Raw genomic sequence first — 56,048 nt, 5'->3', positions numbered from 1 at the left:
GACGAGGACGGCGAACGTCCCGGGGACCAGCGCCTCGTACCGGTGCGGCAGGTCACCGGGGAACATCGCGTAGTCACCGGGGCCGAGTTCGACCACCTCGCTCTCGGGCCCCACGCGCAGCCGTCCGGCGGCCACCACCACGTGCTCCACGCTGTGCGGCGTGTGTCCGTCCGCCTCCCGGATCGCGCCCGGCTCCAACTCGATCAGGTAGATGTCCCGGCGTACCTGCGCCGTCCCGGCGCTGAGCAGCGTCCCGGTGAAGTCGGCCTGCTCGGAGCGGACCCGGGGCCCCTGGCCGGCGCGGATCACCCGCAGGTCGTCGGCCGCCGGCTCCACGAGCCGGCTGAGCGGTACGCCAAGCGCCGTGCCGATCGCCCACAGCGTCTCCATACTCGGGTCACCGGTCCCCGCCTCCATGGTTGCGAGCGTGGACTCGGCCAGCCCCGCCCGGGCGGCCAACTCGGTCAGCGAGACACCGGCCCGCTCGCGCTCGCGGCGCACGGCGGCGGCGACGCTGGCCGACGGTTCTCCGGGCATGCGTGTTCGCTCCACTGGGTCACGTTCGCGGTCACGAACAACGGGCGACCTGTTCACCGTGCTGGACTACGCGCACGGTACAACGAACGGCGACCCTCCGACGTCCGTTGCCGGCAAAGCGCCCAGCGCGAGATGTCGCCGGAATCAGACCTTGTCGCCGAGCTGCACCGCGGGCGCCGGAGCGCGCATCCGCCGGAAGGTGATCGAGCGCATCACGGCGTAGAGGTAGAGCGAGCCCATCCGCTGGTCGGTCTTCGGGAAGCGCTCCCGGACCAACTTGCTGATCTTGCGGCAGATCAGTACCGAGTCGACCACCACGCCCAGGGCCAGGGCGCCCCAGAGGATGTTGGAGATCAACCGGACCACCGGCGGCATCGCGGCGTTCGAGCCGATCAGCACGATCAGCGCGCCACCGAAGAACCAGGTGCCGACGGTACGACGGGAGTCGACCACGTTGCGCGCCAGCAACCGCTCCGGGCCCCGGTCGCGGGGGCCACCCTCGCGGCGGAACTCGGCCGAGGCTTCCGCGCGCAGTTGACGACGCCGCTCCCGCTCCTCCTCCTTGGTGAGGGGGCGGCTCGGACCGGCCGGACGCCGGCCGACCGTCGGCCGCTTCGGCGTCTCCCGGCCCTTGGCCGGGGTGTAGCCCCGGGGACGCTCGGCGGTCTCCTCGGGGGTCACCGAGGTGACGGCCTCGTCGACGAGGTCGGTGGACTTGCTGCGGCGAAAGAGCGACGGCACGCGGCAAGGGTAGCCAACGGTCCGCGCCCGGTGCACATCGCGGTGTTACGGCGACGGCTCCAGGTCGCAGTGCGACCTGGAGCCGTCGGGGCCGAACGATTGGTGCGGGAGGTTACGGGCGCTCGGCGTGCGCGCCGAGGTCGGCGAGCTTCGCCTCGAAGTCCTCGTAGCCCCGGTTGATCAGGTCGACGCCGTACACCCGGGAGGTGCCCTCGGCCGCGAGCGCCGCGATCAGGTGACTGAAACCGGCCCGCAGGTCCGGGATGACCAGGTCGGCGGCGTGCAGCTTGCTCGGCCCGGCGATCACCGCCGAGTGCTTGAAGTTGCGCCGGCCGAAGCGGCACGGGGTGCCGCCGAGGCAGTCCCGGTAGACCTGGATGTTGGCGCCCATCGAGTTCAGCGCCTCGGTGTAGCCGAGCCGCTGCTCGTAGACCGTCTCGTGCACGATCGACAGGCCGCGGGCCTGTGTCAGCGCCACGACCAGCGGCTGCTGCCAGTCGGTCATGAAGCCCGGGTGCACGTCGGTCTCCAGCGCCACCGCGTTCAGCTCGCCGCCCGGGTGCCAGAAGCGGATGCCGCCCTCCTGGCCCGGGTCGCCCAGCTTCGGCGCGCGCGCGTCGGTGACCTCGTACTCGCCGCCGACCGACCGGAAGATGTTCAGGAAGGTCATCATGTCGGCCTGCTGCGCGCCGAGCACCTCGACGTGACCACGGGTGGCCAGCGCGGCGGCGGCCCAGCTCGCGGCCTCGATCCGGTCCGGGATCGGCCGGTGGGTGTAGCCGTGCAGCTTCGGCACGCCCTGGATCTCGATCACCCGGTCGGTGTGGACCTTGATGATCGCGCCCATCTTCTGCAGGATGCAGATCAGGTCGATGATCTCCGGCTCGACGGCGGCGTTCCGCAGCTCGGTGACGCCCTCGGCCATGACCGCGGTCAGCAGCACCTGCTCGGTGGCGCCCACGCTCGGGTACGGCAGGGCGAACTTGGTGCCGTGCAGCCCGTTCGGCGCGGACAGGTGCAGCCCTTCGGGCCGCTTGTCGACGGTCGCGCCGAACTCCCGCAGCGCCTGCAGGTGGAAGTCGATCGGACGCGGGCCGATGTGGCAGCCGCCCAGGTCCGGGATGAACGCGTGCCCGAGGCGGTGCAGCAGCGGCCCGCAGAACAGGATCGGGATGCGGCTGGAACCAGCGTGCACGTTGATCTGGTCGGTGCTGGCGCTCTCCACGTTCGCCGGGTCGAAGACGAGCTCGCCGTCCTCGGCGCCGTCGGTCACCTTGACGCCGTGCAGACCGAGCAGACCCCGGACCACCTCGACGTCTCGGATCTTCGGCACGTCGAACAGCCGGCTCGGGCTGTCGCCCAGCAGTGCGGCGACCATCGCCTTCGAAACCAGGTTCTTCGCGCCGCGCACGCGGATCCGCCCTTCGAGCGGAGTTCCTCCGTGCACGACCAGGACGTCGTCGGTCAACGCAACCTCCAGCGCGTCGGTGCTGCTGTGTTGATGGTGGGGAGCGTGAACCTTGTCGCTACCCCGGATGCGGCCATATCGAAACGGCCCGCTCGCGTCGTCGCTCCGGCAGCATAGCCCTCGGTGACGAAAAAGGACTCGGTCACACCGGCGTGTGTGGCATTAATCGGTGATCCGGCACTTTTGCGTACCAACGACGTCACGGATCGTGATCACGCACCGGGCAGGGCGAGCATCTGGTCCAGCGCCACCCGCGCGTGGTGGGCGGTGTCGGCGTCCACCGTGATCTGGTTGACCACCCGGCCCGCGACCAGCTCTTCGAGGGCCCACACCAGGTGCGGCAGGTCGATCCGGTTCATCGTCGAGCAGTAGCAGACCGCCTTGTCGAGGAACATGATCTGCTTGTCCGGGTGGGCCAGCGCGAGGCGGCGGACCAGGTTCAGCTCGGTGCCCAGCGCCCACGCCGAGCCGGCCGGCGCCGCCTCGATGGTCTTGATGATGTACTCCGTCGAGCCCACGTAGTCGGCGGCGGTGACCACCTCGTGCCGGCACTCCGGGTGGACCAGCACGTTCACGCCCGGCACCCGCTCGCGTACGTCGTTGACGCTCTCCAGGGTGAACCGGCCGTGCACCGAGCAGTGCCCCCGCCACAGGATCATCTTGGCGTCGCGCAGCTGCTCCGGGGTGAGCCCGCCACCGGGCTTGTGCGGGTCGTAGAGCACGCAGTCGTCGAGCGACAGGCCCATCTCCAGCACGGCGGTGTTGCGGCCCAGGTGCTGGTCCGGCAGGAACAGCACCTTCGAGCCCTGCTCGAACGCCCAGTCCAGGGCGCGCTTGGCGTTGGACGAGGTGCAGACCACGCCGCCGTTGCGGCCGACGAAACCCTTGATGTCCGCCGACGAGTTCATGTACGTCACCGGCACGGTGTCGCCCGCGATGCCCAGCTCGGTCAGCGTGTCCCAGGCGGCCTCGACCTGACCCAGCACGGCCATGTCCGCCATCGAGCAGCCGGCCGCCAGATCGGGCAGGATCACCCGCTGGGTGCCGGTGGTGAGGATGTCGGCGCTCTCGGCCATGAAGTGCACGCCGCAGAAGACGATGTACTCCGCCTCCGGACGGGCCGCCGCCTCCCGGGCCAGCTTGAACGAGTCGCCCGTCACGTCGGCGAACTGGATCACCTCGTCGCGCTGGTAGTGGTGCCCCAGCACGAAGACCTTGCTGCCCAGCTTCGCCTTCGCCGCCGCCGCGCGGGCCACCAGGTCGGGATCGCTGGGCGCCGGCAGGTCGCCCGGACACTCGACGCCGCGCTCGGTGTCGGGGTCGCTGCCCCGGCCGAGCAGCAGCAGAGCCGTCGCCGTGTTGGAGGGTTCCACCCAGGTCGAAGTCACGTAGCCCATGGTCCCACAGCGCGAGCGCGCCGCAGCTCCGCTCGGTGTGTGCTGCCACACTGCTCGGCATGCGCGTGCTGCTCTGCCCGGACAAGTTCGCCGGCACCCTGCCCGCACCGGAGGTCGCCGCGGCGGTGGCCGCCGGTTGGCGCAGCGTCACCGACGGCGACGACCTGCTGATCCGGCCCCTCGCCGACGGCGGCCCGGGCTTCGTCCAGGTGCTCGCCGACGCGCTCGGCGGCCGGCGCCTGCCGGTGTCGACGGTCGACCCGCTGGGCCGTCCGGCGGCGGGTGAGATCCTGCTCACCGCCGACGGCGCGACCGCCTACCTGGAGAGCGCCCAGGCGTGCGGACTGCACCTGCTCACCGACGCCGAGCGCGACCCGAAGGCCACCACGTCGTACGGGCTGGGTCTGCTGGTCACCGCCGCCGTGGAGAGCGGGGCCCGGACGGTGGTGATCGGGCTGGGCGGCTCCGCCACCAACGACGCCGGCGCCGGCATGCTGGCCGCGCTGGGCGTGACGCCCCTGGACGCCGCCGGCGCCGCCCTGCCGTACGGGGGAGCCGCGCTGGCCGCGGTCGACGGGCTGGACGGCGTACCCCGGTTGCGGGGTGTCCGGCTGGTCGCCGCCACCGACGTGGACAACCCGCTGCTCGGCCTGCACGGCGCGAGCAACGTCTTCGGGCCGCAGAAGGGCGCCGACCGGGCCGACGTGCTGCTGCTCGACGCCGCCCTCGAGCGCTTCGCGGCGGTGTTGGAGCGGGACCTGCCCGGCTGCCCGGCGGAACTGGGCGTGCTGTCCGGCGGCGGGGCGGCCGGCGGCCTCGGCGCGGCCATCCTCGCGCTCGGTGGCGGCTGCGAGTCCGGTATCGGCCTGGTCACCCGGGCCGTCCGGTTGGACGCCGCCCTGGACGCCGCCGACCTGGTGATCACCGGGGAGGGGTCGTTCGACCACCAGTCGCTGCGCGGCAAGGTCGTCGCCGGGGTGGCCGGGGCCGCCCGGGACCGGGGGGTGCCCTGTGTGGTGCTCGCCGGCCAGGTCAGCACCGGTCGGCGGGAGGCCGCCTCGGCCGGGGTGACCGACGCGTACAGCCTGGTGGAGCACTTCGGCGGTGAGGCGGCCGGCGGGCTCGACGCGGCGCTGAGCCGCCCCGCCGACGGGCTGCGCGAACTGGGCGCCCGACTGGCCCGGCAGTGGAGCCGCTGAGCGTCCCACCAGGGGTGGGGTCCCGCCACGCGGGTACCTCCGGCCGGAGCGGCGTACGATCGGAACTGGACCACAACCGGGAATCACTGGACGGCGTGCGATGTTGGCCAGTGCGTCCGGACCCAAAACCGCGCAGGGAGACTTCCACGTGACCACGCCAGCGCAGACCGAGTCGACCGAGGCCCAGGCCCCTACTTCCGTCGTCCTCACCGACGTCGCGGCGCAGAAGGTCAAGGCCCTGATCGAGCAGGAGGGCCGCGACGACCTGCGGCTCCGGGTCGCGGTGCAGCCGGGCGGCTGCTCCGGCCTGCGGTACCAGCTCTTCTTCGACGAGCGTTCGCTCGACGGTGACGTCGTCACCGACTTCGGCGGCGTCGAGGTCGTCGTCGACCGGATGAGTGCCCCGTACCTGGCGGGCGCGACGATCGACTTCGCCGACCGGATCGACGCCCAGGGCTTCACCATCGACAACCCCAACGCGGGCAACTCCTGCGCCTGCGGCGACTCGTTCAACTAGAGCCCACGCGCCACCGACGACGGGGCGGTCCCACCGGGACCGCCCCGTCGTCGTACCTGGCCCCGCAACGCTGGTGACCAGCCGGTTGCCGTTGCCTGACCGACCGGACACCCCCGGGTTGCCGGGCCGGTAGGCTGACCGCGCCCTGCTCCCGACCCTGAGGGTTGACATGAAGATCGCCGTGACCGGCTCGATCGCCACCGATCACCTGATGAGCTTCCCGGGTCGCTTCGCCGACCAGCTCATCGCCGATCAGCTGCACAAGGTTTCGCTCTCCTTCCTGGTGGACGACCTGGTGCTCCGCCGTGGTGGGGTGGCGGCGAACATCTCCTTCGGCATGGGCCAGCTCGGGCTGCGCCCGGTGCTGCTCGGGGCGGTCGGGGCCGACTTCGCCGACTACCGCTCCTGGCTGGAGCGGCACGGCGTGGACTGCGACTCGGTGCACATCAGTGAGGTCGCGCACACCGCCCGGTTCGTGTGCACCACCGACACCGACATGTGCCAGATCGCCTCGTTCTACGCGGGCGCCATGAGCGAGGCGCGCAACATCGAACTGGCCCCCGTCGCCGACCGGCTCGGCGGACTGGACCTGGTGCTGGTCAGCGCGAACGACCCGGAGGCGATGCTGCGGCACTCGGCCGAGTGCCGCACCCGCGGGTACGCGTTCGCCGCCGACCCCTCCCAGCAGCTCGCCCGGATGCCCGGCGAGGACGTGGTGGCGCTGATCGAGGGCGCCGAGTACCTGATGACCAACGACTACGAGAAGTCGCTGTTGCAGAGCAAGGCGCAGCTCAGCGACGAGCAGTTGCTGGACCTGGTCAAGGTGCGGGTCACCACGCTGGGCAAGGACGGTGTGGAGATCGCCGGCCGGGGCTTCGACCCCATCCACGTACCCATCGCCCGGGAGATCCGGGCCGTCGACCCGACCGGGGTCGGCGACGGCTTCCGGGCCGGCTTCTTCACCGCGCTCTCCTGGGGCCTCGGCCTGGAGCGGGCCGCCCAGGTCGGCTCGCTGCTGGCCACGCTCGTCCTGGAGACGGTCGGCACCCAGGAGTACGACGTCCGCCGCGACCTGTTCGTCAAGCGCCTCGCCGAGTCCTACGGCGACGAAGCAGCAGAAGAAATCCGCCCCCACCTCCTCCCGTAACCCCGCCCCGCGCCCCCGCCCCGCGCCCCCGCGCCCCACACCTCTCGCCGATCTTGCACTTTGTGTCGAAGTTTCGCGGCTCTTGTCCGCTCTTGTCGCGACAGAAAGTGCAAGATCGCGGGGGTATAGGGGGGCGGGGAGGGGAGAGGGGGCTAGTGGGTGCGGCGGAGGTCGTAGGCGGGGCCTTCGGGGCCTGTCAGGGCACCCAGGAACTCCTGGCCGCGCATTCGGCACCAGGCCGGGATGTCCACGGCCGCGGCCGGGTCGTCGGCGAGTACCCGTACGACCGTGCCGACCGGCACCTCGGGCATCCGCCGGGCCGCCGCGATCACCGGGAGCGGGCACCGCTGACCCCGGCAGTCGATCACCTCGTCCGGCATCGTCACAGCCCGACCACCCCGGCGTCGGCCCGCAGCCCGGCGACGATCCCGGGCAGCTCGGCGAGGAACCGCTCGACGTCCTCCTCGGTCGTGTCCCGGTGCAGGCTGACCCGTACGTTGCCGTGCGAGAGCACCCCCATCGCCTCCAACACGTGCGACGGCCGCAGCGTCGACGACGTGCAGGACGAACCGGACGACACCGCGAACCCGCGCCGGTCCAGCGCGTGCAGCAGGGTCTCGCCGTCGACGTACAGGCAGGAGAACGTCACCAGGTGCGGCAGCCGCAGCACCGGGTCGCCGACCACCTCCACGTCGGGCACCTGGGCCGCCACCCGCGCCCGGATCCGGTCCACCAGCGGGGACAGCCGGGCCTGCTCGGCGGCCGCGTCGGCCGCCGCCGCGCGCAGGCTCGCCGCCGCCGCCACCACCGCGGGCAGGTTCACCACCCCGGGGGTACGACCACCCTCCCGCTCGTCGGCCGGCCACGGCGACTCCCAGCGGGTGCCCTTGCGCACCGCCAGCAGCCCCACCCCGGGTGGCCCGCCCCACTTGTGCGCGCTGGCGCTGAGCACCGACCAGCCGGCCGGCAGCGGCACCCGCCCGACCGACTGCGCCGCGTCCACGTACAGCGGCACCCCGACCTCCGCGCACACGGCCGCCGCCTCGGCGACCGGCTGCACGGTGCCCACCTCGTGACTGGCGCTGATCAGCGCGGCCAGCGCGACCCCGGGCGCCCGGACGGCGTCCGACCAGGCGGCCAGGTCCAGCCGACCCACCCGGTCCACGGGTACGGAGGTGGCGGCGCCGCCGGCCGCGACGTGCCGCTCGGCGGCGTGCAGCACGGCGGAGTGCTCGATCGCCGAGTGCACCAGGGTCGCCCCGACCCGACGCCGTCCCGCCAGCGCGCCGAGCACCGCGCCGTGGGCTGCGGTCGTACCGCTGGGGGTGAAGGACAGCTCGTCGGCGCGGACGCCGAGCGTCTGCGCGGCGGCCTCGCGGGCGGCGTCCAGCAGTTGTCGCGCACGGCGTGCCTGGCCGTAGAGCTTTCCCGGGTCGGCCCAACCGTCCTCCAGGGCCGCCAGCAGCGCCTGCCGGGCGACCGGATGCAGCGGCGCGGCCGTCGCCGCGTCCAGGTAGACCGGGGATGCGCTCATGGCGCCTTAGGTTATCGCGACGTTATGCCCAGGATCCCCCCGATGGGGGCGGACAGTGACCCCACCACGGTCGAGTCCGTCATGGTCGAGTAATCTGCGACCGTCGGTGACGCCTTTGCCGCCGGTGCTGACGAAGGACGCACCGCGGCGCGCTAGGGAGGCAGGACCAGGTGGTCGCAAGGAGTTCGGAGGTACGGCCGACGGCCGTACGGCACGGTGCTGCCCCACGGGTCGGTGGACGCCGGGGACGTGGTGCCGGTCGGCTGGCCGGGCTCGGTCTCGGGGGCGTGGCTCTGCTGGTTCTGCTCACGGGCTGTGACGTCGGCAAGACGTTCGGCGGCTTCGGTTGGCCCCAGGGCGGCATCACCCCCGAGTCGCACCGGATGTACGACCTGTGGATCGCCTCCTGCGTCGCCGCGCTCGCGGTCGGCGTCTTCGTGTGGGGCCTGATCTTCTGGTGCGTCGTGCGGTACCGCAAGCGCGGCAACGCGCTGCCGGTGCAGACCCGCTACAACCTGCCGATGGAGTTCCTCTACACCATCGCGCCGATCCTGATCGTCTCCGTGCTCTTCTACTACACGGCGATCGTGCAGACCGACGTCGACAAGCTGTCGAAGAACCCGGACGTCACGGTTGAGGTCGTCGCGTTCAAGTGGAACTGGCAGTTCAACTACCGTGACGGGCAGGGCACCGAGGCCAAGACCACCGCGTCGACGCTCGGCACCAGCGAGGTCATCCCGGTGCTCGTGCTGCCGACCAACCGGTCCATCCGGTTCGAGGAGACCAGCCGCGACGTCATCCACTCCTTCTGGGTGCCGGAGCTGCTGTTCAAGCGGGACGTCATGCCCGGCAAGATCCGCAACGTGTTCGAGGTCTCCAGCCTCGACGCCGAGGGCGCGTACGTCGGCCGCTGCGCCGAGCTGTGCGGCAGCTACCACGCGTTCATGAACTTCGAGCTGCGGGTCGTCTCGCCGGAGAAGTACGACCAGTTCCTCGCGGCCAAGCAGGGCGGCAAGTCCACCCAGGAGGCGCTGGCCCAGATCGGCGAGGAGCCGTACGCGCAGACCACCAAGCCGTTCGACACCCGACGGACGCAGAGCAACTTCAACCCGGACAGCGCTCCGGCCGGCACGGGAAGCTGAGGCAGCCGCATGAAGACCGAGTGGCGTATCTTCCTGATCATCGCCGGTTTCCTCTTCGGCGCCACCATCCTCTACGGCGCCTGGACGCACGGTGAGTCCGGCAACATCGAGTGGGTGGGCACCGTAGCCCTGGCGCTGTCGTTCCTGCTCTGCTCGATGTGCGGTGGCTTCTTCTGGTTCGTCTCCCGGCGTATCGACCTGCGCCCCGAGGACCGGGCCGACGCCGAGATCTCCGACGGCGCCGGCGAGGTCGGCTTCTTCAGCCCGGGCAGCTACTGGCCGTTCGGTCTGGCGCTGGCCGCCGCAATCGCCGCGCTGGGCATGGTGTTCTGGCAGTTCTGGCTGATCGGCCTCGGCCTGGTGGCGGTCGTCTTCGCCGCCTGCGGCCTGCTGTTCGAGTACTACACCGGCACCCGGCGCACCGCCGAGCACTGATCGACCCGGTCGCCCCGGCGACCGGCCGCGTGCCGCTCCGAAGGCCCGCACCCCCACCGGGGGAGCGGGCCTTCGTGGTGGGCGGGCCGCCGCGTGATCGACTCGGTTTGCCGGAAGTCGCGGCGTCCGGCCGCCCCGGACACCCCGCTTCCCGTGATGTCGAGTGGATCAAGCAGGCGCGGCGGTGGGCGCGGAGATTTGTCGGACCCGCGTGGGAAACTACAGGTGAGTAGTTCTCCGCTTCCGTTGTGCGTCGTTGTCGCGTTCCGGAGCGGGTCGCCTGGAGTGAGAAGGAGACGCCCGATGTCGCACCGCGATCTCTACTGCGACGTCTGCGAGGGCGTGACGCCGTTCGAGGCGGCGCCCTGCGCCGACGGCCACGGCAGCGACTGTCCCGAGCTGGTCTGCACCGGCTGCGGCGCGGCCGTGGTGATCGCCACGCTCGTCGCCCCCGTCACCCGACTGGCCGAGCGTCGTCGCCGCCAGCCCACCCGCCGCCACGCCGCCTGACGCGCGCCACCCCCCGACCGGCCGCGAATCGCCAGCCCCGCAACGCCGCCGTCCCCACGCCGCCGGTGTGGTGGCGTCCTGTCGCGCCGATGGCGCCAGGTCGCCGATGTCGCTGCGTCCCGCCGCGCCGATGGCGCCACGTCGCCGAAGTCGGGGCGTCTCGCCGCGCCGATGGCGCCACGTCGCCGAAGTCGGGGCGTCTCGCCGCGCCGATGGCGCCACGTCGCCGAAGTCGGGGCGTCTCGCCGCGCCGATGGCGCCACGTCGCCGACCTGGTCGGTCTGTCGCGCGTGGCGGCTGATCGTGCGGGGCGGCTGTGCCGGTCAGGCGGTGGCCGTGGCCTCGGCGGCGGTGGCGGTCGCGATCCAGCGCTCCAGGACGCCGGCCGCCGCGCCCGAGTCGATCGACTCGGCGGCGCGGTCCAGGCCGGCGCGCAGCGCCTCGGTCAGGTCGCCGTCGAGGGGGCCCTGCGTGGCGAGCGCCGCCGCCGCGTTGACCAGCACCGCGTCGCGGACCGGGCCGGTCTCGCCGGCCAGTAGACGACGGGCCACCCCGGCGTTGTACGCGGCGTCACCGCCGCGCAGGTCGGCGAGGGTGGCCCGGGGCACGCCCAGGTCGGTCGCGTCCAGCACGGCCTCACGGACGGTGCCGTTCTGCGCCGCCCAGACGCGGGTCGGCGCGGCGGTGGTGAACTCGTCCAGCCCGTCCTCGCCGCGCATCACCAGCACCGAGTCGCCGCGGGCGGCGAACACGTCGGCCATCACCGAGGCCATCCGCGCGTCGAAGCAGCCGACCGCGCCGGCGCGGGGGCGGGCCGGGTTGGTCAGCGGGCCGAGGAAGTTGAACACGGTGGGGACGCCCAGCTCCCGGCGGACCGGTCCGGTGTGCCGCATCCCCTGGTGGAACCGGGCGGCGAAGCAGAACCCGATGCCGGCCTCGGTGACGCAGCGCACGATGGCGTCCGGGTCGAGGTCGAGCGGGATGCCGAGGAACTCCAGCAGATCGGCGGTGCCGCAGGAGGAGGACGCGGCACGGTTGCCGTGCTTGACCACCCGGACGCCGGCTCCCGCCACGACGAGCGCGGCCATGGTGGAGATGTTGACCGTGTGGGCGAGGTCACCGCCGGTGCCCACCACGTCCAGCGCGGTGGAGCGCAGCTCGTCGGGGAGGTCGACCGGGACGGCCCGGCTCAACATCGTCTCCACCAGGCCGGCCAGCTCGGCCGAGGTCTCACCCTTGGCCCGCAGCGCCACCGCGAAGCCCGCCACCTGGGCCGGGGTGGCCGAGCCGGCCATGATCTCGCCCATCGCCCAGGCGGTGTCGGCGGTGGTCAGCTCCTCGCCGCGCAGCAGCGAGTTGAGCAGGTGCGGCCAGGTCCGATCGCCCATGGCGGGCCTCCCGAGCGTACGAAGTGCGGGTGGGCTGGAGCCGGCGCTGGCTCGGCCGGCGCCGTTGTCGGTGCCGGTTGACGCGGGGACGTCAGGCGGGTGCGTGCGTCCGCAGCAGCTCGGCCACCGTGCTGCCGGTGGTCACCGGGTCGAGCGGGTGCACCAGCGTCGCGTCGACCTCGGCGTACGCGGCGAGCCATCGGTCCGCGGCGCGGGCGATCACGAGGCAGGTGGGGGGCGCGTCGTCCCGGTCGTCCTTGATCTGCCGGGCGATGCCGATGCCGCCGCCGGGGCTCGCCTCGCCGTCCAGCAGCAGCAGGTCGATCTCGTAGTCGTCGACCAGCCGGATGGTCTCGGCGTAGGTCGACGCGTCGACGAACTCGATCTGCAGCCCGGGCGCGGGCCGGGTGCCCACGGCGAGCCGCATCCGGTCCCGGACCTGCGGGTCGTCGCTGTAGAGCAGGACGGTGCACAGACGCTCACTCATGCCGACACTCCGCTTCCAACCTCGTAGCTGCCCGCCGATCGTACCGGCCGACGTGACGTACCTGACACGCCGCCCGGCCGGGAGGCGTTGGTCGTACCGTCTGCGCAGCTCAGGCGGTCGCGGCGTCGGCGGCGCGGTCGCGGGCCTCCTGGCGGTCCAGCTCGCGGTCGACGCGGCGGGCCTCCCGTTCGGACTGCTTGACCCACTGCACGACCAGCACCGCGAGCATGGTCACGCTGACGAACTCGCCGCCGGCCCAGAGGATGCCGCCGGCGACCACCTGGTCGGCCTTGGGGTCGGCCCAGCTCAGGTTGAGCGACGGGTACCAGTCGCCGCCGAAGAGCGTGGTGCTCTGCATGATGGTGAGCCCGAGCACGGTGTGGAACGGTACGGAGAGCAGCATCAGCAGCGCCCGGGCCGGGTACGGCCAGCGGCCGGGCAACGGGTCCAGGCCGAGCAGCGGCCAGAAGAACACGCAGCCGGTCAGGATGAAGTGGGCGTGCACCAACTCGTGCGCCCAGGCGTGCTCCAGCGTGAAGCGGTACAGGTCACTGAAGTACAGGGCGAACGGGTTGACCACGAAGATGGCGAACGCCACCAGCGGGAAGGTGTAGATCCGGGCGATCCGGCTGTGCACGATCGCCAGGAGACGCTTGCGCGGCCCGACGGGCAGGGTCCGCAGAGCGAGGGTCATGGGCGCGCCCAGCGCCAGGAAGATCGGCGACACCATGGAGAGCACCATGTGCTGGACCATGTGCACCGACAGCAGCGCGGTGTCGTAGGCGTGCAGCCCGCTGACCGTGACCAGCGCGATGCCGCCGAGGCCGGGGCCGAGGAAGAAGACGGTACGGGCGACCGGCCAGCGGTCGCCGCGGATGCGCAGCCGGTGTACCCCGTACAGGTAGAGACCGGCGGCGAGCACCAGGCCGAGGGCCAGCCAGCTGTCCAGCCGGGTCTCGGTCAGCACCGCGCCGATGGTGAACGGTGGCGGGGTCGCCTCAGCCCCGGCGGCGAGCGGGGACGGGCCCGTCGAGGTGGCCGCGAGCACATCGGCCGGGACGGCCGAGGTGGCGGTGAGGATGGGATCGACGTGCAGCACGCTTTTCAGGCTAGGCCAGGCGAACCGGACCCTGACGCCCGGGCCACGGAAGGCGCAGGTTTGCCACCCCGCTGATCGCCGGCCCCGGTCAGGGGCAATAATGACGGCGTGACTGCGGCCCCAGCCATTGACAAGAGCCGGATCCACTCTCTGACGCGACCCAACATGGTCAGCGTGGGGACGATCGTGTGGCTCTCCAGCGAACTCATGTTCTTCGCGGCGCTCTTCGCGATGTACTTCTCGATCCGCGCGGCTGCGCCGGAGCAGTGGGAGAAGCACACCGAGTCGCTGAACATCCCGTACGCGACCACCTTCACGGTGATCCTGGTGCTGTCCTCGGTGACCTGCCAGCTCGGCGTCTTCGCGGCGGAGAAGGGTGACGTGCACGCGCTGCGTCGCTGGTTCACCGTCACCTTCGTGATGGGCCTGATCTTCGTGCTCGGCCAGGTGAACGAGTACCGCCACCTGGTGGAGGACGGCGTCAAGATCAACGCCGACGGCTACGGCTCGATGTTCTACCTGACGACCGGCTTCCACGGCCTGCACGTGACCGGCGGTCTCATCGCCTTCATCATCTTCATGGTCCGCACGACCATGGGCCGGTTCACCCCGGCGCAGGCGACCTCGGCGATCGTCGTGTCGTACTACTGGCACTTCGTCGACGTCGTGTGGATCGGCCTGTACGCCATGATCTACTGGCTTCAGTGATCTTGGCGCGTCACGAACCGCGCCGCTGCTCCGTCCCCTGAGACAAGGTCCAACCGGTTAAGGACACAGCTCATGACTTCTGACAACGACCGCCGACGCGGCCTGCTCGCGCGGTTGCGCGGGCGGTCCGCCGCGCGCAGCAGGGGCCGCCGCCGGCTGGGCGCCGCGGTCCGGCTGATCGCGGCGCTGATGCTCGCCGGCGGCGCCTACACCGTCTTCGCCCCCGGTGCGCAGGCGCAGGACAATCCGCCGCTCACCGGCGCCGCAGCCGAGGGCAAGGCGCTGTTCGACGTGAGCTGTGTGACCTGCCACGGACGCAACGCCCAGGGCGTCGAGGGCCGCGGGCCGAGCCTGATCGGCGTCGGCGCGGCCTCGGTCGAGTTCCAGGTCAGCTCGGGCCGCATGCCGCTGGCCCGGCAGGAGGCCCAGGCGCACCGCAAGCCCCCGGTCTTCACCGACGAGCAGACCCGGCAGCTCGCCCAGTACATCCAGGAACTCGGCGGCGGTCCGGTCGTCCCGGGCACCGACGACGACCTGCACAAGAGTGGCAACGTCGCGGCCGGCGGCGAGCTGTTCCGGATCAACTGCTCGCAGTGCCACGCCTTCGGCGGTGGCGGCGGCGCGCTCTCCTCGGGCAAGTTCGCCCCGAGCCTGCACCCGGCGACCGACCGGCAGATCTACGCGGCGATGCTGAGCGGCCCGCAGAACATGCCGGTGTTCGGCGACAACCAGATCACGCCGGAGCAGAAGGCCGACATCATCGCCTACATCCAGGAGACGCTGAAGACCGACCAGGACCCGGGCGGGTTCAACCTCGGTCGGTACGGGCCGTCCACCGAGGGCCTGGCGATCTTCCTGGTTGGCATCGTGGCGCTCGTGTTCGCTAGCCTGTGGATTGCGGGTAAGTCGTGACCGAGCGGATCTTCAGTTTCACCGCCGTGGTGCCGCTCGGCGCCACCCGTAGCGAGGTGACGGCATGAGCACGCACACCGAGCACCAGGCCCCCCGGGGTCCGGAGCCGCTCGACGTGAACGACCCCAGGCTGAGCCGGTTCGACATCGTCCGTGAGGGCGCGCGTCGGGACGACATCGAGATCGTCCACTACGAGCCGCAGGTGCTGCCGGGCACCAAGGCGGAGCGTCGGCTGACCCGCGTGGTGGCCGGGTTCTTCCTGATCACCGGTCTGGCCGCGACCGCCTTCCTGGCCATCTACATCTGGTGGCCGTGGCAGTACGAGCCGGGCCGCGGCGGCGACAAGTTCTACACGCCGCTGCTGGGCGCCACCCTCGGCGTGGCCCTGCTCGCCGTCGGCTTCGGCATCCTGACCTGGGGCAAGAAGTTGCTGCCCAAGGAGGTCTCGATCCAGGACCGGCACGAGGGTCAGGTCGACTCCGAGGGTCGCACCATCACCGGCCAGACCATGCTCTACCTGGCCGACGAGATGGGCATCAAGCGTCGTCCGCTGCTCGGCATCTCGCTGCTGGCCGGTCTCGCGCCGGTCGCCGCGGTCGCCGCGGCCCCTCTGGTCGGTGGGCTGATCTCCCAGCCGCACAAGAACAACCAGATGTTCACCACCGGGTTCGCCCCGACCGAGAACGGGCAGAAGATCCGCCTGGTCCGCGAGGACGGCCGACCGGTACGCCCGGCGGACGTCAGCGTCGGTGGTCAGTTGACGGTGTTCCCGGGCATCGAGCACGGCGTCAGCAACCGGCACGCCGACTCGCCGACGCTGCTGATCCACCTGCGGGACTCGGACGCCCAGAAGTCCCGCGAGGCCAACTCGCGTCCCGACGTCGGTCACGGTGACTACATGTGGGGCAACTACGCGGCGTTCTCCAAGATCTGCACGCACGCCGGCTGCCCCGCGAGCCTGTACGAGCAGCAGACCAACCGGCTGCTCTGCCCGTGCCACCAGTCCCAGTTCCTGATCACCGACAACGCCAAGCCCGTCTTCGGCCCCGCCAGCCGGCGGCTACCGCAGTTGCCCATCGAGGTCGACTCCGAGGGCTTCTTCGTGGCGAAGTCCGACTACACCGAGACCATCGGGCCTGACTTCTGGGAGCGGCCATGAAGCGTCGAAAGTTTGACCTGGCGGCCACGCCGGGCAAGGCCGCGGCGGGGGTGGACGACCGCTTCGCGGTAGCCACGCCGCTGCGCAAGCTGCTGAACAAGGTCTTCCCGGACCACTGGTCGTTCCTGCTGGGCGAGATCGCGCTCTTCTCGTTCATCGTCCTGCTGCTGACCGGTGTGTTCCTCACCTTCTTCTACGAGCCGGCGATGACCGAGGTGGTCTACGACGGCAGCTACGCGCCGTTGCAGGGCACGCCGATGTCCGCCGCGTACGCCTCCAGCCTGGACCTGTCGTTCGACGTCCGGGGCGGTCTGGTGATGCGGCAGATGCACCACTGGGCGGCGCTGCTGTTCATGGCCGCGATCGTCGTGCACATGCTGCGGGTGTTCTTCACCGGCGCCTTCCGCAAGCCGCGCGAGACCAACTGGATCATCGGCTCGCTGCTGTTCTGGGTCGGCTTCCTGGCGGGCTTCACCGGCTACTCGCTGCCGGACGACGGCCTGTCCGGCACCGGTCTGCGGATCGCCTCCGCGATCATGCTGTCCATCCCGGTGGTGGGCTCCTGGCTCACGTCGTCGATCTTCGGTGGCGAGTTCCCCGGCACGATCATCATCAGCCGGTTCTTCATCGCCCACGTCCTGCTGATCCCGGGCCTGCTGCTCGCGCTGATCAGCGTCCACCTGGGTCTGGTCTTCAAGCAGAAGCACACCCAGTGGCCCGGCCCCGGCCGGACCAACAACAACGTGGTCGGCGAGCGGATGTTCCCCCGCTACGCGTTGAAGCAGGGCGGCTTCTTCATGGTCGTCTTCGGCGTCATCGCGCTGCTGGGCGGTCTGTTCCAGATCAACCCGATCTGGCTGTTCGGCCCGTACGAGGCGTGGGTGGTCTCGGCCGCCAGCCAGCCCGACTGGTACGTCATGTTCCTCGACGGGTCGACCCGACTCATGCCGGCGTGGGAGATCAACATCCCGATCGGCGACGGGTACGTCATCCCGCCGCTGTTCTGGCCGACGGTCGTGCTGCCCGGCATCCTGGTCGGCCTGTCGACGATGTACCCGTTCCTGGAGGCCCGGCACCTCAAGGACCGCAAGAGCCACAACCTGCTCCAGCGGCCCCGCGACGTTCCGGCCCGTACGGCCGTGGGCGCCATGGCCGTCGCCTTCTACATCGTGCTGACGCTCTCGGGCGCCAACGACGTGATCGCCGACAAGTTCCAGATCAGCCTGAACGCGATGACCTGGGCCGGCCGGATCGGCCTGCTGGTGCTCCCGCCGCTGGCGTACTACGTCACCTACCGGCTCTGCCTCGGTCTGCAGCAGCACGACCGGGAGGTGCTCGCGCACGGCGTGGAGACCGGCATCATCCGGCGTCTGCCGGACGGTCGGTTCGTCGAGGTCCACCAGCCGCTCAGCGCGTCGAACGGGCACGCGGACGGCCACGGTGAGCTGGAGTACGCCGGCTGGGTGGTGCCGAAGAAGATGAACCGGCTCGGGGCTCTCGGCCCGGCGGTCCGGGGCTTCTTCTACCCGATCGAGAAGCCGGTCGAGGCGCCGGTCTCGCCGGGTCACCCGCCGGTCGAGCCCCGTGCAGACCGCGCGGAGATCGGCAGCGGCGAGAGCCGCCGCTGACCTCCCGACAGCACCGTCATGTGACGCCCGCCGGACTTCCGGCGGGCGTCACGTCGTTCTGGCAGCCCCGCCGCCCAACCGAGCAGGAGTCGGACGGGCACGGCGGGACCGGTCGACCCCGCGCGTCGGGCGATCGCAGGAATAACCCCGGTGAGCCGGGTATCCGTGCGGTCCAACGTCTCAAGGGGGGGAAGCATGTTGGGTCTCAAACGCCTCGGCCTGTTGGCCGCGCTGGTGCTGGTCGGCGTCGCGCCGGCCGCGGCCGCGCAGGCAGCGGCACAGCCGTCGACGCAGGACACCCAGTACCTGCAGGCGGTGCACCAGGTGAACCTTTTCGAGATCACCGCCGGTGACCTGGCGCAGCAGAAGGGCCAGAACCAGGGGGTCAAGGACCTGGGCGCGATGTTCAAGACCGACCACACCCAGCTGGACCAGACGGTGCAGCAGACCGCGTCGCAGCTCAACGTCCAGCTGCCGAACGAGCCCACGGCCGATCAGCAGGCGGTCATCGACAAGCTGAACAACGTCAGTGGCGCGGAGTTCGACCGGCTCTGGGTGACCAGTGAGCTGGCCGGTCACGTCCAGGCCATCCAGGCCACCCAGACGGAGATCTCGCAGGGCTCCGAGCAGTCGGTGGTCCAGTTGGCCCAGACGGCCCTGCCGACGCTGCAGGCGCACTACGACGAGCTGGTCCAGCTGGCCAACCAGTTGGGCATCCCGGTCCCGCAGACCAGCGCCAGCGGCACGCCCAGCCCGGGCACCTCGTCGCCGGCTCCGGGTGGCGTCACCGAGTCGCCGGCGCCGAGTGGTGGGATCACCGAGTCGCCGGAGCCGGGCCTCGGCACCACCGAGCGGCCCGCTCCCAGCGAGAGCTGATCTCGCGGTAGCGCGACGGCCGGTCCACCCCGCGCGGGGTGGACCGGCCGCGTCGCGTTCCGCCCCGGCCGCGCCCACGGCCTGCGGGTCAGTCGGCGTCCGCGAGGCCGATCGCGAACGTCTCCTCCAGGTCCAGCTTCGAGTACGCCCGGAACGCGATGTGCGACTCGGTGTTCAGCACACCCGGCACCTTGGAGATGCTGCCCGCGATGACCTGCGCGATCTGGTCGAACTCGCGGACCCGGACGATGGCGATGAGGTCGACGTGCCCGGCCACCGAGTAGACCTCGCTGACGCCGGAGACGTTGGCCAGGGCGTCGGCCACCTCGGGGATCGCGTCGGTGGCGCAGTCGATCAGCACGATGGCGGTGATCACGGGACATTTCTCCGTTCGTCGGCGTCGTCGCCCATGCTAGACCCGCACCGTACCGTCGTCGCCGAAGCGGATCACGTTCCGCAGCCGCTCGCCGTCGCGTACGGTCGCGCCCGGCCAGATCACGCTGCGCCGTACGTCGCCGTCCACCCGGGCGTACGCGCCGACGACCGACTCGACGCAGCTCCCGGTCACCGTGGCGGACCCGTCGACGAGGGCGCCGCCGGCCGCCGCGTGCAGGTTGGCGGCGAGGTAGTCGGCCGGCGTGCCGGTGTCGTAGAAGGTGCCCGGGTACGGCACCACGTCCAGCGCTCCGGCCGCCTCCGCCGGACGCCACACTGCGCGTACCAGGTCGGAGAAGACCACCGGCAGGTCGCGGACCAGTCGCCAGGGCAGCAGGGAGAAGCCGGTGAAGCAGTGCCCGGCGAAGGTGCCCGGCGCGTCCGGGTCGGCGGCGGGTTGCCCGAGCAGGCGTACGGAGTCCCGGTCCCAGCCGTCCAGCAGCGCGGCCACGTCGGGGCCCGGCGCGGTGGCCGGATCGGCCAGGTACGCGTCGGCGTTGCCGACCAGGACCGGTCGGCCGTCGATCCAGTCCCGCAGGTTAGCCACCCCGCCGGCGGTGCCGAGCGGGTCGCCGGGCTCCACCGACAGGTGGGCGCGGTCGCCGACGTGTGCGACCACCTGGTCGGCGAGGTAGCAGGCGTTCACCGCGACCCGTGCGGGACCGGTCAGGCCCAGACCGGCCACCCGCTCCAGGGCCCGGTCCAGCAGCGGCACGTTACCGACCGGGCAGAGCGCCTTGGGCACCCGTTCGGTGAGCGGGCGCAGCCGGGTGCCCTCGCCCGCGGCGAGCACGACCGCGCACACGTCGGCCGGCCAGCCCGCCCCGGTCATGGCGCGGTGTCGGGCACCGGCGGCGGGAACTGCCCGGCCAACGGCCCGATGTCGTAGTAGGCGAGCAGCCGTGCCGTCGGCCAGGTCAGCTTGGGCAGGTCGTCCAGCGGGTGCCAGGCGGCCTCGAAGACCTCCCCGCCGTCCACCACCAGCTCGGTGCGGGACGCCGGCACCTCCGTCTCGAAGACCATGTCCACCCAGCCCTTGGCGTGCACGATCGCGTTCGGCACGGCGGGACGCAGCCGGGACGGCGGCAGTCGGATGCCGGACTCCTCGAACAGCTCACGGGCCGCGCCCACGACCGGAGGCTCACCCCGGTTGAGTAGGCCGGCAGGGAGCGACCAGCCCTTGCCGGGAGGCTGGCGCAGCATCAGCAACCGACCCGCGCCCGTCGCCTCGCTGTCACGGACCAGGGTGACCGCGCCGACGATGTACTTCGGGACGGCGAGCCGGACCAGACGCCGGCGGACCGGCAGCGGCAGCCGGTAGAAGGCCTGGTAGAAGACGGCCCGACCGGTGGCGCGGGAACGGGGGATCATGACCCCAGGCTAGTGGTCACGAATGTCCTTCGGACGCGCTGGGGCTGCCGGAGTCACTGTCGATGGTCGACGAGGTCGATGAGCTGGCGTACCACGGCGTCCGGTTCGATCACCCGGTCGAAGACCGCGACCAGCAGGGTCTCCAGGTCGGGGTAGCCCAACTCCTCGGAGAGCCGCAGCAGCGGCAGGTCGCTGGCCAGGCCCCGGTTGTGCTGGCGCAGGGCGAGACCGATGGTGGCTCGACCGAGGCGTACCTTGTCGCTGATCGTGATGCCCGGCTCGGTGTGCTCGGCGAACCACCTGTTGATCTGCATCTGCGCGTGCGGCGACTTGACGAAGCCCAGCCACTCCTTGCGCGGACCGCGCGGCGCGGCGGCGGCCTCGAAGCCGTTGTCGGCGTCGTTCTCGGTGAAGATCTCCACCACGTCGCCCTCGTCCAGCTCCGAGCTCAGCGGCGCGAGCCGGCCGTTGATGCGGGCGGCCAGGCAGTGGTCACCGCGATGGCTGCCCAGCTCGTACGCCAGGTCGACGGGCGTGGCGCCGGCCGGCAGCACCACCTGACGGCCGTCGGCGAAGACCTGGATCTGGCCCTCGGCGAGATCGCAGCGCAGCGACTCGTAGAACTGCGCCGGGTCGGCGGCCTCCGGCTCCCAGTCGAGCACCCGGCGCAGCCAGTCCAACTGCTCGGCTCGGGCCGCCGCGCTGCCGCGGCCCGAGCGTGGGAAGCGGAAGTCGGCGGCGATGCCGTACTCGGCCGAGCGGTGCATCTCCTCCGTGCGGATCAGCACCTCCACCGTACGGTCCTGCGGGCCGCAGACGCTGGTGTGCAGCGAGCGGTAGAGGTTGTTCTTCGGCGAGGCGATGAAGTCCTTGAAGCGGCCCGGTATCGGCCGCCAGGTGCCGTGGATCGCGCCCAGCGCCGCGTAACAGTCGGTGGCCGGGCCGTCGACCACCACCGAGATGCGGGGCAGGTCGTACGGCGCGGTGTGGCCGCCGGCGACCGTGTCCTTCCAGATCGAGTAGAGGTGCCGGGGACGCGGGCTCACCTCGGCGTCGACCCGGCTGCGCTTGAGCGCGACCCGGGCGCGGCTGACCACGGCGTCGAGGTAGGTGTCCCAGCCGGGCCGGTCGTGCACGTGCCGGGCCAGCCGGGCGTGCTCGTCGGGCTCCAGGTGCAGCAGCACCACGTCGTCCAGCTCACGCTTGAGGGTCTGGATGCCCAGACGGTCGCAGAGCGGGACCAGGACCTCCTGCGTCTTGCGGGCGATCCGCTCCCGGGAGGCCGCCGAGCGCACCCCGAGCGTCCGCATGTTGTGCAGCCGGTCGGCCAGTTTGATGATCAGCACCCGGACGTCCTTGGCGGCCGCGACGATCATCTTGCGGATCGTCTCCGCCTCGGCCGCCTTGCCGTAGAACGCCTTGTCGAACTTGGTCACACCGTCGACCAGGTGGGCCACCTCGTGGCCGAAGTCCTCCGCCAGCGCCTGCAGGGTGTAGCGGGTGTCCTCGACGGTGTCGTGCAGCAGCGCCGCGACCAGGGTGGTGGTGTCCATGCCCAGCTCGGCGCAGATCTGCGCCACCGCGAGGGGGTGGGTGATGTACGGCTCACCGCTCTTGCGGAACTGACCGCGGTGCATGTTCTCCGCGATCGTGTACGCCCGGCGCAGCACCGCCGGGTCGGCACCGGCGTGGATGCCCCGATGGGTGCGGACCAGGTGGGTCACCGGGTCGGAGTCGGTGGTCGGCCAGGTGAGCAACGACCGCAGTCGGCGGGTCAGGGGCAGCTCGCCCGACTGGGTTGGCAGGGCGCCCCCCAGGGCGGCGCCGTGTCCGGCGTCGACGTCCACGAGGGACACCTCCTCACCCCGGCTCCGCGGTCACCCTACCCGGTGAACGGGAGCAGGCCCACGAAACGGGCAGGACTGCACTTCCTTAACAGCCTAAGCGAGTCGACGTAGTCCGATCGGTCAGTTGGTCATGAGCGTTCGGTCGAGAGTTGGTGCGACGCCCCGCCCTCGGCCTTCGCCAGCAGGTCACGGAAGCGGCCCGCGCCGCCCGCCGGTGAGGACCAACCGGACGACATCTCGACCAGCCGGGTCTCCGGCCGCTCCAACCAGGACAGGATGCGCTCGGACTCCTCGGCGGTGGCCGACGGCACCGGCCCGTGCCCGCCCGCCACCGTCTCGGCCGTGGCCCGGATGGCGGTCAGGGTCGGTCGCGGGTGGACACCCGGCGGGGACACCCCGGCGCCGGCCAGCCGGCCGTGCCGTACCAGGGCCAGCTCCCAGCCGCCCCGGGCGGCCGGGCGGGCCGCCGCCAGCTCGGCGATCCCGGTCAGCGCCGCCAACCGCTGCATCCGCACCGTGGCGCGCAGCACCGCGGCCAGCCGGGACCGCACCACGGCGGCCTCCTCGTACCGCTGGTCGGCCGCGAGCACGTCGATCCGGGCCAGCAGCGCGTCCACCACCGGCTGCGGGTCACTCGCGGTGGCGGTGCGGAACGGGTCGACGGCGCGGTGGTCGTACTCCTCGGGGGTGATCTTGTGCTCGCAGGGCGCCGGGCAGCGACCCAGCTCGGCCAGCGCGCAGGCCGGCGTGACGGTGCGCAGCGAGAGCCGGTGCGTGCACTGGCGCAGCGGCACCGCGTCGTGGAAGCCGGCGGCGGCCAGCTCCGCGGCCCGCCGGGAGGTGAACGGCCCGAGGTAGGCGGTGTCGGTGGGGGAGATCTCGCGCACGATCGACAACCGGGGGTACGGCCCGTCGGTCAGCTTGAGCCAGACCATCCGCTCCGGGTACTTCGACCGCCTGTTGTACGGCGGCGCGTGCGCGGCGATCAACCGCAGCTCGCGCACCTCCGCCTCCAACGAGTGCGCGCACTCCACGGCCTCGACCCGCTCGGCCGCGGCCAGCATCTCGGAGATCCGGGCGCGCTTCTCGCCGGCGGTGAAGTAGCTGCGTACCCGGGTGGCGATGTCGCCCGACGTGCCGACGTAGAGCGGCCGGTCGTCGGCGGCCCGGAAGATGTACACGCCCGGGACCTTGGGCAGCCCCTCGGCCAGGTGCCGTTTGCGGCGCTGGGTCGGGGTGACCGCCCGGGCGAACTCGATGGCGTCGCCGACCGTGTCGACGCGGTGCCCACCGAGGCGGCCGATCAGGCCGTGCAGCACGTCGACGGTGGCCCTGGCGTCGTCCAGCGCCCGGTGGTTGGGCTGGGTGGACGTGCGGAAGTACGCCGCCAGGGTGCCCAGCTTGCGGTTGGGCACCTCGTCGCGGGTCAGCACCCGCCGGGCCAACGCCGCCGTGTCCAGCACCCGGGGGTTGGGCCAGCGGTAACCGTGCCTGGCGCAGGCCGCCTTGAGGAAACCCACGTCGTACGGGGCGTTGTGGGCCACCAGCACGGCGTCGGCGATGAACTCCAGGAAGCTGGGCAGCACCTGCTCGATCGGCGGGGCCGGCAACAGCATGGCCTGGGTGATCCCGGTCAGCACGGTGATGAACGGCGGGATCGGCTGCCCCGGGTTGACCAGGGTGGCCAGCACCCCCAGCTCCTCGCCGCCGCGCACCTTGACCGCGCCGATCTCGGTGATCCCGCCGCCGTCCGGCGCGCCGCCCGTGGTCTCCAGGTCGACCACCACGAAGGTGGTCGCGTACAGCGGCAGGGCCGGGTCCACCCCGCCCACCGCCGGGTCGAGACCGGCAAGTGACTCCTGGACGTACTCCGCCTGTGCCATCGGCGGCACGCTAGCGCCCCGGTCCGACACTCCCGTCGCAGCCGTCCCAGCAGTCACCATGGGGCTAGGATGAGAGATCGGCTCACTCACCAGGCGGTGGGCCCGCCAGCGGTGGGAGACTTGCCACATGCCCCTCACCGAGCCGCCCGACGACCACCTCCCGCAGGAGGACCCGGTCGTCCGCGACGGCGCGGTGAACGATCCGGACGCCGGTGACGATCACCCCGAACCGGCCGTCGAGCCGGAGCCGACGCTGCCCGAGCCGGTCCGTCAGCGGATCGTTGCGCTGACCGCCGCCGTGCTGCCGGGGTTGCCCGCCGACGAGGTGCCGGTGCCGCTGCGGCGGGTGGCCAAGTTCGCCCCCAACCGGCGGGCCCGGCTCGGCGCTCCGGCCATCGCCGCCCAGCTCACCGGTGACCCGCTGTTCCGGCAGCGGGTCACCGCCCGGGTGCTGTCCGACGCCGGTGACCTCGGGGCGGCCGTGGTCGAGGGCACCGCGCCGGCCGCCGCCGACCCGGTCGAGGTGGCCGCGCTGGCCTACCTGGCCCGGCCGCGTGGCTGGCGGGAGCTGATCGACGCCAGCGGCGCCGCGGTCCGCGCCGAGGCGGACAGCGCCGTCGTCGCCGAACTGGTCCGCGAGGCCGAGCAGCGGGCCACCCGCGCCGAACACGACCGTGCGGTGGCCCGGGTCGAGGCCGACAAGCTCCGCGACGAGCTGGCCCGGGTCCGCGAGGAGTTGGGTCAGCTCCGGGAGGAGTCCCGCCAACTGGCCCGTACGCTGCGCGAGACGCAGGCCCGCGAACGCAAGGCCAGCGAACTCCTCGCCACCGAACGCGGCCGGGCCGCCCGCGCCAGCGCGGACGTCGACGCGGAGTTGCGCCGCGCCCGCGCCCGGCTCGCCGAGGCGGAGGCCGCCGCCGGGGTGGCCCGGGCCAGCGCCAAGGAGGCCCGCTCGGTCGACGACGCCCGCCTCTGGCTGCTGCTGGAGACCATCGGCCAGGCCGCCGTCGGGCTGCGCCGGGAGTTGGCGCTCGACCCGGTCGACAAGCTCCCCGCCGACTTCGTCGCCGACGCGTTCGCCGAGCAGCCCGGCGCCGCCCCGGCCGGCCCGGCCGCCCGCGCCCGTGACACCGACGACCCGGCCCGGCTCGACCAGTTGCTCGCCCTGCCCCGGGCGCACCTCGTGGTGGACGGCTACAACGTCACCAAGCGCGGCTTCGGCGAGATGTCGCTGGAACAGCAGCGCAAGCGCCTGATCACCGGGCTGGGCGGGATCGCCGCGCAGACCGGCGACGAGGTCACCGTGGTGTTCGACGGGGCCGAACGGATGCACGGGCTGCCACCCGCCCCGCGCGGCGTACGGGTGCTCTTCTCCCGCAAGGGCGAGACCGCCGACGAGCTGATCCGACGCCTGGTCCGCGCCGAGCCGGCCGGCCGTCCGGTGGTCGTGGTCTCGTCCGACCGCGAGGTCGCCGACGGGGTGCGCCGGCACGGCGCGTACCCGCTGGGGGCCGACTCGCTGCTGCGCCGCCTCGCCCGTTCCTGACCGCTCGCCAGAGGTCGCCGCGGGCGCGCTATCCCGAGAAGCGGTCACCGATGCGGACGCGGTCGTAGCGGCTCTTCTGCACGCACGACTTCCTGCTTCGGCCGCTGTCGGTCACGTAGGTGATCCGGTAGCAGGTTCGTAGGCGGCACAACTGGCCCTTACGGTTGCAGGCCGTCGTGGAGACCTGGTCCTTGTCCGCCACGGTTCCGTCGGTGTCGCCGCGCGGCCACCTCGCGACCAGCCCGATCGCCATGGCGAGGGCACAGACGATCACCGCCACCACCGTGACGCGTCGCTTCGCCGATCTGGTCCTCCGCCGTGGCGTCGCTCGGCGACGCGGATGCTCCGACCGAGAAGGGTCATCCTCGTCAGTCACCTGACAGCCCTCGGCCGTCCTGCCCGCCCCCGCTGGTCACGGCCCCACCGTAGGAGGACGTCGCAAGGCACGGTCGACGTGCGGCGGCCGGATCGTCGGGCGGGCAGGAATTCGGCGAGGTTCCGGCAGGTCCGGTCGGCGACGGTGTCCGCATCCGCCCGGCACCGTCGGGCACCGGACGAAGGCAGGCGAACGACATGGGAAAACGACTGCTGGGCACCATCCTCGGCATGGTCGTCACACTGGCGGCGCTCCTGGTCGCCCCGACGGCGGCCCAGGCGGCCTCCGGGGGCGGCTGCACCGGGGCCTACCCGATCAGCTCGTGCATCTCGTACCAGGGCTCCAACCAGACCGTGGTGGGTGACTTCTACATGAACGCCACGCCGGACCAGTCCCGGTGCGTGGCGTACCTCCAGCTGCGGACCACGAACAACGGCAACACCTCCTGGATCTACTACGACCTCAACCGGACCGGCCGGTTCGGGCCGATCAGCCGCAACGTCAACGTGATGAACAACTTCAAGGGTTCCGCCGTGGCGGTGGTCGAGGTGTACACGTGCAGCGGAACGTTGCACGGCATCTTCACCAGCCCTCGGGTGTACTACCCGTGACCGTCGGATCCGGCCGTCGGCGCGTCAGCGCCGGCGGCCGGATCGCGGGTTGCCGATCGGGGTAGGAATCCCGTTCGACCCGAAAATGCGGGTGTGGCAAGGTCGCCTGGTGCCTGCATCCCGTCTTGATGTGCTGCGTTGGCAGTTCGACCTGACCTGGTCGCTGTTCGAGTACCACCTCGAACGCCTGGAGCCGGCGGACTTCCTCTGGGAGCCCGCCACGCATTGCTGGACGGTACGCCCGGATGCCGACGGCAGGTGGACGCCGGACTGGGCAGACACCGAACCCGACCCGATCCCCGTCCCGACGATCGGGTGGATCACCTGGCACATCGGCTGGTGGTGGACGGTCGCCATCGACCATGCCCAGGGGCGTACGCCACGGGAGCGAACCGAGATCGACTGGCCCGGGGACGGCGACAGGACGACGGCGTGGCTGCGTGACCTCCGCATCGCCTGGTTGGCGGCGTTGGATCAGCTCAGCGACGCCGACCTGGACGCCACCGCGCCGTTCCCGTGGCAGGACGACCCCGTACACACTGTCGCCCACATGATCGCCTGGGTGAACGCCGAGCTGATGAAGAACGCCGCCGAGGTCGGCCAACTTCGGTTGCTGCGGAAGGCGTGATCGACACGAGTTCGGCGAAATCGGGGTGTCCGGGCGTTCGGGATACCCCGATTTCGCTGATCTGGAGTCGATCTAGCCCTCAACGGGCGGTTCTGTCGTACCCGGTGGATAGCGTCGATGTGACCGACGGTGCTCGGGTGACGACGACAGGGTGTCGATCGCGCACCGCGAGCGATCAGGAGGCGTGATGCTCATCGACTGCGACGGGTGCGCGAAGCGGGCCGACGGCTGCTCCGGCTGCCCGCTGACCGCCCTGTTCGACGAGACGTCCCCGGCGGCCGGGCTGGTGGCCGCCGAGGTCGAGGCGATCGAGGTGCTCGCCCGGGCCGGCTTCGACGTCGAGGTGCTGGCCGCGCCCGCACAACCCGGCACCGCCGCCCGGCCCGCGACCGCCGGACGGCCCGGTGCTCCCGCACGTCGGGTCCGTCGGGTGGCCTGAACGGCGGCCACGGGCCGTTCGCGGGACGGGTCGGCGCAGGGCGACACCGCCCCCGAAGCGGGCTTCTGGAGGGCCATAGGATGGGCGGTCACGGCAGAAGGAGCGGCGGGATGAGCGGGGTGCGACGCGAGCACGGCGGGCCCGTCGGCGCGGTGCGTGGCAACGCCGCAGGGCAGGGCCCCGCGACCTCGCGGTGGGAGAGCGCCGCGCGGCGGCAGCCTCAGCCGTCGGCGGTGCCGCGGTGAGCCCGCGTGGCTGGGCGCTGCTGACGTTGGCCGGGTTGACGCTGGCCCTGCTGGTGACCGTCGCGGTGTTCATCCCCTGGCACCGGCCCCCGGCGCCCCGTGCCGACCAACTCGCCGCGCTGCGGGACCTACCGGCCGAGCAGGTGGCCAGGGGGCGTGAGTTCCGCGCCGCGCTGCGCCCCGGCAGCTACGCCGCGCTCGGCGTGGGGTTGCTGATCGCTCTCGCGCTCGGTCTCACCCCGCTGGGCAGCCGCCTGGTCGAGCTGGTGGGCCGGCCGTTCGGTGGGCACTGGATCGCCCAGGCGGTGCTCGGCGGCCTCGCCGTGGTGCTCGTCGCCGACCTGCTCACCCTCCCGTTCTCCGCCTGGCGGCAGACCGTCCTGACCCGCTACGGGCTCAGCACCAACGGGTGGAGCGGTTGGGCCGTCGACCTGCTCAAGTCGTACGCGGTGAGCGCCGTGATCGGTGCGCTGGCGCTGTTCGGCTTCTACCTGGTCATCCGGCTCGCGCCACGCTGGTGGTGGGCACTCGGCGCGGCGGGCGCGGCCCTGCTGGTGGTGCTGCTGTCGTTCGTCCTGCCGGTGCTGGTGGAGCCGGTGTTCAACAAGTTCACCCCGATGGAGCAGGGCCCGTTGCGTACCGAGCTGATGAGCATGGCCGCCCGCGACGGGGTGCCGGTGCGCGACGTGCTCGTCGCCGACGCGTCGCGGCGGACCAGGGCGGTCAACGCGTACGTCTCCGGTCTCGGCCCGACCCGCCGGGTGGTCGTCTACGACACGCTGCTGCGCGAGGCCACCCCCGCCGAGGTGACGGCCGTGGTGGCACACGAGCTGGGCCACGCGAAGGACTCCGACGTGGCGGTGGGCACGCTGACCGGGGCGTTGGGTGCCGCCGCCATGGTGGTGGCCCTCTACCTGCTCGGTTCGTCGGGGCTGCTGCTGCGGTTGGCCGGCGTCGACTCGATCGCCCATCCACGCGCGTTTCCGCTGGTGATCGCCCTGGTCACGGTGGCCGGTCTGGTCACCACCCCGGCGCAGGCGCTGGTGTCGCGCCGGGTCGAGGCGCGGGCCGACGCGCACGCGCTCGCGCTCACCGGCGACCCGGTGGCCTTCGAGTCGATGCAGCGCCGTCTCGGCTCGGTCAACCTGGGTGACCCCGACCCGCCGCGTTGGGAGTACCTCTACTCGGCCTCGCATCCGTCCACCGTGGAGCGGATGGCCGCCGCCCGCGCGTACGCCCGGGAGGCCCGCCGATGAGCCGCACGTTGCTGATCACCAACGACTTCCCGCCCCGTCCGGGTGGCATCCAGTCCTTCGTGCACAACCTCGCCGTGCGTCAGCCGGCCGGGTCGGTGGTCGTCTACGCGTCGAGCTGGCGCGGCGCGGAAAAGTTCGACGCCGACCAGCCGTTCGAGGTGATCCGGGAACGCACCCGGGTGCTGCTGCCCACCCCGCTGATCGCCCGGCGGGCGGCCCGGCTCGCCCGCGCGTACGACTGCGACACCGTCTGGTTCGGCGCGGCGGCCCCGCTGGGCCTGCTCGCCGCCGGTCTGCGCCGGCGGGCGGGCGTACGCCGGGTGGTGGCGCAGACCCACGGCCACGAGGTCGGCTGGGCGGCGCTGCCGGCCGCCCGGCCGGCGCTGCGGCGCATCGGGCGTGGCGTCGACGTGACCACCTACCTCGGCGAGTACACCCGCACCCGGTTGGCCCGGGTGCTGGCCGGGGTGACCGACCTGCGGCGGCTCGCGCCCGGCGTGAACGTGGACACCTACCACCCGTCGGTGGACGGCGAGCCGGTCCGGGCCCGGTTGGGGCTGACCGACCGGCCGGTGGTGGTCTGTGTGTCCCGGCTCGTGCCGCGCAAGGGCCAGGACATGCTGATCCGGGCACTGCCGGAGATCCGCCGCCGGGTGCCCGACGCGGCGCTGCTGATCGTCGGCGGCGGGCCGTACCGGGCCACCCTGGAGAAGCTGGCCCGCCAGACGGGCGTCGAGCGGGACGTGGTCTTCACCGGCTCGGTGCCGACGGCCGACCTGCCCGCGCACTACGCGGCCGGCGACGTCTACGCCATGCCCTGCCGCACCCGCAACCGCGGCCTGGACGTGGAGGGGCTGGGCATCGTCTACCTGGAGGCGTCCGCGACCGGTCTGCCGGTGGTGGCCGGTGACTCGGGCGGCGCGCCGGACGCGGTCCGGGAGGGCGAGACCGGGTACGTGGTCCGTGGCCGGGACGTCGCTCAGCTCGCCGACCGGGTCGCCCGGCTGCTCGCCGACCGGGATCTGGCCCGGCAACTCGGCGCGGCCGGCCGGGCGTGGGTGGAGCGGGAGTGGCGCTGGGAGGCGCAGGCGCAGCGGATGGCGGCCCTGCTGGCCGGCTAGTTCACGGACCCGTCTGCCGGGGCGGGGCGTGGCGGGGGACGTACTCCTGGTTGGTGAGCCGTTGGATCGCGGCCATCACCTCGTCGGTGATGGTCCGGATGTCGCGTGGCCCGGTGATCCGGTCGGCGACCGGGATCGCCGGGCCGAACCGCAGGGTGACCGGGTGCCGGCGGGGGATCCGCGCGTCGACCGGCAGCACCTCGGCGGTGCCCAGCACGCCGACCGGGATGATCGGCACCTCGGCGTCGCGGGCCAGTCGGGTCATGCCGACCCGTCCCCGGTAGAGCCGCCCGTCGGGGGACCGGGTGCCCTCCGGGTAGATGGCGACGAGACCGCCGGCGCGCAGCACCGGCACGGCGGCGTCGAGGGCGGTGAGGGCGGCCCGGCCGCCGGCCCGCTCGACGCGGATGGCGCCCATGCCGGCCACGATCCGTCGGCTGAGCCAGCTGCCGGTGAAGTACTCGGCCTTGGCCCAGAAGGTGACGTGTCGGGGCGTCAGGCAGGCGAGGAACACCTCGTCGGCGACGGACAGGTGGTTGCTGGCGAGGATCGCCCCACCCTGGCGGGGCAGGTGCTCCAGCCCTTCGACGCGGGGTCGCCAACCCAGCCGCAGGGCCGATCCGACGGTCAGTTTGCTGAGGTCGTACAGCAGGGGCACGTCTTCTCCGGTTCAGGTCTGCGCGGGGCCGAGGTGCGCGTCGAGCGCGGCCCGCAGCACGGGGTGGTCGTCGTCGACGCCGGTGGCCAGCGGGAGGCTGCCCCAGGCCCAGAGCTGGGCGATGCCGTGCAGGTTGGCCCAGAGCGCGCCGGCCACCAGCGGCGCGGGCGTGTCGGACGGCCGGGGGGTCCGGGCAACCAGGTCGGTCAGCAGGGTGAACAGCGGCAGGCTCGTCTCGCGTAGCCGCAGTCGCCCGCTGGCCAGCAGGTCGTGGCGGAACATCAGCTCGAACATGCCGCGGTGGGCCGCGGCGAAGTCCAGGTACGTCCGGGCCAACGCGACCAGTCGGGTACGCGGCTCCGGGCCGGCCGCGTGCATCGTCCGCTCCACCCGGGCGGTGAGGTCGGCGAAGCCCTCCCGAGCGATGGCCGAGAGCAGGTCGACGTGGGTGGGGAAGTAGCGGCGCGGAGCGCCGTGCGACACGCCCGCCCTTCGGGCGATCTCCCGCAGGGACACCGCGGACTGGCCCTCGCGCAGCACCAGGTCGACCCCGGCGGCCACCAGCCGGGCCCGGACCCCGGCCTCCTCCTCGCTCATAGACAGTGTCTACCAGCTCCCCGTAGACGCTGTCTACGCGCGGTGCCGGCGATGCACGCTGCCGCCGGAGCGGGCGAAGCGCGCGGACGGGTCAGCGGATGCGGGCCAGGATGCGATCGGCGGGGGCCGGACGGCCGAAGTGCCAGCCCTGGGCGGCGTCGCAGCCGATCGCCCGCAGCCGTTCGGCCTGCCCGGCGGTCTCCACCCCCTCGGCCGTCACGGTGAGGTCGAGCGCGTGCGCCAGCGACACCAGCGAGGCGAGGATCCGCTCGTCGGTACGCCCCACCGCCGGCGACCGCAGGCCGGCCACGAACTCGCCGGCCACCTTCAGCTCGGTGACGGGCAGATCCCGCAGGTACGCCAGGTTGCTGTAGCCGGTGCCGAAATCGTCGATGGCGATGCGGACGCCCAGATCGGCCAGCACCCGTAGCGCCCGGACGGGCTCCTTGGCGCTGCTCATCATGGTGCTCTCGGTGATCTCCAACTGGAGTCGTTCGGGTGGCAGGCCGGTCTGGTTCAGCAGCGCACGGACCTCGCCCACCAGGCCGGGCCGGTGCACCTGCCGGACAGCCAGGTTGACGCTCACGAACGGCGCCTGCGCGCCGCCCGCCGACCACGCCTCCGCCTCCCGACACGCCTCGGCGAGCACCCACCCGCCCAGCTGCACGATCAGACCGGTCTCCTCGGCCAGCGCGATGAAGCTGTCCGGCCGCAGCACCCCCAACTCCGGGTGCCGCCAGCGGACCAGCGCCTCCACGCCGAGCAGCCGACCGTCGCGCAGCGAGGTCAGGGGCTGGTAGTCGAGGTAGAACTCGCCCCGCTCCAGCGCGGCCGGGATGGCCGCCGACAGGGCGTACCGGGCCAGCTCGCGGCGGTTGCGTTCGGCGTCGTAGAGCGCCCAGCGCGCCCCACCGGCCGACTTCGCCCAGTGCAGCGTGCTGTCGGCGGCCCGCATCAGGTCACTCGGACTGGCACCGGCCACCTGCCGCTCGACGATGCCGATGCTCGCCGTGACCTGGAGTTCGTGCCCGTCGACCACCGCCGGCGTGCGGACCGCGGCGAGCGCGGCCTCGGCCACCTCCACGACCGCGTCGGTGCCGCCCGCGCCCTCGACCAGGATGACGAACTCGTCCCCACCGAGACGGGCCACCAGGTGCTCACCGAGGGCCTCGCGCAGCCGGTCGGCCACGGTGGTCAGCAACCGGTCGCCGACCTGGTGCCCGAGACTGTCGTTGACCACCTTGAAGCGGTCCAGGTCCAGAAAGCACACTCCGACCCGCTGGGCGCCCCGGCCCGGCTCGTTGAGCGCCGCGGTGAGCCGCTCGGTGAACAGCGTCCGGTTGGGCAGATCGGTCAGCGGGTCGTGGGTGGCCTGGTGGCGGAACCGCGCCTCGCTGGCCCGCAGCGCCCGTTCGGCCTGCGTACGGGCCATCATGGCGGCGCGCCGGATGGACTCCTGCTCGTCGAGCGTGCGGTCCCGCAACGCGCGGGCGTAACCGGTCGCCACGGCGGCCAGCAGTCGGGCCATCCGGTCCTCGACGTCCTCGGCCACCAGTCCCAGGTCCCGTACCAGCCGGAGCTGGATCACCTCGACGGTACGGCCCAACCCCTCGGCGGACGCGATGTGCGCGGCGACCAGCTCCGCGCCGACCCGGTGCCCGGCCCGCAGGTCGAACGGCTCGGCGAGCAGCGCCTGGGCCAACTGGCCGGTGAGCCTCTGTAGCAGGGCCTCGAGCTGGGCCTGTGTCATCGGCAGGTAGCTCGTACCGGAGACCGCCTTGGCCCAGGCGCGGGCGAAGGTGCCGGGGCGGGTGACCGCCGAGGGCGACTCAGTCACCGAGTCGCCCGACGCCGCCCATGAAGACCGCCCGCTCGGCGTCCTCCGCGCTCTCGGGACTGTCCGGTCGCCACTGTGGCACCCAGACGACGCCCGGGTCGACCAGCTCGAACCCGTCGAAGAGGGCGGTCAGTTCGGCCCGGCTGCGAATGGTGAGCGGGCTGTCGGTACGCCGGTAGACGCGTTCGGCCTCGGCGCGCTCCTCGCTGGCGCGGCCGTCGTCGCTGGCCTGCGACAGCACCAGGTAGCTGCCGGGCGCCAACGCGTCCCGAAGCGTCGCCAGCAACTCCGCCGGCCGGTCGTCGTCGGGGACGAAGTGCAGGACGGCCACGATCATCACGGCCACCGGCTGGCTCAGGTCGAGCAGCCGGCGCGTGTCGGGGTGCGCCAGGATCCGGTCCGGGTGCCGTAGGTCCTCCTGGACGATGGCCGCCCGGTCGTTGCCGGCCAGGATCTCCCGGCTGTGCGCCACCGCGACCGGGTCGACGTCCACGTAGACCACCCGCGACGCCGGGTCGATCCGCTGGGCGATCTCGTGCACGTTGCCGACGGTGGGGATGCCCGAGCCGATGTCCAGGAACTGGCGGACGCCGGCCTCGGCGAGGTGGTGGACGGCCCGGCGCAGGAAGGCCCGATTGGCCTGCGCCGCCAGCGGCGCCTCCGGGACCGCCGCCACCATCGCCTGCGCGGCGGCCCGGTCGGCGGCGAAGTTGTGCGATCCGCCGAGGTAGTAGTCGTACATCCGGGCGACGCTCGGGCGCTCGATGTCGATGGTGTCGGGCGCCCAGTCCGGCCGCTGCATGCGCTCACCCCTTGAGTCCACGACGCGGGCGTCCTCGCCCGCGCGGGTATTGTGCCCCCGCGGTACCCGCCAGACCATAGCGTGCCGCCCACTCGTCGCGGACGTCGGTCGATACGCGAAGGTCCGCACCGGCGACGAGCCGGCGCGGACCTTCGTCACGCGATTGCGCTTCGACGAACGGGCGCGCGTTTAGAACTTCGGGGCGTCCGGCGCTTCGAGCAGGCCGAGTCGCAGCGCGGTCATCAGGGCCTGCGCCCGGTTGGCGGCGCCGAGCTTCTCGTAGAGCTTGGAGATGTGCGTCTTCGCCGTGGACTCGCTGACGAAGAGCTGCTTGGCGATGCCCGCCACGCTCATCCCGTCGGCGAGCAGCCGCAGCACCTGCCCCTCGCGGGGGGAGAGCTGCGGGCCGGAGGGGGCGAGCCGACGCTTCATCGCCTCGGCCAGGTCGGCGGCGGTGAACGCGCTGGGCGACGAGGCCGCGTGCCGCGCGGCGGCCACCACTTCGTCGGCCGGGGCGGTCTTGGGCACGAAGGCGCTCGCACCCGCCTCCAGGGCACCGAAGAGCTGGTCGTCGCCGGCGTACATGGTCAGCACCACGATGCCCATCGACGCGCTGGACTTACGCAGCGCGCGGGTGGCCTCCAGGCCGCTGCCGTCGGGCAGCCGAAGATCCATGATCACCACATCCGGCTGGAGGGCGCCGGCCTGGCGTACCCCCTCTGCCGCGGTCGCGGCCTCGCCGACGACCTCGAACTGGCGGTCGCGCTCGAAGGCGTGCCGCAGGCCCTTACGGATCAGGTCATGATCGTCGACAAGGAGGACCTTGGTGCGGGTGGCCGGTGTCGGGCTTGTGGTCATCCTCGGGTTACTCCCCTTCTGGTGCTGCGCTGTCACGCACGTTATCGCGCCGGGACGAGGTGCCGAGAACCACCGCCACGGTCGTGCCGCTGGGTTGCCGCGGCCTGATCTCCAACCGGCCCCGGATACGTTCCGCCCTCTCGGCCATGATCGCAAGACCGTACCGCCCGTCGGGGCGCTGGTCAGCCATCCCCTGACCGTCATCCGACACTTCTATTTGCGCGTACGGGGGGTCCACCTCACAGGTGACCCACAAATTCGACGCCCCGGCGTGCTTGCGGGCGTTGGTCACCGCCTCCTGGGCGATGCGCAGCAACTCGGCCTCGGTGGCGGCCGGCAGGCGGGCCGTGGACTCGTCCAGCGACAGGTGCACCCGCAACCCGCCCGAGGCGCCGACGGTGCGGGCGTACTCGGCGATCGCCGCGGCCAGCCCGCCCTGGCGGTCCACCTCGCTGCGCAGCTCGAAGAGGCTCAGCCGCAGCTCCTGGATCACCCGGGTCACCTCGGCGCGCAGCGTCCGCAGCGCCTCGGCGGTCTCGTCCGCGTCGTCGAAGACGGTGGCCATGGCGTTGTCGATGCCGTAGCCGACCATCACCAGTTCCTGCGCCACCCCGTCGTGGATCTCCCGGGCCAGCCGCTGGCGCTCCTCGTTGGTGGCCAGCGACCGGACCTCGTCGAACAGCAGCGCCGCCTCCAGCCGCAGCGCGGCCGGGCGGGTCAGCGCGGTCACCCGGGCCACCACCGGCGGCGGGTACGCCTGCGCGACGTCGGCCTCCAACACCACCAGCCCCACCGTGCGTACCCCGGCGACCAGCGGGACGATCAGCGCGGACACCTCCCCGCCCCGGTGCGAGCGGGACTGCGAGCGGGCGGCGGTGGTGGCCTGCTGGCTGGCCCAGGCGTCGGCGATCGCCGAGTCCGCGTCCAGCGTCGTCTCCCAGTCCACCCGGTCCGCGCCGGCCTGGGCGAGGACCACGAGCCGGCCCCCACCGCTGGCCGACAGCACCGCGCCCCGGTCCGCCCGGGCCACCGTGCGCAGCTCCTCGATCAGGTGCTCGGAGATGCCCCCCGGGTCCAGGGTCGCCCCGGGCAGTTGCCGGGCCACCGTCCGCAGTTGGGTCAGCAGCCGGGTGGCCTCGGCGTACGGCTGGGGCTTGCCGTCGGCGCGGACGGCCATCACCCGGTGCAGGGTGCCGGCGGCGTAGAGGCCGAGCGCGGCCAGGATCAGCCACTGCGCGCAGACCGCGAGGTAACCCACCTGGCCGAGCTGGCGGTCCCCGTCGACCTCGGTGAGCGCGCCGCTGACCAGCAGGGTGCCGGCGGTCACCGCGAGCAGCGCCGCGCCCTCGCGGAAGCGGCGGCGCAGCGCGGTGACGGTGACCGGCACCGCCAGGTAGGGCAGCACGGCGGAGGCGCCGAGCCCGTCGACCGTGCCGCCGATCGACGCGACCGCGGCGACCTGGCTCGCGGCCAGCCCCAGCACCACCACCTCGGCCACCCGGCTCAGCGGCCCGATCAGCCGGTGCTGCGGAGCGAGCAGGGAGGGCAGCCCGGCGACCGCCAGCAGCGCGATCCACCACAGTTGGGTGACGTCGCGGGTGGCGAACAGGGTCAGGATCGCGACCAGCGCCAGCATCACCAGGCGGGCGGCCGCGGCGAGTGGATGCGGGTGCGGGGCGGCGGTTACGGATGCGGGCACGTGACGGATCGTAGTCAGCCGCGGTAGATGTCGGCGATCTCCGCCGCGTACGTCTTGTGCACGACCTGGCGTTTGACCTTGAGCGACGGGGTCAGCTCGCCGGTGGCCTCGGTGAAGTCGCGGGGCAGGATGCGGAAGACCTTGATCGCCTCGGCCTTCGACACGGCCTGGTTCGCGGTGTCGATGGCGGACTGCACCTCGGCGCGCAGGCCCTCGTGCTCGCGCAGCGTCTCGACCGTGGTGTCCGGGGGCAGCCCGGCGTTCGCCAGAAAGGTCGGCAGAGCCTCCTCGTCGATGGTGACAAGCGCCGCGATGAACGGCTTCGCGTCCCCGACGACCACGCACTGACTGATCAACGGGTGTGCCCGGACCTGGTCCTCCAGCACCGCCGGGGCGACGTTCTTGCCGCCGGCGGTCACGATCAGCTCCTTCTTGCGGCCGGTGATGCTCAGGTAACCGTCGGCGTCGAGATGGCCCAGGTCGCCGGTGCGGAACCAGCCGTCGGGGCTGAGCGCCTCGGCGGTCGCCGCCTCGTTGTGCCAGTAACCCTGGAAGATGAGCTCACCGGAGATCAGGATCTCGCCGTCGTCCTCGATCCGGACGGTCACGCCGGGCAGCGGCCGGCCGACCGTGCCGATCCGGGTGCCGGTGGGCAGGTTCGCCGCGGCGGCCGGCGACGTCTCGGTCAGGCCGTACCCCTCCAGGACCGTCACGCCGACGCCCCGGAAGAAGTGACCGAGCCGCGCGCCCAGGGGAGCGCCGCCGGAGATGGCGTCGCGGCACCGTCCGCCGAGCGCGGCGCGCAGCTTGCGGTAGACGAGCCGGTCGAAGACCGCGTGCTGCGCGCGCAGCGCCAGGCCCGGCCCGCGCGGGGTCTCCAGCGCCTCGCTGTACGCGATGGCGACCTGCTCGGCGCGGGCGAAGACGCCGCCCTTGCCGTCGGCCTCGGCCTTCTGCTTGGCCGCGTTGTAGACCTTCTCGAACACCCGGGGTACGGAGAGCACGAAGGTCGGCCGGAACTCCTGCAACTCGCCGACCAGGTTCTTGGTGTCCGCGCAGTGCGCGAGGGTGGCCCGCGCCTGCACCACGCCGATCTGGATGAGCCGGGCGAAGGCGTGCGCCAGTGGCAGGAAGAGCAGGGTGCTCGCGCCGGCGTTGAACAGGTTCGGCAGCACCGGCACGGCGTTGGCGATGTCGGCGTACATGTTGCGGTGGGTCAGCACGCAGCCCTTGGGGCGGCCGGTGGTGCCGCTGGTGTAGATGATGGTGGCCAGGTCGTCGGCGCGGACGGCCTTGCGGCGCTGCTCCACCTCGGCCGGGTCGACGGCCGCGCCGGCGCCGACCAACTCGTCGACCGCGCCCCGGTCGATCTGCCAGACGTTTGTCAGCTCGGGCAGGCGGTCGCGGACACCGGCGACCAGGTCGGCGTGCGCGCCGGTCTCGACCACGGCGGCGACCGCGCCGGAGTCGGCGATGATCCACGCGGCCTGCTCGGCGCTGGAGGTCTCGTAGATCGGAACGGTGACCGCGCCGGCCGCCCAGATCGCGTAGTCGATCAGCGTCCACTCGTAGCGGGTCCGGCTCATCAGGGCGACCCGGGCGCCCGGCTCGATGCCGGCGGCGATCAGGCCCCGGGCCACGGCCGCCACCTCGTCGCGGAACGCCAGGCAGGTCACCTCGGTCCAGGTGGTGCCGCCCTCCGCGCCGGGGGTGGCGCGGGCGAACTGGACGGCGTCCGGCGCGATGTCGGCGTTGTCCCAGACCGGATCGGTGAGGTTGGCCGCGTCGCCAACGGTGACGATCGGCGGAACGGAGAACTCGCGCACTTGCACTCCTTCGTGCTCGCACTGGCCGGGCCGAACCCTGCCCGAGGGGCATCGGCTCTGTCGAAACCTACCCGGCGGGTGGTCGGGGTGGGGTAGGCAGGGCGCGGCGGGGGCGGCGCGGCGTGTGGGCGGTGTCAGCCGGGTAGCCTCCCCCCATGGCGGACTCCTCCACCCAGTCGATCATCATCGGCGCGTCACCCGAGCGGGTGGCGGCGGTCATCTGCGACTTCCCGAGCTACCCGGAGTGGACCGAGGCGGTCCGCCGTGCCGAGGTGATCGAGGAGTACGAGGACGGCTACGCCAGCCAGGTGCGTTTCACCATCGACGCCGGGGTGATGGCCGACGAGTACGTGCTCGCCTACGAGTACGCCGAGGACCTGTCCCGGGTCGAGTGGCACCTGGTCGCCCCCTCGAAGATGCAGAAGAGTCAGCGTGGCTCGTACGACCTGGTGGCGAACCCGGACGGGACCACCACGGTGACGTACACGCTGGAGGTCGAGCTGTCCGTGGGGATGCTCGGCATGTTTCGCCGCAAGGCCGAAAAGATGATCATGGACACCGCGTTGAAGCAGCTCAAGCGCCGGGTAGAAGCACCCGGTGCGGCGCAGTGACGCGTCCGGCGGCAGGGTAGAGGAGCCGAAGGTGGGCGGAACGGACCCGGGTTCGGCCCGGGAAGAGGCGGAGCGTCTGGTGGCCGCCCTGCTCGCGGGGGCGCGCCTGGCCGCCAGCGGGTCGGCGGGCGGCGCGTTCGGCCCGTTGGGCGGCATGGTGGCCGGTGTCCTCGGTCACAGTGCCGCTCCGGGCGGCGGCGACCGGGTCGGTGGTGGTTTCGCCACCGGTTCGGCCGAATGCTGCGTCTGCCCGGTCTGTCGTGGCATCGCCGCGTTACGCGATCCGAGTCCGGAATTCGCCGAACGCCTCGCCACCGGCGCGGGTGACCTCGCCGCCGGCGTGGCCAGCCTGCTCCGCGCGTTCGCGCCGCCGGAGCCGCCCGCGACCACCGTGCCGGAGCCGTCCGCGTCGTCGCAGGCGACGCCCACCGCGAGCGACGACCACGGGGCCCCCTGGGCCGCCCCGACCGCCCGGTCGGCCGAGGCCGTCGACGAGCACGTGTGGCGCGATGCCACCCGCACCGGGCATGATTCTCAGCCGGCGCCGGAGCGGGATGTCTGGTCGGTCGCCACCCGGTCGGCGGACACCTCCGCCCCGGCCACCGCGGCACCCGTCGACGACGCCGGGGCGGTGGCCGCGCCGGCGTCGACCAGCCGACCCGTGGTGCCCGCTTCGCGGGCGTCCGACGACACCGGCGCGGACGCGCCGGGCGGCGGCGCCTGAGCGCGGGACATCGCGATCCGGACCGGCGTGCCCTGCGGCGCGCGCGAGCCGGACAGCACAGCAGAGGGGAGCGGCGGCGGTGACGCTGACCATCGGAGTCGACGTGGGTGGCACGAAGGTGGCCGGCGGTGTCGTGGACGACACCGGCACGGTCCTCGTGCAGAGCCGACGGGACACCCCCGCCGACGACGTCGCGAAGACCCGCGACGTCATCATCGAACTGGTCGACGAGCTGGCCGCCGGGCGGACGATCGAGGGGGTCGGCATCGGCGCGGCCGGTTGGATCGACGCCAGCCGCTCGACCGTGCTGTTCGCCCCCAACCTGGCCTGGCGCGACGAGCCGCTGCGCGAGTACGTCAGCAGCGCCGTCGGCCTTCCGGTGATCGTGGAGAACGACGCCAACGTGGCCGCGTGGGCCGAGTTCCGCTACGGCGCGGCCCGCGCCGCCGACGACTCGATGATCATGTTCACCATCGGCACCGGCGTGGGCGGTGGCATCGTTCTGGGCGGCGAGCTGATGCGCGGCGCGCACGGCATCGCCGCGGAGTTGGGCCACATGCTGGCCGTGCCGGACGGGCACCAGTGCGGCTGCGGACGGCTCGGCTGCATCGAGCAGTACGCCAGCGGCAGCGCCCTGGTCCGCTTCGCCCGGGCCGGCGCCCGACAGGAACCGCAGCGGGCCACCGCGTTGCTGGAACTGGCCGGCGGCGAGCCCGAGGCGATCACCGGCCACATGGTGACCGCCGCCGCGCAGGGCGGCGACCCGGTCTCCGCCGAGGCGTTCGCGCAGATCGGCCGCTGGCTGGGCACCAGCCTCGCGGACATGGCGCAGATCCTCGACCCGCAGACCCTGGTCGTCGGCGGCGGTGTGATCGACGCCGGTGACCTGCTGCTCGGTCCGACCCGCCGCTCGTACCTCGACGCGCTGGCCCAGCGGGGTCGCCTGCCGGTGGCCGAGGTGCTCCCCGCCGAGCTGGGCAACAGCGCCGGGGTGATCGGCGCGGCCGACCTGGCCCGCCGGATCTGAGGCGGCCGGAGATGGGCGTGCCGCTGCGCGTGGTGTCGTACAACATCCACAGCCAACGCGACGACACCGCCGCGCTGGCGGCGGTCGTCCGGGCCGCGAAGCCGGACGTCGTGATCGTGCAGGAGGGGCCGCGCCGGTTCCGGTGGCGGCAGAAGTCGGCCACGCTGGCCGAGTCGTTCGGCCTGGTGGTGGCCGCCGGCGGTCTGCCCGCCCTGGGCAACCTGCTGCTGACCAGCCTGCGGGTGCAGGTGCGCAACCCCCGTTGCCAGCGGTTCCCGCTCACCCCGGGCCGGCACCTGCGCGGCGCGGCGTACGCCGATTGCCGGGTCGGCGACGCCCGCTTCACCCTCGCCGGCTCGCACCTGTCCACCGATCCGGCGGAGCGGCCCGCACAGGCCGCCGAGTTCCGGCGCGGCCTGGAGGCGGCGAGCGCGCCGGTGGTGGCGGGCGCCGACCTGAACGAGGGCCCGGACGGGCCGGCCTGGGCGACGGTGGCGCGCGGCCTGACCGACACGGCGATCGCGGCCGACCGGGCGGAACGGCTCACCTACTCGTGTACGGACCCGCGCCGGCGGATCGACGCGCTCTTCGTCGACCCGCGGATCACCGTGGTCGACTACGACGTGGTGGACACCCCGCAGACCCGCCGGGCCAGTGACCACTTCCCGGTCCTCGTCGACCTGCTGCTGCCCACCACGGACTGACCCCCACCGGTCGAGACCCGCCGATCGGTCCGCGCCGGGGCTGGACATCCGGCTCCGATGTGGAGAGGATTTCGCGGCGAACCGGCACCCGTGCCGCACAAAAGGAGATGTTCCGGTGTCCACCTCCACCGACCAGGGTCGGCCCGACCCGGATGCGGTCCCGTCCGCGCAGAGCCGCGACGGCCGCTCGCTCTCCGACCGGGGCGACACGGTCTGCGTCATCGGGTCCGGGGCCAGCGGCCTGGCCGCCATCAAGAACCTGCGCGAGCACGGGTTCGGGGTGGACTGCTACGAACGGGAGACCGGCGTCGGCGGCGCCTGGAACTGGCGGCACGACCGCAGCCCGGTGTACGCCAGCACCCACCTGATCTCGTCGAAGCCGTTCACCCAGTTCCCCGACTTCCCGATGCCGGACTCCTGGCCGGACTACCCGCACCACAGCCAGCTCCTGTCGTACTTCGAGCGGTACGCCGACCACTTCGACCTGCGCTCGCACATCTGGTTCGGCACCGAGGTGGTCCGGGTCGAACCCGCGCCGGGGGAGCGGTGGGACGTGACAACCCGCTCCACCGGCGGGTACGGCCCCGAGCGCACCTCCCGGTACGCCGCCGTGGTGATCGCCAACGGGCACAACTGGTCTCCGAAGCTGCCCCGCTACGAGGGCCTGGAGGAGTTCCGCGGCGAGATCATGCACGCGTCGTCCTACAAGGACCCGGCGCAGCTGCGCGGCAAGCGGGTGCTCGTGGTCGGCGCCGGCAACACCGGCTGTGACATCGCCGTCGAGGCCGCCCAGCAGGCGTCGCGCTGCTGGCACTCCACCCGGCGCGGCTACTGGTACGCCCCGAAGTACGTCCTGGGTCGTCCGGCCGACCAGATCAACGACGCGCTGCTGGCCCTGCGGGTGCCGCTGCGGGTCCGCCAGTGGCTCTACCACTGGACGATGAGGTTGACCGTCGGCGAGCTGACCCGCTTCGGGCTGCCCAAGCCCGACCACCGGGTGTACGAGACGCATCCGATCGCCAACAGCCAGCTCGTCTACTACGTGGGCCACGGCGGGATCGGCCCGGTGCCGGACATCGCCCGGTTCCAGCCGTACGCCGTGGAGCTGGCCGACGGCCGCGAGATCGACCCCGAGCTGGTCATCTTCGCCACCGGCTACCTGCCGCGCTTCGAGTTCCTGGACGCGTCGGTGTTCGGCGACAGCGCCGGCACCGGTCGTCCCACGCTCTGGCTCAACGCCTTCACGCCGGGGCACCCCACGCTGGCCGTCGCCGGTCTGGTGCAGCCGGACTCCGGCCTGTTCGCCCTGTCCCACTGGCAGACGGTGCTCTTCGCGCGGCTGTTGCGGGCCCGCCGGGACCGACCCGAGCGGGCCGCCGCGTTTGCACAGCGGGTCCGCGACCGGGCCGGGGAGCGGTACGCGGGGCAGGTCAAGGACAGCAGCCGGCACTGGTTCGAGGTCGGGCACGCCGACTACCTGCGCGCCGTCCAGCGCGCCCTCGTCGACCTGGAGGGCAAGTGAGCGCGAGGAGTGAGCTTGCGAGCCCCGCAGTCGCGAACGAAAGGCGGGCACAATGACCGAGCTGCGGATCATGCGGGGCCGGGAATGGGCTCGTCCGGTCCGGCCGGCGCGCCGTGAGGTGCTCAGCGCCGTACCCGAGGTGGAGCAGGGGCGTCCTCCGCTGCTGTTCGTTCCCGGGTTCGGGCACGGCGCGTGGGCGTTCGCGGAGCACTGGCTGGGTCACGCCGCGTCGCGGGGCTTCCCGGCGTACGCGCTGAGTCTGCGCGGGCACGGTGGCAGTGAGCCGGCGCCGGAGGCGACGCTGCGCGCGTACGCCCATGATGTGACCCAGGTGGCGGCGAGCCTGCCGCGCCAGGCGGTGCTGGTGGGGCACGGCGCCGGGGCGCTCGTGGTGGCGCACGCGATGGCGCGCTACCCGGCGCTCGGCGCGGTGCTGGTCGCGCCGGTCTTCGGTGGCTGGGGGATGTTCGCCACGGCGGTGCGCCGCAACCCGGCCGGGACGCTGCCGGCGGTGTTCGGCGGTCCGTTACGGCTCAGCCGGGCGCAGCTGTTCAGCCGGGAACTGCCGGACGAGGAGGCCCGCCGGCACGTCGCGCGGCTGGGCCGAGCCGGCCGGCGCGCGCAGTGGGCGCTGCTGGGCGAGCCGCAGGCCGAGCCGGCCGTGGGTGAGCCCCCGGTGCTGGTGCTGGGCAGCCCGGACGACCGGGTGGTGCCGGCGTCGACGTTGACGCGCATCGCCCGCCGGTACGGGTCGGCGCCGCTGCTCTTCCCCGGCATGGGACACGACCTGATGCTCGACGCGCGCTGGGCCGAGCCGATCGACGCGATCCTGGACTGGTTGGAGAAGGAGCCCGCCGGTCGGTGAGCACGCGGCCCGGTCAGCCGCCGGCGTGCTGGGTCGCCCGGGTCGCCGGGTGCGGCACCCGGGCTGCGCCGTCGGTACTGGTGAGGCGACTGACCAGCGCGCCCGTCTCGTCCAGGGCGCTCAGGTAGGAGCGGGCCCAGGCCCGGATGTCGTGCTCGTGCAGGTGGGCGCGCATCGCCCGCATCCGGTCGGTGACGTCGGCGGGCTCGGCCCGCAGCGCCGTGCGGAGCGCCTGCTTGAGCCCTTCCAGGTCGTGCGGGTTGACCAGGTACGCCTGGGACAGCTCGGCGGCGGTGCCGGCGAACTCGCTGAGCAGCAGCGCCCCGGTGTCGTCCACCCGGGCGGCGACGTACTCCTTGGCGACCAGGTTCATCCCGTCGCGCAGCGGGGTCACCGCCATCACGTCGGCGACCCGGTAGAGCGCCGCCAGCTCGGCCCGGTCGAAGGGCTGGGTGAGGTAGTGGATGGCCGGCTCGCCGACCCGCCCGAACTCGCCGTTGATCCGGCCCACCTCGCGCTCGATGCGTTCGCGCAGGATCTGGTACTGGCCGACGCGTTCCCGGCTCGGCATGGCGACCTGAACGAGCACCGTGTCGCGGACCTTGACGTCGCCGCTGGCGAGCAGCTCGCTGTACGCCTTGAGCCGCTGCTCGATGCCCTTGGTGTAGTCCATCCGGTCCACGCTGAGGATGACGTGCCGGGGGTCGCCGAGATCCTGCCGCAGGCGACGGGCCCGGGCGGCCACGTCGGGGCGGGCGGCGAGGGCGGCCATCTCGGCCGTGTCGATCGAGACCGGGAACGCGCCGATGCGGACCACCCGGTCGTCGATCCCGATCCGGCGGTCGGTGGCCGGCAGCTCCAGCACCCGGGTGACCAGTTGGGCGAAGTTGTGCGCCGCCTGGGCGCGCTGGAAGCCCACCAGGTCGGCTCCGAGCATGCCGCGCAGCAGCTCGGCGCGGCGCGGTAGCTGCATGAACAGCTCCGGCGGTGGGAACGGAACGTGCAGGAAGAAACCGATCCGCAGGTCGGGGCGGAGCGCGCGCAGCAGCCCGGGTACCAGTTGCAGGTGGTAGTCCTGTATCCAGACCACGCCACCCGGCTCGGCCACCTCGGCGGTCGCCTCCGCGAACCGCTGGTTGACCCGCTGGTACGCCTCCCACCAGCGCCGGTGGTGCTCGGGTTGCTCGACGGCGTCGTGGTAGAGCGGCCAGAGGGTGGCGTTGGCGAAGCCCTCGTAGTGGTCGCGCAGGTCCTCGTGGCTGAGGGCGACGGTGTGCATGTGGACCCCGTCCACGTCCGGCAGGGCGGGCGCGGGGCCGGTGCCGCCGGCCCAGCCGACCCAGATGGCCGGGGTCTGCCGCAGCAGCGGGTGCAGCGCGCTGACCAGCCCGCCGGGGCTGCGTCGCCACTCGCAGGCGCCGTCGGGGGCCTGGCTGTCGTCGATGGGGAGGCGGTTGGCCACCACCACGAGAGAACTCTGTCGCATCTCGGGCATTCCGATCAGCAGAGGACTGACCGCCACGAGCAAGGGAAAACCGGTCAGTCAGCGGGGGAAGTGACGTACAGCGGTATTCCTACTGACAGTAAGTTACACCACTGTTACGCCCCGAGTGAGGGCGGTCGCGTCCCGCGATGCGGGCCGGGGTAGGCCCTTAGACGACGGCGCCGTTGTCCGGGTCGTCGTCCTCCTCGTCGCCGGGACGCAGTCGCCAGATCAGCGTGACGAAGCCGGCCAGGATGCCGGTGAACCCGAACAGGGTGACCGCCGAGCGGTCGATCGGGAGCAGCGACGGGAAGAGGAAGAGCACGAAGCCGACGACCACCGCGAGCGCGCCGACCACCGCGTACTTGGAGATGCGGGGCAGCGGTGGCGGCGGGGGCGGGTGGTAGGTGTCCTCGTCGTCATCGGGCAGGTCGGCGCCGAAGGTGTCCAGACCGTCCAGCAGCGAGGGCTCGTCGCCCCGGGTGTTCCGGCCGACCGAGATCCCGGAGAAGTCGGTCGCCGACGGCAGCCGCCGTACGTCGGTCGCGGTGGGCCCGGCCTCGTCGACTCCGGAGCGGGCGAGCGGACCGGCCGCCGGCTCGTCCCGGGTGTCCTTGTCGTCGTGTTCGTCCACGTCCTCCGCAGCCGGCCAGGGCCGTTCGTCGGCGGGCGCGGAGGTGCTGTGGAAGCCGGCCACGATCCGGGCCCACTCCGCGTCGATGTCCGGCTCGTCGCGGGCCGGCGGCTGCTCCGGGGCGCTCTCGTCGGCGAGTTGGGTCAGGTAGTCGCGGGCGGTGCGCAGGTGCGAACGGTCGACGTAAAGCCGGTCGACCGGCCGGGCCGGGACGGTGGTGGTACGCGTCACCGGGTTGAGGTCGGCCGACGGTTGCAGGTAGGCGGCGATCCCTCCGGCCGCCAGCACGTCGAGCAGGTGCTCGCCGACGCGCGGATCGACGTCGCCGACGACGGCGTACTCGCTCGCGTCGAGCCCGTTGTCCCGCCGTCCCCGGCGGGCCCCACCCGCTGACACCCGGCCATCCTCCTCAACGCGCCCTGCGGCGCGGCCACCTGCGCCCCCTCGACGCCCGTGCGCACGCCGTGCTCTGAATCGTGACACGTCAGGGGCCGGTTCCGGGAGTGCGTTGTGTCGCGTCTTGGAAAGTCAGGTGCGCTGCCGCTGGTCACGGCGGTGGTTCTTTGTCCGTTGTTGCGCGAGACGTGCGATCTCGGTGATCGTTGACGGCAGGGTGCCCCGCCACGCCGAGCGCCGCCCTGCCGACCTGCCACCGACCGGGAACGGAGAGGCGCACGTGGCTGCTGGAGACCACGAGGAACTGAACATCCCGCCGCACCTGCAGACCTTCGCGCAGCGTCATCACCTCGACTACCGGCAGACGCCGCCCGGGATCGCGCTCTACCTGGGCCTGGGTTCGGCCCTGCTGGGGTTGCTGTTCAGCACCGCGCCGAAGGTCAGCGGCGACCGGGCGCTCGGCTACCTGATGCTGGGCGGCGGCGTCGTGCTCCTCGTCGTCTCCCGAGTGCTGCACCGGCGCGCGCGACGGCGGGAGGAGCAGCTGTACCAGGAGTTCCTGCAGTGGGAGATGGAGCGGGGCGAGTAGAGGTCGACATGGATCCGGCGCTGGAGATCACCCGTTGGCTGGCAGGTCCCGTTGCGAGGTTCCTCGACGCGGACGGCGATACGCCCGAGGCGCGGCGCGCCGAGGTAATCGAGGACGCGGCCCTGCCGGGGGAGGAGGTCGAAGATCTCGTCCTGCGGCACATCACCCGTGGGGCGGCCTGGGCCACCTTCTTCGGCATGACGTTCGCACTCGGCGCGTTGATCCTGCTCCCGGTGTCCCTCCTGGCCGCCCGGCCGGTGCGGGATCTGGCCTTCGACATCGGCGAATGGGTGATCTTCTTCCCCTTCTGGATGGCGGCCGTGCACATCGTGAGAGCGCTCGCGGCCTGGTATCTGCCCGAGCGCCGGTGGAATCCCCGCAGTCGGCTGTGGCGGGCGGCGCTGCTGGCCCGGACACCGGAGTACGTGCTGGCCGTCGTGGCGACCGGGTTCGTCGCGACGTGGTGGTGAGCGTCCGTCCGTTGTGGTGAGAGCGCTCGCTTCGTAGGCTCGTCGGGGATGACGGCCGGCGCTGTCGCGGCCCCCTCGGAAAGGACGCCGGTGCTCTACTGGCTGTTGAAGCACGTGATCCTCGGTCCGCTGCTCAAGCTGATCTTCCGTCCGCAGGTGCAGGGGCTGCACCATGTGCCGACGGCCGGGCCGGTGATCCTGGCCAGCAACCACCTCTCCTTCTTCGACTCGATCTTCATCCCGTTGATCGTCTCGCGGAGGGTCACCTTCGTGGCCAAGGCCGAGTACTTCACCGGCAAGGGGATCAAGGGCTGGTTCATGAAGATGTTCTTCGTCGGCACCGGCACGATCCCGGTGGACCGCTCCGGCGGGCAGGCGGCCCGCGCCGCGCTGGACACCCAGTTGCGGGTGCTGCGCGCCCAGGGGGTGGCCGGCATCTACCCCGAGGGCACCCGCTCCCCGGACGGGCGGCTCTACCGGGGCAAGACCGGCGTGGCCCGGCTCGCCCTGGAAAGCGGCGCGGTCGTGGTGCCGGTGGCGATGCTCAACGCCGACGAGCTCCAGCCGCCCGGCCGGCTTCTTCCCCGGGTCGGCCAGGTGCGGGTCCGCTTCGGCGCGCCGCTGGACTTCTCCCGCTACGCCGGGATGGCCGGCGACCGGTTCGTCGAGCGCGCGGTCACCGACGAGATCATGTACGAGGTGATGGAGCTCTCCGGCCGCGAGTACGTCGACGTCTACGCGCAGAAACTCAAGCCGCCGGTGCCGGCCTAGGGTCTGTCTCAGCAGGCCACGGCCGGTCCAGTGGGGCTGATCGGCCGCCCGGTCAGCGCCAGCAGACCCGGCGCGTCGTTGCGCAGCGCGAACGTGCGCACCTCGGCGCGTGGCACCCGGGCACCCGCCGGGTCACCCGCCCGGGTCAGCTCCGCGGCGGCCAGCGCCAACGCCAGCACCCGGTCACTCGCGTCCGGAATCCGCCCGTACGTCTCGGCGGCCGCCAGGTGCAGCTCGGCCGCGCGCCGGTGGTCGCCGTCGGCCGCCGCCACCGCCGCCGTCACCGTCCGCAGCGCCGCCTCCGACCACGGCGTCCGATGTCCGACCCGGTCCAGCATCGCCCGGACCCGCACCGCGGCGTCCCGGCCGGCCAGCGCGCCGGCGTACGCGGCCGCGGCGATCCACTCCCCGCTGGCCAGCGCCGGCACCGCCGACCAGGATTGTTCCAACTCGTCGATCAGCTCCGCCGCCTCGGCGTGGCGCTCCTGCAACGCCCGGCACAGCGCGGCCATGCCCAGCATCGTCCAGCGCAGCCGGTGGAAGCCGCTGCGCCGGGCGGTGGCCAGCGCGTCGACCAGGTCGGCCGGGTCCTCGTCGTCGCGCAGCACGAGCAGGCAGCAGCGCAACCCCCGCACCTGCATGTCCCAGCTACCGGTCGGCGTGTCCACGAACGCCTCCGCTGCGGCCAGCAGCCGGCCGAAGTCACCCTCGAACCAGGCCCGCATCGCCTCGCCCGAATAGCTGGTGGTCAGCGTCTGTCCGCTGGCCGTACGCGCCGGCGCGGCCGAGAGCAGAGCGTTCGAGCGCAGCCAGTCGCCCTCCTCGCGGATCGCCCAGGCCAGGTTCTGGGTGGCCCGGGGGAGTGCGAGCAGCTGATTCGCTCGGCTGAACTCGACGATCGCGTGCAACTCGTCCAGGCCGATCCGGTCGCCGGCCTGGTACCGGGCCGTGGCCGCGGTGATCCGCGCGTTGGTGCGCGTCTCGGTCAGGCCCAGCCGCTCGGCGATCTCCGCCGCCGTGTCCGCCGCCGAGACGGCCGGATCGCGTTCGTAGTTGAGCATGTGCAGGCGGCCCAGCTCGGCGTACGCGTCGGCCTTCTGCGGGCTGTCCGGCAGCGGCTCGAAGAGCTGGACCGCGCGGTCGAGGCACGCCAACGCCTCACGCCGCTCGGCGCGCAGCCACGCCGCCTGGCCGAGCAGCGTCCACGCCCGCGCGGCGCACGCGTCGTCGCCGTGCGCCGCCAGCCGGTCGGCCAGCGCATGCACCTGCTCCGGACCGCCGCCGGAGAGGAACGCGTTGCCGTCCCGGTAGAACGAGATCTCCGTACTCAGCAGCTCCAGTTGCAGCCGGCCCACCGGGTCGCTGTCGTCGGCCAGGCCGAGTGCCCGGCCGGCGTGGCTCGCCGCCGCCTCCAGCCCGTGCAGGGCGTACGCCCGGCGGGCCGCCCGGTGCAGCGCTTGCCGCGCCGGTCCCGCGTACCGCTGGATCTCCATGCCGAGGGACCGCGCGATCTCGTGGGCCGCCCAGCGGTGGTGGGCCAGGACCTCGGCCAGGTCGGTGTCGCGGCTCTGCGACAGCGCGTCGAGCCAGTCCGCGGCCCGATCGTGCCGCGCCACCCGCTCGGTGCGGGGCAGCCGCTGGTAGCAGACGTCCCGCACCAGCACGTGCCGGAACCGGAACTCGGCCTGCCCGGCCATCGTCGACGCGGCCTGCTCGTGGACGAAGTCGCGCTGTTCGAGGCGGCGCAGTGCGCGCTCGACCGACTCGACCGGCTGGCCCAGCGCGGCGGCCACCGCGCCCGGCCAGAACTGCACCCCGACCACCGAGGCGGCGAGCAGTACCGCCCGGTCCTTGGCGTCCAGCAGGTCCACCCGGTTGGCGATGACCGCGTGCACACTCTCCGGCATGGTCAGTTCGAGCTGCTTGTCCAGCGACCAGCCCCGCCCCGACTGGCGCAGCGCGCCCTGCTCGATCAGCATCCGGACGTACTCGTGGGCGTAGAGCGGGTTGCCGCCGGCCACCTCGATGAGCGGCGTCAGCATCTCGGCGGAGAACGCCGCCTGGCCGAACAGGTGCGCGTACAGGGCGGCGATCCCGGTGTCGCGCAGCGGCGGCAGGGTGATGGTCACCGAGCCCGTGATTGTCCCGGCCCAGCTCGGGTCCCGGTCGACCAGTTCCGGGCGGGCGGTGCAGAGCAGCAGGAGCGGCACCTCACGGGCCGCCGCCCCGAGCAGTTCCACGAAGCGCAGCATCGCGTCGTCGGCCCAGTGCAGGTCCTCGAAGACCAGCACGGTGGGGCGGCGGGCCGCCAACGCCAGCAGGAACCGCCGCCACGCCGACTCCGCCTCCTCCGCCGGCAGCGGCGTGCCGGGCAGCCCGACCAGTGGACGCAGCGCGTCGACCACCCGGTCCCGCTCGCCCGGCCCGATCAGCTCCCCGACGGCGGCCGTCAGCCGCTGTGCCGCGCTGGCGGCCGGGTCGGTGTCCAGGATGCCGGCCTCGGACTTGACGATGTCGGCGAGCGCGGCGAACGTGACGTTCTCGCCGAACGGCGGGCAGCGTCCCGTCCGCCACGTCAGCGGCTCGTCCACCAGCCGGCCGGTGTGCCGGTACAGCTCGCGCAGCAGTCGGCTCTTGCCGATCCCGGCCCGGCCGAAGATCGTCACCACCTGGGGCAGTCGGTCGCGCAGCGACCGGTGCAGGGCGTTGACCAGCATCCCCAGCTCGTGCTCGCGGTCCACCAGGGGCGTGGTGTCCGGCTCCCGATCGGTGGGCTGACGGCGCAGCGGGGACAGGGCGAGCCACACCTCGGTGGGCGACGACCGGCCGCGCAGGGTGACCGGGGGCTGTTCCTCGTAGCGGATCGCGTCCTTGGTCAGGGCGTGCGTGGTGCCACAGACCAGCACCCCGCCGGGCGGCGCGACCGACTGCATCCGCGAGGCGGTGTTGACCACGTCGCCGGCCACGATCGCCTGCCCGCCGTCGCGGGCGGCGGCCACGTCGACAAGGGCCTCGCCGGTGGCCACCCCCACCCGGAAGCGCATCTCGGTGCTGCCGGTCGGCGCGAAGCGGGTGAGTACCCGTTGCAGCTCCAGCCCCGCCCGTACGCAGCGCAGCGCGTCGGTCTCGGTGGCGATCGGCGCGCCGAACAGCGCCATCACGGCGTCGCCGATGTACTTCTCCACCACCCCGCCGTACTGGCCGACCACCCGACGGGCCGCCGAGAAGAAGCCGGTCTGCATGCCGCGGACCTGCTCCGGATCGGCGCGCTCGACGTACGGGGTGAAGTCGATGAGGTCGACGAAGAGGACGCTCACCCGTCGGCGGTCCTCCTGCGGGGTGACGGTGGCGGTCCGGTCGGTGCCCGGCCGGGGCGATCCACACGAGGTGCAGAACGCGACGTCCGAGGCGAGGGGACGCAGGCAGTGCGGGCAGACGGCACCCAGCTCGGCGCCGCAGCCACCGCAGAAGCGGTCACCGTCGGCGGCCGTGCGTCCACAGCGCCCACACTGCGCGGCGATGACACACCCTCCAGTGGCGATGTCGGCCGACGCCCCCCAGCGCCGCCATCCGTAAGGAGTATCGCCCCCCGAGGAGATGTCGGGTACCGGCCTGTTGGTTTGTGGACAGTCCACCAACGGCCTGAGCGACTACATTCAGTCCGCCACATCTTCGATCAGCGACCAGAGGGGGACAGGTCAATGGTGTACGTCAAGCTGGAGAGTGACTGGACCGACGGCAAGGGCGTCAGTCACTCGGCGGGCGAATCGGTGGACGTCGACGCGGCCACGCTCGCCACGCTGCAGGCCGAGGGGATCGTCAGCGAGCAGTCCCAGGGCTCGGGCGGCGACAGCAAGGGCCCGAACAAGTGGGCCGGCCCGGGCAGCCCCGGAGTCTGAACCCCGCGTCGATGACACGGCGAGTACGGCCGGGCCGCCCACGGGCGACCCGGCCGTTTCTCGGGTACGGGTCGACGGCGCCGCGCCGTCGAGTCAGCTCAGCGATCGTTCATGCCGGCCCGGCGGCGCAGCGCGGCGACGTCGGTGACCACGATCCGACGTCCCTCGGTCCGCAGCCAGCCCCGGCTGGCGAAGGAGCCGATGGCCTGGTTGACGCTCTGCCGGGAACCGCCGGCCATCTCCGCCAACTGGCTCTGGTTCAGCTCGATCGTGATCATCGGGGCCTGGCTCTCGCCGGCCAGCCGGACCAGCGTCTTGGCCACCCGACCCGGCAGGTCGAGGAAGACGTGGTCGGCGTTCTGCTCGGTGAGCCGGCGGATCAACCCGCCCAGCGAGCGCATCACCGCGTCCAGGATGCGGGGATTCGAGTGCACCAGCTCCATGAACGCGCCCCGGGAGAGCGCCAGCGCCGCGCAGTCCTCGATGGCCTCGGCCGACGCCGAGCGGGTGGAGGCGTCCAGCAGGGAGACCTCGCCGAGCACGTCCGGCGGACGGATCACCGACAGAACCGCCCGCTCGCCGGTCGGCGCGGTGCGGAACACGGCGACCGCGCCGCGGCGCAGCACGATCAACGACTCGCCCGGGTCGTTCTCGACGAAGAGCAACTGACCCTTGCGGTAGGTGCGCGGTACGGCGGCCGCGATGACGCGCTGGCGTACCTCGGGCTCCAGCCCGGCGAACATCTCGACACCCGTGAGCGCGTCACCCGGCTCCGGCAGGCGCATCTCCACGGCCCAACCCCTCCCCGGTCATGGACCACACAATCGCTCACCGGGTGAACCTGATGGCCCTGACGAGGTGAACTGACACCGGTTCGGCATCCGGTAGCGGTACACATCAGATCATGACGGTCCGGTCGCTTGCTGTACACCCCTCGAAGCACTTCCGTGACCGTCGCGAGCTGCGGCGTACCCCCTTGGCCCGGTCGCCGGCCCGGAACCGGCGGCGGCGGGTCGCCGCCGGCCCACCGCGGACCGGCGGGGTTCACCCGGCCCCGCCGGGCGACGCCGGACGGCGGTGGGTGAGGATGTCCGGAATGGTCTACCGCTACTTCTACGACTGCGAGTTCATCGAGGACGGCCGGATCGTCGACCTCGTCTCGATCGGTGTCGTCGACGAGTACGGCCGCGAGTTCTACGCGGTCTCCACCGAGTTCGACGACTCCCGTGCCGTGCCCTGGGTCCGGCGTAACGTGCTGGACCGGCTGCCGTCGCCGGCGGACCGGGCCTGGCGCTCGCGCGAGCGCATCCGCGACGACCTGTACGACTTCCTCATGGAGCCGGTCCGGGACCGGCCGGGGGAGCAGTTGGAGCTGTGGGCCTGGTACGCGGCGTACGACCATGTGGTCCTCGCCCAGCTCTGGGGCGCGATGCCGGCGCTGCCCCGGGAGATCCCCCGGTTCACCAAGGACCTGCGGCAGCTCTGGGACGACCGGGGTCGGCCGACCCTGCCGGACGCGGACGCGGCCCGGCACGACGCCCTGGTCGACGCCCGGCACAACCTGGCCCGCTGGCGGGCGATGACCGCGCGGTGAGGTGGCCCGACGGCGGGCGATGACAGTGCGGTGAGCGATGGTCATACGTCTGTAGGTTTGACCGGTTCTGTCCTGGGCAACGCTTCGGCAGCCGAGCCGAGGGAGACTGCCATGAGCAACGATCCGACCAGCGTCGCCGACGCCCGGGCGCGGGTCACCGAACTGATCCGCGCCGCCCGGATCTGCATGCTCACCACCATCGCGCTGGACGGGCGGCAGGTGAGCCGGCCGATGGGGCTGCAGGAGGCGGAGTTCGACGGTGACCTGTGGTTCTTCGCCTACTCCGACTCGGCCAAACTGCGCCAGATCCGGGTGAACCCGGAGGTCAACGTCGCCTTCTCCGACCAGAAGCACAACTCCTGGGTGTCGGTCTCGGGGACCGCCAGCGAGAGTTCCGACCGCGAGCGCGCCAAGCAGCTGTGGAACCCGCTGCTCAAGACCTGGTTCCCGGACGGGCTGGACACGCCCGGTCTGACCCTGATCAAGGTGCACGCCAGCTCCGCCGAGTACTGGGACTCGCCGAGCAGCACCGTGGTCAACCTGCTCGGCTTCGCCAAGGCCGCCGTCACCGGCCGTCCGCCGTCGGCCGGCGAGAACCGCGAGGTGACCTACTGAGCCGTCGCCCCCCGGGGCGCTGTCGTCGCGTGGGCAGGTGCGACTACAGTTCGCAGTGACGGCCCGCCCCGGGCCGGCAACGGCGCCGATGGTCTGACCTGACACATACCCTGGGGCATATCGGGCTTTACCTGATGCTCCAGGAGGATGAGCGGATCATGCGTATCGGCGTGCTCACCGGCGGCGGCGACTGCCCGGGTCTCAACGCGGTCATCCGGGCGGTGGTCCGCAAGGGCGTCGCCACCTACGGTCACGAGTTCGTGGGCTTCCGGGACGGTTGGAAGGGCCCGCTGGAGGGTCTGTCGAAGCCGCTCGGCATCGCCGACGTGCGCGGCATCCTGCCCCGCGGCGGCACCATCCTCGGCTCGTCCCGGACCAACCCGTTCAAGATCGAGAACGGCGTCGAGCGGATCAAGGACAACCTCGCCGCGCAGGGCGTGGACGCGCTGATCGCGATCGGCGGCGAGGACACCCTCGGCGTCGCCACCAAGCTGCACGAGCTGGGCGTCAACGTCATCGGCGTGCCGAAGACGATCGACAACGACCTCGGCGCCACCGACTACACCTTCGGCTTCGACACCGCGGTCAACATCGCGATGGAGGCCATCGACCGCCTGCACACCACCGCGGAGAGCCACCACCGCACCCTGGTCGTCGAGGTCATGGGCCGGCACGCCGGCTGGATCGCCCTGCACGCCGGCCTGGCCGGCGGCGCCAACGTGATCCTCCTGCCCGAGCGGCAGTTCGACGTCGAGCAGGTGGCCGGCTACGTCGAGAAGCGCTTCCAGCACCAGTACGCCCCGATCGTCGTGGTCGCCGAGGGCGCCCAGCCGCTCGACGGCCAGATGGTGCTGCACAACCAGGAGCTGGACGCCTTCGGTCACGTCCGCCTCGGCGGCATCGGCCAGTGGCTCGCCGAGCAGCTGGAGGCCAAGACCGGCAAGGAGGCCCGCACCGTGGTGCTGGGTCACATCCAGCGCGGCGGCACCCCGACCGCCTTCGACCGGGTCCTCGCCACCCGCCTCGGCCTGCAGGCAATCGACGCCGCCAACGACGGCGACTGGGGCAAGATGGTCGCGATGCAGAGCACCGACATCGTCCGGGTGCCCCTCGCCGAGGCCACCCGCGAGCTGAAGACCGTGCCGATCGAGCGTTACGAGGAGGCCGAGGTCTTCTTCGGCAGCTGATCGACGGTTCGGGGGGGGGGGGGGGGGGGGGGGGGGGG

The 56,048-nt window shown here is 72.5% G+C and carries 56 protein-coding genes (1 of these 56 running past the window's edge); 30 read left to right on the top strand and 26 right to left on the bottom strand.

Annotation, left to right across the window (positions count from 1 at the left end):
- The 4 genes from AC3EN4_RS25305 to nadA form a co-directional block, all read right to left on the bottom strand.
- Positions 1-537, bottom strand: partial view of a helix-turn-helix domain-containing protein gene (locus AC3EN4_RS25305; protein ID WP_435208317.1) — the 5' portion only. The gene continues 15 nt to the left of window position 1, outside the view; the window shows 537 of its 552 coding nt (coding positions 1-537); the start codon lies at positions 535-537; its stop codon lies beyond the left edge, outside the window.
- Between the two features lie 144 nt (positions 538-681).
- Positions 682-1,278, bottom strand: a complete 597-nt coding sequence (locus tag AC3EN4_RS25300; RefSeq protein WP_435208315.1) for a DUF3043 domain-containing protein — start codon at positions 1,276-1,278, stop codon at positions 682-684.
- Positions 1,279-1,390: 112 nt separating this feature from the next.
- Positions 1,391-2,746 (bottom strand): UDP-N-acetylglucosamine 1-carboxyvinyltransferase, encoded by a 1,356-nt coding sequence (gene murA, locus AC3EN4_RS25295; protein WP_203177790.1) that lies wholly within the window; start codon positions 2,744-2,746, stop codon positions 1,391-1,393.
- Positions 2,747-2,958: 212 nt separating this feature from the next.
- Positions 2,959-4,134, bottom strand: a complete 1,176-nt coding sequence (nadA, locus tag AC3EN4_RS25290) for a quinolinate synthase NadA (protein WP_435208313.1) — start codon at positions 4,132-4,134, stop codon at positions 2,959-2,961.
- A 68-nt stretch (positions 4,135-4,202) separates the two neighbouring features.
- On the opposite strand from nadA, the gene AC3EN4_RS25285 reads away from it, so the two are divergent.
- From AC3EN4_RS25285 to AC3EN4_RS25275, 3 genes are all read left to right on the top strand, one after another.
- A complete protein-coding gene (locus tag AC3EN4_RS25285) occupies positions 4,203-5,342 on the top strand; it encodes a glycerate kinase family protein (RefSeq protein ID WP_435208311.1) in 1,140 nt (379 codons plus the stop codon).
- Between the two features lie 148 nt (positions 5,343-5,490).
- Positions 5,491-5,859 (top strand): iron-sulfur cluster insertion protein ErpA, encoded by a 369-nt coding sequence (gene erpA, locus AC3EN4_RS25280; RefSeq protein ID WP_282257478.1) that lies wholly within the window; start codon positions 5,491-5,493, stop codon positions 5,857-5,859.
- Positions 5,860-6,028: 169 nt separating this feature from the next.
- Positions 6,029-7,006, top strand: coding sequence for a carbohydrate kinase family protein (locus AC3EN4_RS25275; RefSeq protein ID WP_435208309.1), 978 nt, complete (start codon positions 6,029-6,031; stop codon positions 7,004-7,006).
- Positions 7,007-7,158: 152 nt separating this feature from the next.
- Here AC3EN4_RS25275 and AC3EN4_RS25270 read toward each other — a convergent pair whose 3' ends face one another.
- Positions 7,159-7,392, bottom strand: a complete 234-nt coding sequence (locus AC3EN4_RS25270; protein ID WP_422736143.1) for a sulfurtransferase TusA family protein — start codon at positions 7,390-7,392, stop codon at positions 7,159-7,161.
- Complete coding sequence (locus tag AC3EN4_RS25265; RefSeq protein WP_435208307.1) at positions 7,389-8,540, bottom strand: cysteine desulfurase family protein; 1,152 nt, start codon at positions 8,538-8,540, stop codon at positions 7,389-7,391. The genes AC3EN4_RS25270 and AC3EN4_RS25265 overlap by 4 nt, the downstream gene beginning before the upstream one ends.
- Positions 8,541-8,710: 170 nt before the next feature.
- Here AC3EN4_RS25265 and ctaC point away from each other — a divergent pair, with 170 nt between their 5' ends.
- From ctaC to AC3EN4_RS25250, 3 genes are all read left to right on the top strand, one after another.
- Complete coding sequence (gene ctaC / locus AC3EN4_RS25260) at positions 8,711-9,682, top strand: aa3-type cytochrome oxidase subunit II (protein ID WP_422736141.1); 972 nt, start codon at positions 8,711-8,713, stop codon at positions 9,680-9,682.
- A 9-nt stretch (positions 9,683-9,691) separates the two neighbouring features.
- Positions 9,692-10,117 carry a cytochrome c oxidase subunit 4 gene (locus AC3EN4_RS25255; RefSeq protein ID WP_422736140.1) on the top strand — a complete coding sequence of 142 codons (426 nt, stop codon included), beginning with the start codon at positions 9,692-9,694 and terminating at the stop codon, positions 10,115-10,117.
- Between the two features lie 303 nt (positions 10,118-10,420).
- The gene (locus AC3EN4_RS25250) at positions 10,421-10,627 is read left to right on the top strand and encodes a hypothetical protein (RefSeq protein ID WP_435208305.1); all 207 of its coding nucleotides are present in this window, start codon (positions 10,421-10,423) and stop codon (positions 10,625-10,627) included.
- Positions 10,628-10,950: 323 nt separating this feature from the next.
- Here AC3EN4_RS25250 and trpD read toward each other — a convergent pair whose 3' ends face one another.
- The 3 genes from trpD to AC3EN4_RS25235 form a co-directional block, all read right to left on the bottom strand.
- Positions 10,951-12,015, bottom strand: coding sequence for an anthranilate phosphoribosyltransferase (gene trpD, locus AC3EN4_RS25245; RefSeq protein WP_435208303.1), 1,065 nt, complete (start codon positions 12,013-12,015; stop codon positions 10,951-10,953).
- Positions 12,016-12,106: 91 nt separating this feature from the next.
- The gene (locus tag AC3EN4_RS25240; protein WP_355236420.1) at positions 12,107-12,502 is read right to left on the bottom strand and encodes a response regulator; all 396 of its coding nucleotides are present in this window, start codon (positions 12,500-12,502) and stop codon (positions 12,107-12,109) included.
- A gap of 109 nt (positions 12,503-12,611) precedes the next feature.
- Complete coding sequence (locus AC3EN4_RS25235; protein ID WP_435208301.1) at positions 12,612-13,601, bottom strand: cytochrome c oxidase assembly protein; 990 nt, start codon at positions 13,599-13,601, stop codon at positions 12,612-12,614.
- 108 nt (positions 13,602-13,709) lie between these two features.
- Between AC3EN4_RS25235 and ctaE the strand changes: the two genes are divergently transcribed.
- From ctaE to AC3EN4_RS25210, 5 genes are all read left to right on the top strand, one after another.
- Entirely contained in the window at positions 13,710-14,309 is a 600-nt protein-coding gene (gene ctaE / locus AC3EN4_RS25230) for an aa3-type cytochrome oxidase subunit III (RefSeq protein ID WP_355236426.1), read from the top strand.
- A gap of 72 nt (positions 14,310-14,381) precedes the next feature.
- Complete coding sequence (qcrC, locus tag AC3EN4_RS25225) at positions 14,382-15,221, top strand: cytochrome bc1 complex diheme cytochrome c subunit (protein WP_435208299.1); 840 nt, start codon at positions 14,382-14,384, stop codon at positions 15,219-15,221.
- A gap of 64 nt (positions 15,222-15,285) precedes the next feature.
- A complete protein-coding gene (gene qcrA / locus AC3EN4_RS25220; protein ID WP_435208297.1) occupies positions 15,286-16,380 on the top strand; it encodes a cytochrome bc1 complex Rieske iron-sulfur subunit in 1,095 nt (364 codons plus the stop codon).
- Positions 16,377-18,008, top strand: a complete 1,632-nt coding sequence (gene qcrB / locus AC3EN4_RS25215; RefSeq protein ID WP_435208295.1) for a cytochrome bc1 complex cytochrome b subunit — start codon at positions 16,377-16,379, stop codon at positions 18,006-18,008. Before qcrA ends, qcrB begins: the two co-directional genes overlap by 4 nt.
- A gap of 195 nt (positions 18,009-18,203) precedes the next feature.
- A complete protein-coding gene (locus tag AC3EN4_RS25210) occupies positions 18,204-18,884 on the top strand; it encodes a DUF4142 domain-containing protein (RefSeq protein WP_435208294.1) in 681 nt (226 codons plus the stop codon).
- 88 nt (positions 18,885-18,972) lie between these two features.
- On the opposite strand, the gene AC3EN4_RS25205 is transcribed toward AC3EN4_RS25210, so the two are convergent.
- The 5 genes from AC3EN4_RS25205 to AC3EN4_RS25185 all read right to left on the bottom strand — a co-directional run bounded on the left by AC3EN4_RS25205 (position 18,973) and on the right by AC3EN4_RS25185 (position 24,420).
- A complete protein-coding gene (locus tag AC3EN4_RS25205; protein WP_422736132.1) occupies positions 18,973-19,260 on the bottom strand; it encodes an Lrp/AsnC family transcriptional regulator in 288 nt (95 codons plus the stop codon).
- A 36-nt stretch (positions 19,261-19,296) separates the two neighbouring features.
- Positions 19,297-20,151, bottom strand: coding sequence for a sugar phosphate nucleotidyltransferase (locus tag AC3EN4_RS25200; RefSeq protein WP_435208292.1), 855 nt, complete (start codon positions 20,149-20,151; stop codon positions 19,297-19,299).
- A complete protein-coding gene (locus AC3EN4_RS25195; RefSeq protein WP_422736130.1) occupies positions 20,148-20,690 on the bottom strand; it encodes an NUDIX hydrolase in 543 nt (180 codons plus the stop codon). Before AC3EN4_RS25195 ends, AC3EN4_RS25200 begins: the two co-directional genes overlap by 4 nt.
- Positions 20,691-20,743: 53 nt before the next feature.
- On the bottom strand, positions 20,744-22,537 hold the full coding sequence (locus tag AC3EN4_RS25190; RefSeq protein WP_422740778.1) for a RelA/SpoT family protein: 1,794 nt from the start codon (positions 22,535-22,537) through the stop codon (positions 20,744-20,746).
- A 128-nt stretch (positions 22,538-22,665) separates the two neighbouring features.
- Positions 22,666-24,420 carry a DEDD exonuclease domain-containing protein gene (locus AC3EN4_RS25185; RefSeq protein ID WP_435208291.1) on the bottom strand — a complete coding sequence of 585 codons (1,755 nt, stop codon included), beginning with the start codon at positions 24,418-24,420 and terminating at the stop codon, positions 22,666-22,668.
- Positions 24,421-24,547: 127 nt separating this feature from the next.
- On the opposite strand from AC3EN4_RS25185, the gene AC3EN4_RS25180 reads away from it, so the two are divergent.
- A complete protein-coding gene (locus AC3EN4_RS25180) occupies positions 24,548-25,966 on the top strand; it encodes an NYN domain-containing protein (RefSeq protein WP_435208289.1) in 1,419 nt (472 codons plus the stop codon).
- 28 nt (positions 25,967-25,994) lie between these two features.
- Here the strand turns inward: AC3EN4_RS25180 and AC3EN4_RS25175 are convergent, their stop codons facing one another.
- A complete protein-coding gene (locus AC3EN4_RS25175) occupies positions 25,995-26,240 on the bottom strand; it encodes a hypothetical protein (protein ID WP_435208287.1) in 246 nt (81 codons plus the stop codon).
- A gap of 299 nt (positions 26,241-26,539) precedes the next feature.
- Here AC3EN4_RS25175 and AC3EN4_RS25170 point away from each other — a divergent pair, with 299 nt between their 5' ends.
- The 5 genes from AC3EN4_RS25170 to AC3EN4_RS25150 all read left to right on the top strand — a co-directional run bounded on the left by AC3EN4_RS25170 (position 26,540) and on the right by AC3EN4_RS25150 (position 30,642).
- The gene (locus tag AC3EN4_RS25170; protein WP_435208286.1) at positions 26,540-26,953 is read left to right on the top strand and encodes a hypothetical protein; all 414 of its coding nucleotides are present in this window, start codon (positions 26,540-26,542) and stop codon (positions 26,951-26,953) included.
- Positions 26,954-27,062: 109 nt separating this feature from the next.
- Entirely contained in the window at positions 27,063-27,581 is a 519-nt protein-coding gene (locus AC3EN4_RS25165) for a DinB family protein (protein WP_435208285.1), read from the top strand.
- 187 nt (positions 27,582-27,768) lie between these two features.
- The gene (locus AC3EN4_RS25160; RefSeq protein ID WP_435208283.1) at positions 27,769-28,020 is read left to right on the top strand and encodes a hypothetical protein; all 252 of its coding nucleotides are present in this window, start codon (positions 27,769-27,771) and stop codon (positions 28,018-28,020) included.
- Between the two features lie 241 nt (positions 28,021-28,261).
- Positions 28,262-29,521: a M48 family metallopeptidase gene (locus AC3EN4_RS25155; protein ID WP_422736123.1), complete on the top strand. Its 1,260-nt coding sequence runs from the start codon at positions 28,262-28,264 to the stop codon at positions 29,519-29,521.
- On the top strand, positions 29,518-30,642 hold the full coding sequence (locus AC3EN4_RS25150; RefSeq protein WP_435208280.1) for a glycosyltransferase family 4 protein: 1,125 nt from the start codon (positions 29,518-29,520) through the stop codon (positions 30,640-30,642). Before AC3EN4_RS25155 ends, AC3EN4_RS25150 begins: the two co-directional genes overlap by 4 nt.
- 1 nt (position 30,643) lies before the next feature.
- On the opposite strand, the gene AC3EN4_RS25145 is transcribed toward AC3EN4_RS25150, so the two are convergent.
- The 7 genes from AC3EN4_RS25145 to AC3EN4_RS25115 form a co-directional block, all read right to left on the bottom strand.
- The gene (locus AC3EN4_RS25145) at positions 30,644-31,300 is read right to left on the bottom strand and encodes a lysophospholipid acyltransferase family protein (RefSeq protein WP_435208278.1); all 657 of its coding nucleotides are present in this window, start codon (positions 31,298-31,300) and stop codon (positions 30,644-30,646) included.
- A 12-nt stretch (positions 31,301-31,312) separates the two neighbouring features.
- Positions 31,313-31,897, bottom strand: coding sequence for a TetR/AcrR family transcriptional regulator (locus AC3EN4_RS25140; protein WP_435208276.1), 585 nt, complete (start codon positions 31,895-31,897; stop codon positions 31,313-31,315).
- A gap of 91 nt (positions 31,898-31,988) precedes the next feature.
- The gene (locus AC3EN4_RS25135) at positions 31,989-33,647 is read right to left on the bottom strand and encodes a putative bifunctional diguanylate cyclase/phosphodiesterase (RefSeq protein WP_422740777.1); all 1,659 of its coding nucleotides are present in this window, start codon (positions 33,645-33,647) and stop codon (positions 31,989-31,991) included.
- A 79-nt stretch (positions 33,648-33,726) separates the two neighbouring features.
- Complete coding sequence (locus AC3EN4_RS25130; RefSeq protein WP_422736119.1) at positions 33,727-34,536, bottom strand: SAM-dependent methyltransferase; 810 nt, start codon at positions 34,534-34,536, stop codon at positions 33,727-33,729.
- A gap of 189 nt (positions 34,537-34,725) precedes the next feature.
- Complete coding sequence (locus AC3EN4_RS25125; RefSeq protein WP_007072219.1) at positions 34,726-35,394, bottom strand: response regulator transcription factor; 669 nt, start codon at positions 35,392-35,394, stop codon at positions 34,726-34,728.
- Positions 35,395-35,401: 7 nt separating this feature from the next.
- On the bottom strand, positions 35,402-37,030 hold the full coding sequence (locus tag AC3EN4_RS25120; protein WP_422740776.1) for a GAF domain-containing sensor histidine kinase: 1,629 nt from the start codon (positions 37,028-37,030) through the stop codon (positions 35,402-35,404).
- Positions 37,031-37,107: 77 nt separating this feature from the next.
- Positions 37,108-38,919 carry an AMP-dependent synthetase/ligase gene (locus AC3EN4_RS25115; protein ID WP_435208273.1) on the bottom strand — a complete coding sequence of 604 codons (1,812 nt, stop codon included), beginning with the start codon at positions 38,917-38,919 and terminating at the stop codon, positions 37,108-37,110.
- Positions 38,920-39,074: 155 nt separating this feature from the next.
- On the opposite strand from AC3EN4_RS25115, the gene AC3EN4_RS25110 reads away from it, so the two are divergent.
- The 6 genes from AC3EN4_RS25110 to AC3EN4_RS25085 all read left to right on the top strand — a co-directional run bounded on the left by AC3EN4_RS25110 (position 39,075) and on the right by AC3EN4_RS25085 (position 44,372).
- Complete coding sequence (locus AC3EN4_RS25110; RefSeq protein ID WP_435208271.1) at positions 39,075-39,530, top strand: SRPBCC family protein; 456 nt, start codon at positions 39,075-39,077, stop codon at positions 39,528-39,530.
- Positions 39,531-39,561: 31 nt separating this feature from the next.
- A complete protein-coding gene (locus AC3EN4_RS25105) occupies positions 39,562-40,254 on the top strand; it encodes a flagellar biosynthesis protein FlhF (RefSeq protein WP_435208270.1) in 693 nt (230 codons plus the stop codon).
- A gap of 79 nt (positions 40,255-40,333) precedes the next feature.
- Positions 40,334-41,281 (top strand): ROK family glucokinase, encoded by a 948-nt coding sequence (locus tag AC3EN4_RS25100; RefSeq protein ID WP_422736115.1) that lies wholly within the window; start codon positions 40,334-40,336, stop codon positions 41,279-41,281.
- Positions 41,282-41,292: 11 nt separating this feature from the next.
- Complete coding sequence (locus AC3EN4_RS25095; protein ID WP_435208268.1) at positions 41,293-41,985, top strand: endonuclease/exonuclease/phosphatase family protein; 693 nt, start codon at positions 41,293-41,295, stop codon at positions 41,983-41,985.
- A gap of 115 nt (positions 41,986-42,100) precedes the next feature.
- Positions 42,101-43,507 (top strand): flavin-containing monooxygenase, encoded by a 1,407-nt coding sequence (locus tag AC3EN4_RS25090; protein ID WP_422736113.1) that lies wholly within the window; start codon positions 42,101-42,103, stop codon positions 43,505-43,507.
- Between the two features lie 52 nt (positions 43,508-43,559).
- Positions 43,560-44,372 carry an alpha/beta hydrolase gene (locus AC3EN4_RS25085; RefSeq protein WP_435208265.1) on the top strand — a complete coding sequence of 271 codons (813 nt, stop codon included), beginning with the start codon at positions 43,560-43,562 and terminating at the stop codon, positions 44,370-44,372.
- Between the two features lie 13 nt (positions 44,373-44,385).
- On the opposite strand, the gene AC3EN4_RS25080 is transcribed toward AC3EN4_RS25085, so the two are convergent.
- Both AC3EN4_RS25080 and AC3EN4_RS25075 read right to left on the bottom strand, forming a co-directional pair.
- Positions 44,386-45,858 (bottom strand): alpha,alpha-trehalose-phosphate synthase (UDP-forming), encoded by a 1,473-nt coding sequence (locus tag AC3EN4_RS25080; protein ID WP_422740775.1) that lies wholly within the window; start codon positions 45,856-45,858, stop codon positions 44,386-44,388.
- Between the two features lie 166 nt (positions 45,859-46,024).
- Positions 46,025-46,885: a DUF308 domain-containing protein gene (locus AC3EN4_RS25075; protein ID WP_435208263.1), complete on the bottom strand. Its 861-nt coding sequence runs from the start codon at positions 46,883-46,885 to the stop codon at positions 46,025-46,027.
- Between the two features lie 280 nt (positions 46,886-47,165).
- Here AC3EN4_RS25075 and AC3EN4_RS25070 point away from each other — a divergent pair, with 280 nt between their 5' ends.
- From AC3EN4_RS25070 to AC3EN4_RS25060, 3 genes are all read left to right on the top strand, one after another.
- Positions 47,166-47,474 carry a hypothetical protein gene (locus tag AC3EN4_RS25070; RefSeq protein WP_435208261.1) on the top strand — a complete coding sequence of 103 codons (309 nt, stop codon included), beginning with the start codon at positions 47,166-47,168 and terminating at the stop codon, positions 47,472-47,474.
- 8 nt (positions 47,475-47,482) lie between these two features.
- Complete coding sequence (locus AC3EN4_RS25065; RefSeq protein WP_435208259.1) at positions 47,483-47,944, top strand: hypothetical protein; 462 nt, start codon at positions 47,483-47,485, stop codon at positions 47,942-47,944.
- A 90-nt stretch (positions 47,945-48,034) separates the two neighbouring features.
- Positions 48,035-48,715, top strand: a complete 681-nt coding sequence (locus AC3EN4_RS25060) for a lysophospholipid acyltransferase family protein (RefSeq protein WP_435208355.1) — start codon at positions 48,035-48,037, stop codon at positions 48,713-48,715.
- A gap of 8 nt (positions 48,716-48,723) precedes the next feature.
- Here AC3EN4_RS25060 and AC3EN4_RS25055 read toward each other — a convergent pair whose 3' ends face one another.
- Entirely contained in the window at positions 48,724-52,236 is a 3,513-nt protein-coding gene (locus AC3EN4_RS25055; protein ID WP_435208354.1) for an ATP-binding protein, read from the bottom strand.
- Between the two features lie 180 nt (positions 52,237-52,416).
- Between AC3EN4_RS25055 and AC3EN4_RS25050 the strand changes: the two genes are divergently transcribed.
- A complete protein-coding gene (locus AC3EN4_RS25050) occupies positions 52,417-52,614 on the top strand; it encodes a hypothetical protein (protein ID WP_422736107.1) in 198 nt (65 codons plus the stop codon).
- Between the two features lie 98 nt (positions 52,615-52,712).
- Here AC3EN4_RS25050 and AC3EN4_RS25045 read toward each other — a convergent pair whose 3' ends face one another.
- Positions 52,713-53,405, bottom strand: coding sequence for a Crp/Fnr family transcriptional regulator (locus AC3EN4_RS25045; protein WP_007463121.1), 693 nt, complete (start codon positions 53,403-53,405; stop codon positions 52,713-52,715).
- A gap of 305 nt (positions 53,406-53,710) precedes the next feature.
- Here AC3EN4_RS25045 and AC3EN4_RS25040 point away from each other — a divergent pair, with 305 nt between their 5' ends.
- From AC3EN4_RS25040 to AC3EN4_RS25030, 3 genes are all read left to right on the top strand, one after another.
- On the top strand, positions 53,711-54,208 hold the full coding sequence (locus AC3EN4_RS25040; RefSeq protein WP_374109293.1) for a polyadenylate-specific 3'-exoribonuclease AS: 498 nt from the start codon (positions 53,711-53,713) through the stop codon (positions 54,206-54,208).
- A gap of 111 nt (positions 54,209-54,319) precedes the next feature.
- Positions 54,320-54,823, top strand: coding sequence for a pyridoxamine 5'-phosphate oxidase family protein (locus AC3EN4_RS25035; protein ID WP_422736106.1), 504 nt, complete (start codon positions 54,320-54,322; stop codon positions 54,821-54,823).
- A gap of 158 nt (positions 54,824-54,981) precedes the next feature.
- Positions 54,982-56,010, top strand: a complete 1,029-nt coding sequence (locus AC3EN4_RS25030; protein ID WP_422740773.1) for a 6-phosphofructokinase — start codon at positions 54,982-54,984, stop codon at positions 56,008-56,010.
- Positions 56,011-56,048 lie beyond the last annotated feature (38 nt).

This window comes from Micromonospora sp. bgisy143 (genome assembly GCF_057708145.1).
Note: the sequence above shows the minus strand (reverse complement) of the source record. Positions and strands in the feature narration are given on the sequence as shown.

Excerpts from the sequence above, each read along its gene's own strand:
- qcrA (WP_435208297.1), top strand. The coding sequence starts at position 15,286 with ATGAGCACGCACACCGAGCACCAGGCCCCCCGGGGTCCGGAGCCGCTC.
- AC3EN4_RS25285 (WP_435208311.1), top strand. The coding sequence starts at position 4,203 with ATGCGCGTGCTGCTCTGCCCGGACAAGTTCGCCGGCACCCTGCCCGCA.
- AC3EN4_RS25040 (WP_374109293.1), top strand. The coding sequence starts at position 53,711 with ATGGTCTACCGCTACTTCTACGACTGCGAGTTCATCGAGGACGGCCGG.
- AC3EN4_RS25050 (WP_422736107.1), top strand. The coding sequence starts at position 52,417 with ATGGTGTACGTCAAGCTGGAGAGTGACTGGACCGACGGCAAGGGCGTC.
- AC3EN4_RS25150 (WP_435208280.1), top strand. The coding sequence starts at position 29,518 with ATGAGCCGCACGTTGCTGATCACCAACGACTTCCCGCCCCGTCCGGGT.
- AC3EN4_RS25255 (WP_422736140.1), top strand. The coding sequence starts at position 9,692 with ATGAAGACCGAGTGGCGTATCTTCCTGATCATCGCCGGTTTCCTCTTC.
- trpD (WP_435208303.1), bottom strand. The coding sequence starts at position 12,015 with ATGGGCGATCGGACCTGGCCGCACCTGCTCAACTCGCTGCTGCGCGGC.
- AC3EN4_RS25185 (WP_435208291.1), bottom strand. The coding sequence starts at position 24,420 with ATGGCACAGGCGGAGTACGTCCAGGAGTCACTTGCCGGTCTCGACCCG.
- AC3EN4_RS25095 (WP_435208268.1), top strand. The coding sequence starts at position 41,293 with ATGGGCGTGCCGCTGCGCGTGGTGTCGTACAACATCCACAGCCAACGC.
- AC3EN4_RS25035 (WP_422736106.1), top strand. The coding sequence starts at position 54,320 with ATGAGCAACGATCCGACCAGCGTCGCCGACGCCCGGGCGCGGGTCACC.
- AC3EN4_RS25200 (WP_435208292.1), bottom strand. The coding sequence starts at position 20,151 with ATGACCGGGGCGGGCTGGCCGGCCGACGTGTGCGCGGTCGTGCTCGCC.
- AC3EN4_RS25130 (WP_422736119.1), bottom strand. The coding sequence starts at position 34,536 with ATGCAGCGGCCGGACTGGGCGCCCGACACCATCGACATCGAGCGCCCG.
- AC3EN4_RS25080 (WP_422740775.1), bottom strand. The coding sequence starts at position 45,858 with ATGCGACAGAGTTCTCTCGTGGTGGTGGCCAACCGCCTCCCCATCGAC.
- AC3EN4_RS25120 (WP_422740776.1), bottom strand. The coding sequence starts at position 37,030 with ATGCTGGCGCTGGTCGCGATCCTGACCCTGTTCGCCACCCGCGACGTC.
- qcrC (WP_435208299.1), top strand. The coding sequence starts at position 14,382 with ATGACTTCTGACAACGACCGCCGACGCGGCCTGCTCGCGCGGTTGCGC.
- AC3EN4_RS25085 (WP_435208265.1), top strand. The coding sequence starts at position 43,560 with ATGACCGAGCTGCGGATCATGCGGGGCCGGGAATGGGCTCGTCCGGTC.
- AC3EN4_RS25160 (WP_435208283.1), top strand. The coding sequence starts at position 27,769 with ATGCTCATCGACTGCGACGGGTGCGCGAAGCGGGCCGACGGCTGCTCC.
- AC3EN4_RS25170 (WP_435208286.1), top strand. The coding sequence starts at position 26,540 with ATGGGAAAACGACTGCTGGGCACCATCCTCGGCATGGTCGTCACACTG.
- AC3EN4_RS25195 (WP_422736130.1), bottom strand. The coding sequence starts at position 20,690 with ATGATCCCCCGTTCCCGCGCCACCGGTCGGGCCGTCTTCTACCAGGCC.
- AC3EN4_RS25275 (WP_435208309.1), top strand. The coding sequence starts at position 6,029 with ATGAAGATCGCCGTGACCGGCTCGATCGCCACCGATCACCTGATGAGC.
- AC3EN4_RS25110 (WP_435208271.1), top strand. The coding sequence starts at position 39,075 with ATGGCGGACTCCTCCACCCAGTCGATCATCATCGGCGCGTCACCCGAG.
- AC3EN4_RS25240 (WP_355236420.1), bottom strand. The coding sequence starts at position 12,502 with ATGAGTGAGCGTCTGTGCACCGTCCTGCTCTACAGCGACGACCCGCAG.
- AC3EN4_RS25135 (WP_422740777.1), bottom strand. The coding sequence starts at position 33,647 with ATGACACAGGCCCAGCTCGAGGCCCTGCTACAGAGGCTCACCGGCCAG.
- AC3EN4_RS25030 (WP_422740773.1), top strand. The coding sequence starts at position 54,982 with ATGCGTATCGGCGTGCTCACCGGCGGCGGCGACTGCCCGGGTCTCAAC.
- AC3EN4_RS25250 (WP_435208305.1), top strand. The coding sequence starts at position 10,421 with ATGTCGCACCGCGATCTCTACTGCGACGTCTGCGAGGGCGTGACGCCG.
- AC3EN4_RS25210 (WP_435208294.1), top strand. The coding sequence starts at position 18,204 with ATGTTGGGTCTCAAACGCCTCGGCCTGTTGGCCGCGCTGGTGCTGGTC.
- AC3EN4_RS25125 (WP_007072219.1), bottom strand. The coding sequence starts at position 35,394 with ATGACCACAAGCCCGACACCGGCCACCCGCACCAAGGTCCTCCTTGTC.
- AC3EN4_RS25180 (WP_435208289.1), top strand. The coding sequence starts at position 24,548 with ATGCCCCTCACCGAGCCGCCCGACGACCACCTCCCGCAGGAGGACCCG.
- qcrB (WP_435208295.1), top strand. The coding sequence starts at position 16,377 with ATGAAGCGTCGAAAGTTTGACCTGGCGGCCACGCCGGGCAAGGCCGCG.
- AC3EN4_RS25065 (WP_435208259.1), top strand. The coding sequence starts at position 47,483 with ATGGATCCGGCGCTGGAGATCACCCGTTGGCTGGCAGGTCCCGTTGCG.
- AC3EN4_RS25140 (WP_435208276.1), bottom strand. The coding sequence starts at position 31,897 with ATGAGCGAGGAGGAGGCCGGGGTCCGGGCCCGGCTGGTGGCCGCCGGG.
- AC3EN4_RS25265 (WP_435208307.1), bottom strand. The coding sequence starts at position 8,540 with ATGAGCGCATCCCCGGTCTACCTGGACGCGGCGACGGCCGCGCCGCTG.